This is a genomic window from Deinococcus aerolatus, from assembly GCF_014647055.1.
Classification (GTDB): Bacteria; Deinococcota; Deinococci; order Deinococcales; family Deinococcaceae; genus Deinococcus; species Deinococcus aerolatus.
In genome coordinates this window covers 57,672-115,342 of record NZ_BMOL01000007.1, presented here as the reverse complement: position 1 = coordinate 115,342, position 57,671 = coordinate 57,672, and the positions used below count along the sequence as shown (strand labels likewise).

The 57,671-nt window shown below is 67.7% G+C and carries 47 protein-coding genes and 2 tRNA genes (1 of these 49 only partly in view); 23 read left to right on the top strand and 26 right to left on the bottom strand.

Annotated elements, in window-relative coordinates:
* The 4 genes from IEY31_RS09240 to IEY31_RS09225 form a co-directional block, all read left to right on the top strand.
* Positions 1–566, top strand: the 3' portion of a protein-coding gene (locus IEY31_RS09240; protein WP_188971167.1) for a phospholipase A2. 145 nt of this gene lie to the left of the window's left edge; the window shows 566 of its 711 coding nt (coding positions 146–711); its start codon lies beyond the left edge, outside the window; the stop codon is at positions 564–566.
* A gap of 267 nt (positions 567–833) precedes the next feature.
* On the top strand, positions 834–1,511 hold the full coding sequence (locus IEY31_RS09235) for a hypothetical protein (protein WP_188971165.1): 678 nt from the start codon (positions 834–836) through the stop codon (positions 1,509–1,511).
* Positions 1,512–1,832: 321 nt separating this feature from the next.
* On the top strand, positions 1,833–3,032 hold the full coding sequence (locus IEY31_RS09230; protein ID WP_188971163.1) for a sensor histidine kinase: 1,200 nt from the start codon (positions 1,833–1,835) through the stop codon (positions 3,030–3,032).
* Positions 3,029–3,688, top strand: a complete 660-nt coding sequence (locus IEY31_RS09225) for a response regulator (RefSeq protein WP_188971161.1) — start codon at positions 3,029–3,031, stop codon at positions 3,686–3,688. Before IEY31_RS09230 ends, IEY31_RS09225 begins: the two co-directional genes overlap by 4 nt.
* A 24-nt stretch (positions 3,689–3,712) precedes the next feature.
* Here the strand turns inward: IEY31_RS09225 and IEY31_RS09220 are convergent, their stop codons facing one another.
* A complete protein-coding gene (locus IEY31_RS09220) occupies positions 3,713–6,253 on the bottom strand; it encodes a heavy metal translocating P-type ATPase (protein ID WP_188971159.1) in 2,541 nt (846 codons plus the stop codon).
* A 196-nt stretch (positions 6,254–6,449) separates the two neighbouring features.
* Here IEY31_RS09220 and IEY31_RS09215 point away from each other — a divergent pair, with 196 nt between their 5' ends.
* The 4 genes from IEY31_RS09215 (at position 6,450) to IEY31_RS09200 (ending at position 9,788) form a co-directional block, all read left to right on the top strand.
* Positions 6,450–6,668 carry a CopZ family metallochaperone gene (locus tag IEY31_RS09215; protein ID WP_373289140.1) on the top strand — a complete coding sequence of 73 codons (219 nt, stop codon included), beginning with the start codon at positions 6,450–6,452 and terminating at the stop codon, positions 6,666–6,668.
* 56 nt (positions 6,669–6,724) lie between these two features.
* Complete coding sequence (locus IEY31_RS09210) at positions 6,725–6,988, top strand: metal-sensitive transcriptional regulator (protein ID WP_188971353.1); 264 nt, start codon at positions 6,725–6,727, stop codon at positions 6,986–6,988.
* 187 nt (positions 6,989–7,175) lie between these two features.
* Positions 7,176–9,296: an ABC-F family ATP-binding cassette domain-containing protein gene (locus IEY31_RS09205; RefSeq protein WP_188971157.1), complete on the top strand. Its 2,121-nt coding sequence runs from the start codon at positions 7,176–7,178 to the stop codon at positions 9,294–9,296.
* A gap of 36 nt (positions 9,297–9,332) precedes the next feature.
* Complete coding sequence (locus IEY31_RS09200; RefSeq protein ID WP_188971155.1) at positions 9,333–9,788, top strand: hypothetical protein; 456 nt, start codon at positions 9,333–9,335, stop codon at positions 9,786–9,788.
* A gap of 218 nt (positions 9,789–10,006) precedes the next feature.
* Here IEY31_RS09200 and IEY31_RS09195 read toward each other — a convergent pair whose 3' ends face one another.
* The gene (locus IEY31_RS09195; protein WP_229723451.1) at positions 10,007–19,906 is read right to left on the bottom strand and encodes a translocation/assembly module TamB domain-containing protein; all 9,900 of its coding nucleotides are present in this window, start codon (positions 19,904–19,906) and stop codon (positions 10,007–10,009) included.
* A gap of 162 nt (positions 19,907–20,068) precedes the next feature.
* Here IEY31_RS09195 and IEY31_RS09190 point away from each other — a divergent pair, with 162 nt between their 5' ends.
* Entirely contained in the window at positions 20,069–20,332 is a 264-nt protein-coding gene (locus IEY31_RS09190) for an acylphosphatase (protein WP_188971151.1), read from the top strand.
* A gap of 34 nt (positions 20,333–20,366) precedes the next feature.
* Here the strand turns inward: IEY31_RS09190 and IEY31_RS09185 are convergent, their stop codons facing one another.
* The 6 genes from IEY31_RS09185 to pstS all read right to left on the bottom strand — a co-directional run bounded on the left by IEY31_RS09185 (position 20,367) and on the right by pstS (position 25,570).
* The gene (locus tag IEY31_RS09185; RefSeq protein ID WP_188971149.1) at positions 20,367–20,792 is read right to left on the bottom strand and encodes a GNAT family N-acetyltransferase; all 426 of its coding nucleotides are present in this window, start codon (positions 20,790–20,792) and stop codon (positions 20,367–20,369) included.
* A gap of 103 nt (positions 20,793–20,895) precedes the next feature.
* Entirely contained in the window at positions 20,896–21,582 is a 687-nt protein-coding gene (locus IEY31_RS09180; RefSeq protein WP_229723450.1) for a phosphate signaling complex PhoU family protein, read from the bottom strand.
* A gap of 75 nt (positions 21,583–21,657) precedes the next feature.
* Complete coding sequence (gene pstB, locus IEY31_RS09175; protein ID WP_188971147.1) at positions 21,658–22,416, bottom strand: phosphate ABC transporter ATP-binding protein PstB; 759 nt, start codon at positions 22,414–22,416, stop codon at positions 21,658–21,660.
* 85 nt (positions 22,417–22,501) lie between these two features.
* A complete protein-coding gene (gene pstA / locus IEY31_RS09170) occupies positions 22,502–23,365 on the bottom strand; it encodes a phosphate ABC transporter permease PstA (RefSeq protein WP_188971145.1) in 864 nt (287 codons plus the stop codon).
* Positions 23,365–24,375, bottom strand: a complete 1,011-nt coding sequence (pstC, locus tag IEY31_RS09165) for a phosphate ABC transporter permease subunit PstC (RefSeq protein WP_188971143.1) — start codon at positions 24,373–24,375, stop codon at positions 23,365–23,367. The genes pstA and pstC overlap by 1 nt, the downstream gene beginning before the upstream one ends.
* Before the next feature lie 172 nt (positions 24,376–24,547).
* Positions 24,548–25,570 (bottom strand): phosphate ABC transporter substrate-binding protein PstS, encoded by a 1,023-nt coding sequence (gene pstS / locus IEY31_RS09160; RefSeq protein WP_188971141.1) that lies wholly within the window; start codon positions 25,568–25,570, stop codon positions 24,548–24,550.
* A gap of 178 nt (positions 25,571–25,748) precedes the next feature.
* On the opposite strand from pstS, the gene IEY31_RS09155 reads away from it, so the two are divergent.
* From IEY31_RS09155 to IEY31_RS09145, 3 genes are all read left to right on the top strand, one after another.
* On the top strand, positions 25,749–27,314 hold the full coding sequence (locus IEY31_RS09155) for an ABC transporter ATP-binding protein (RefSeq protein WP_229723449.1): 1,566 nt from the start codon (positions 25,749–25,751) through the stop codon (positions 27,312–27,314).
* A 109-nt stretch (positions 27,315–27,423) separates the two neighbouring features.
* Entirely contained in the window at positions 27,424–28,482 is a 1,059-nt protein-coding gene (locus IEY31_RS09150) for an ABC transporter permease (protein ID WP_188971139.1), read from the top strand.
* A 90-nt stretch (positions 28,483–28,572) separates the two neighbouring features.
* A complete protein-coding gene (locus IEY31_RS09145; RefSeq protein ID WP_188971137.1) occupies positions 28,573–29,466 on the top strand; it encodes an ABC transporter permease in 894 nt (297 codons plus the stop codon).
* A 92-nt stretch (positions 29,467–29,558) separates the two neighbouring features.
* On the opposite strand, the gene IEY31_RS09140 is transcribed toward IEY31_RS09145, so the two are convergent.
* Entirely contained in the window at positions 29,559–30,236 is a 678-nt protein-coding gene (locus IEY31_RS09140; protein ID WP_188971135.1) for a protein-methionine-sulfoxide reductase heme-binding subunit MsrQ, read from the bottom strand.
* A gap of 2 nt (positions 30,237–30,238) precedes the next feature.
* Entirely contained in the window at positions 30,239–31,231 is a 993-nt protein-coding gene (gene msrP / locus IEY31_RS09135) for a protein-methionine-sulfoxide reductase catalytic subunit MsrP (RefSeq protein WP_188971133.1), read from the bottom strand.
* Between the two features lie 337 nt (positions 31,232–31,568).
* On the opposite strand from msrP, the gene IEY31_RS09130 reads away from it, so the two are divergent.
* Complete coding sequence (locus IEY31_RS09130; RefSeq protein WP_188971131.1) at positions 31,569–32,738, top strand: BMP family ABC transporter substrate-binding protein; 1,170 nt, start codon at positions 31,569–31,571, stop codon at positions 32,736–32,738.
* Between the two features lie 88 nt (positions 32,739–32,826).
* Here IEY31_RS09130 and IEY31_RS09125 read toward each other — a convergent pair whose 3' ends face one another.
* From IEY31_RS09125 to IEY31_RS09115, 3 genes are read right to left on the bottom strand one after another with little or no spacing between them, the layout of a single operon-like run.
* On the bottom strand, positions 32,827–33,222 hold the full coding sequence (locus IEY31_RS09125) for a barstar family protein (RefSeq protein ID WP_308424318.1): 396 nt from the start codon (positions 33,220–33,222) through the stop codon (positions 32,827–32,829).
* Positions 33,222–33,656, bottom strand: coding sequence for a ribonuclease domain-containing protein (locus IEY31_RS09120; RefSeq protein ID WP_308424317.1), 435 nt, complete (start codon positions 33,654–33,656; stop codon positions 33,222–33,224). Before IEY31_RS09120 ends, IEY31_RS09125 begins: the two co-directional genes overlap by 1 nt.
* 10 nt (positions 33,657–33,666) lie before the next feature.
* Positions 33,667–34,665, bottom strand: coding sequence for a heme-dependent oxidative N-demethylase subunit alpha family protein (locus IEY31_RS09115; protein WP_188971125.1), 999 nt, complete (start codon positions 34,663–34,665; stop codon positions 33,667–33,669).
* A 77-nt stretch (positions 34,666–34,742) separates the two neighbouring features.
* Between IEY31_RS09115 and hemB the strand changes: the two genes are divergently transcribed.
* The 4 genes from hemB to IEY31_RS09095 all read left to right on the top strand — a co-directional run bounded on the left by hemB (position 34,743) and on the right by IEY31_RS09095 (position 37,344).
* On the top strand, positions 34,743–35,819 hold the full coding sequence (hemB, locus tag IEY31_RS09110; protein ID WP_188971123.1) for a porphobilinogen synthase: 1,077 nt from the start codon (positions 34,743–34,745) through the stop codon (positions 35,817–35,819).
* Positions 35,816–36,403: a cyclin-dependent kinase inhibitor 3 family protein gene (locus tag IEY31_RS09105; RefSeq protein ID WP_229723448.1), complete on the top strand. Its 588-nt coding sequence runs from the start codon at positions 35,816–35,818 to the stop codon at positions 36,401–36,403. Before hemB ends, IEY31_RS09105 begins: the two co-directional genes overlap by 4 nt.
* Before the next feature lie 78 nt (positions 36,404–36,481).
* Entirely contained in the window at positions 36,482–36,991 is a 510-nt protein-coding gene (locus IEY31_RS09100) for a hypothetical protein (RefSeq protein WP_188971121.1), read from the top strand.
* A gap of 38 nt (positions 36,992–37,029) precedes the next feature.
* Complete coding sequence (locus tag IEY31_RS09095; RefSeq protein WP_229723447.1) at positions 37,030–37,344, top strand: hypothetical protein; 315 nt, start codon at positions 37,030–37,032, stop codon at positions 37,342–37,344.
* A gap of 28 nt (positions 37,345–37,372) precedes the next feature.
* Here IEY31_RS09095 and IEY31_RS09090 read toward each other — a convergent pair whose 3' ends face one another.
* From IEY31_RS09090 to sdhC, 4 genes are all read right to left on the bottom strand, one after another.
* Positions 37,373–38,143, bottom strand: coding sequence for a succinate dehydrogenase iron-sulfur subunit (locus IEY31_RS09090; RefSeq protein ID WP_188971117.1), 771 nt, complete (start codon positions 38,141–38,143; stop codon positions 37,373–37,375).
* Between the two features lie 71 nt (positions 38,144–38,214).
* Complete coding sequence (gene sdhA / locus IEY31_RS09085; protein WP_188971115.1) at positions 38,215–39,966, bottom strand: succinate dehydrogenase flavoprotein subunit; 1,752 nt, start codon at positions 39,964–39,966, stop codon at positions 38,215–38,217.
* A gap of 28 nt (positions 39,967–39,994) precedes the next feature.
* Entirely contained in the window at positions 39,995–40,372 is a 378-nt protein-coding gene (locus IEY31_RS09080; RefSeq protein WP_188971113.1) for a succinate dehydrogenase hydrophobic membrane anchor subunit, read from the bottom strand.
* Between the two features lies 1 nt (position 40,373).
* The gene (gene sdhC / locus IEY31_RS09075; protein ID WP_188971111.1) at positions 40,374–40,730 is read right to left on the bottom strand and encodes a succinate dehydrogenase, cytochrome b556 subunit; all 357 of its coding nucleotides are present in this window, start codon (positions 40,728–40,730) and stop codon (positions 40,374–40,376) included.
* Between the two features lie 274 nt (positions 40,731–41,004).
* Between sdhC and IEY31_RS09070 the strand changes: the two genes are divergently transcribed.
* Positions 41,005–41,331 carry a hypothetical protein gene (locus tag IEY31_RS09070; protein WP_188971109.1) on the top strand — a complete coding sequence of 109 codons (327 nt, stop codon included), beginning with the start codon at positions 41,005–41,007 and terminating at the stop codon, positions 41,329–41,331.
* Positions 41,332–41,404: 73 nt separating this feature from the next.
* On the opposite strand, the gene IEY31_RS09065 is transcribed toward IEY31_RS09070, so the two are convergent.
* Positions 41,405–44,185 carry a COG1470 family protein gene (locus IEY31_RS09065; RefSeq protein WP_188971107.1) on the bottom strand — a complete coding sequence of 927 codons (2,781 nt, stop codon included), beginning with the start codon at positions 44,183–44,185 and terminating at the stop codon, positions 41,405–41,407.
* A gap of 153 nt (positions 44,186–44,338) precedes the next feature.
* Between IEY31_RS09065 and IEY31_RS09060 the strand changes: the two genes are divergently transcribed.
* The 3 genes from IEY31_RS09060 (at position 44,339) to IEY31_RS09050 (ending at position 49,252) form a co-directional block, all read left to right on the top strand.
* Entirely contained in the window at positions 44,339–45,061 is a 723-nt protein-coding gene (locus IEY31_RS09060; RefSeq protein ID WP_229723446.1) for an ABC transporter ATP-binding protein, read from the top strand.
* 74 nt (positions 45,062–45,135) lie between these two features.
* Positions 45,136–46,857 carry an ABC transporter ATP-binding protein gene (locus IEY31_RS09055; protein ID WP_229723445.1) on the top strand — a complete coding sequence of 574 codons (1,722 nt, stop codon included), beginning with the start codon at positions 45,136–45,138 and terminating at the stop codon, positions 46,855–46,857.
* Between the two features lie 118 nt (positions 46,858–46,975).
* The gene (locus tag IEY31_RS09050) at positions 46,976–49,252 is read left to right on the top strand and encodes a GAF domain-containing protein (protein ID WP_188971101.1); all 2,277 of its coding nucleotides are present in this window, start codon (positions 46,976–46,978) and stop codon (positions 49,250–49,252) included.
* A gap of 204 nt (positions 49,253–49,456) precedes the next feature.
* On the opposite strand, the gene IEY31_RS09045 is transcribed toward IEY31_RS09050, so the two are convergent.
* The 4 genes from IEY31_RS09045 to IEY31_RS09030 form a co-directional block, all read right to left on the bottom strand.
* Positions 49,457–49,531: transfer RNA gene (locus IEY31_RS09045), tRNA-Val, on the bottom strand.
* A gap of 30 nt (positions 49,532–49,561) precedes the next feature.
* Positions 49,562–49,637: transfer RNA gene (locus IEY31_RS09040), tRNA-Ile, on the bottom strand.
* Positions 49,638–49,758: 121 nt separating this feature from the next.
* Positions 49,759–50,421, bottom strand: coding sequence for an ATP phosphoribosyltransferase (gene hisG, locus IEY31_RS09035; RefSeq protein WP_188971099.1), 663 nt, complete (start codon positions 50,419–50,421; stop codon positions 49,759–49,761).
* Complete coding sequence (locus tag IEY31_RS09030; protein ID WP_188971097.1) at positions 50,418–51,575, bottom strand: ATP phosphoribosyltransferase regulatory subunit; 1,158 nt, start codon at positions 51,573–51,575, stop codon at positions 50,418–50,420. The genes hisG and IEY31_RS09030 overlap by 4 nt, the downstream gene beginning before the upstream one ends.
* A 169-nt stretch (positions 51,576–51,744) precedes the next feature.
* On the opposite strand from IEY31_RS09030, the gene IEY31_RS09025 reads away from it, so the two are divergent.
* The gene (locus tag IEY31_RS09025) at positions 51,745–52,329 is read left to right on the top strand and encodes a hypothetical protein (protein WP_188971095.1); all 585 of its coding nucleotides are present in this window, start codon (positions 51,745–51,747) and stop codon (positions 52,327–52,329) included.
* A gap of 7 nt (positions 52,330–52,336) precedes the next feature.
* Entirely contained in the window at positions 52,337–52,963 is a 627-nt protein-coding gene (locus tag IEY31_RS09020) for a YczE/YyaS/YitT family protein (RefSeq protein WP_188971093.1), read from the top strand.
* Positions 52,964–53,331: 368 nt separating this feature from the next.
* Here the strand turns inward: IEY31_RS09020 and IEY31_RS09015 are convergent, their stop codons facing one another.
* The 4 genes from IEY31_RS09015 to IEY31_RS09000 are packed head-to-tail and all read right to left on the bottom strand — an operon-like array spanning position 53,332 to position 57,590.
* Entirely contained in the window at positions 53,332–54,099 is a 768-nt protein-coding gene (locus IEY31_RS09015) for an ABC transporter ATP-binding protein (RefSeq protein ID WP_229723444.1), read from the bottom strand.
* Positions 54,092–54,943, bottom strand: a complete 852-nt coding sequence (locus IEY31_RS09010; protein ID WP_188971091.1) for an ABC transporter ATP-binding protein — start codon at positions 54,941–54,943, stop codon at positions 54,092–54,094. The genes IEY31_RS09015 and IEY31_RS09010 overlap by 8 nt, the downstream gene beginning before the upstream one ends.
* Positions 54,940–56,577, bottom strand: coding sequence for a branched-chain amino acid ABC transporter permease (locus IEY31_RS09005; RefSeq protein WP_188971089.1), 1,638 nt, complete (start codon positions 56,575–56,577; stop codon positions 54,940–54,942). The genes IEY31_RS09010 and IEY31_RS09005 overlap by 4 nt, the downstream gene beginning before the upstream one ends.
* The gene (locus IEY31_RS09000) at positions 56,574–57,590 is read right to left on the bottom strand and encodes a branched-chain amino acid ABC transporter permease (protein WP_188971087.1); all 1,017 of its coding nucleotides are present in this window, start codon (positions 57,588–57,590) and stop codon (positions 56,574–56,576) included. The genes IEY31_RS09005 and IEY31_RS09000 overlap by 4 nt, the downstream gene beginning before the upstream one ends.
* Positions 57,591–57,671: the final 81 nt, after the last annotated feature.

Here is a 57,671-nt window from a genome sequence, read left to right as displayed (position 1 = left end):
AACAGATTGCCGGGTTTGCCGGGCGCCCCGAACTGCAGGACGCCGAGAGTCAGGCGATCCTGCGGGAGAATGCCAGCGACCCGTTGCTGCTTCAGGGCCTGCAGGAGGCCTACGGGCTGCCCAACGCGGGCCTGGATGCCGAGGCCCTGGCGCAGCAGGCAGGAGAGCCGGGCATGGGTGCTCAGGCTTCCGGCAAGGCGGGGTACGCCCAGCGCGTCGCCTGGGGAAGCATCAGCAACTACGCCGCCGAGAGGCGCTCGCCCGATTACAGCGGCCTGGACTGGCGCTATGACGGCTGCAGCGCCCCCAAGGGCCTGGGCCTGGGCTACAGCGATTTCTTCCGCAGCGCTTGCAACGTCCATGACTTCGGCTACCGCAACCTGCCCAAGCTGATCTCCATTCCGTACTGGCCCTACAACAAGGCCAGAACCGATTCGGCCTTCCTGAGCAACATGCGGGGGCTGTGCAACAGCAAGAGCCTCTGGGCCCGCCCCGGCTGTTACGCCGCCGCGCAGGCGTACTACGTCGTGGTGCGCGACTTCGGCTGGGCCAAGTGGCACCGCTAACCTTGCGCTAGCTGGCCCCTGCGACGTTCTTCCCGGCAGTCCAGTGCCTTGACCCTCCGGCCCCGGAAGCCCCCAGGCGCGTTCAGATCGCTTCCCACCTTTCTCTTGGCAGGAGGTCGCCTCCCACCCGGAGCCCTCGCCCCGTCCATGTTCCGGTGATTCTCTCCGCTGCCGTTTCCTCCCCCCGTCATGCCCGGCCAGCGCGACTTCTCCCCAGGCGCAACCCTGCCCCACTCCGGTTGCGCCCGTCTTCCCCGGAGGCCCACCATGTTCCGCAACACTGTCCCTGTCCGCCGCAGCGCCACCGCCGCCTTTCTATCCCTGATGGTCACCCTCAGCGCCTGCGGCCAGACCCCGCTGGGCGGCGTGCCCGCCCCGGCCGAAACCGCCGCCGAGACCCAGGCCACCCTGCCGCTGTCGCGTGCCGCGCAGGCCAACCAGGAGCGCACGCTGAACGTGGCGGCGGCGCGGGGCCTGACCCTGATTTCGCAGATTACGTTGGAAGAGGAGGGGGTGCCCACCACCTACCTGGAGGCCACCACCCGCACAGGCGAGGCGGTCTCGCTGCTCGGCACCGTGGAGGCCGGTGCGCCGCGCTTCGCCGAACTGAGGGTCATTCCCGAGGGCCAGCGTGGAACATCGGGTTCACCCTTCGTGATTGTCGGCCTGACGGTCCAGGGCACCGTGGCGACGGGCATGGCGGCCCAGGGTGTGAGCGACTGGGTGTACAACCGCCTGGTCTCGCTGGTCAACCAGTACAAGCGTGCGCCGAAGTGGGTCAAGGCCGCCCTGAAGGGACCGCTGCGCGGCATCATCAAGCTGATCATCGGTGAGGCGATTTCCAGGGGCTGCACCTACGCCTACAACGCGCTGGTCAGGCAGCTCAACGCTTCGGGCCGCTGGGTGCCGCTGGGCCGTGACCTGCTGTGCGAGATCATCGTCTAGCCTTGCCCTGAACGCGGTGGGGACCAGAGTCTTCGCGCTCTGGCTCCCACCTTCAGACCATCCCCACGGCCTGCCTCACTTGAACCCGGTGCAGACTCGGGGCCTATCCGCGCAGCACCCCCTACAGTACGGGTCAATCCATCCCAAGTTGCTGTTCTGAGCTTTCCCGAATCGCTCCTTCCTGCTGCCCTCTCCAACCCTGCCGAGGCCACAACGATGACGGTTCTGACTCCTCCTCCGGTTTCCTCGACTGACTCCTCTTCCTTTCCTGGGGTACGGGCCGCGCGGCGCTGGCCCCCGTTCTCGCACGCCCTGGGCAACGTGGCTGTGGGGGTTCCGGCCGGGGAGCCTCTGGCGCAGGTCCGCCGGGGGCTTCGCTGGACCGGCCTGCTGTTCTGGACGGTCCTGCTGGTGCATTCACTGCTGGCCCAGCCCAGCCGCGAGGGCCTGACGCCGGAGGAGGTGTTGCCCTGGGGGCTGGCGATGGTGGCCTTCATCGCCGTGTTCCTGACGGCGATCTCGCTGCCGGACCAGCCCCGGTGGCAGCGGCTGGCGCTGTTTCTGGCCGCGCTGGAATCGGTGCTGGCCCTAGTGGGCAACGCGCTGCTGGATGCCAACAGCGTGCAGGGCGGGCTGCTGGTGCTGGTGGCGGCGCAGGTGGCGGTGACCCTGCCGGTGCGCTGGATGCTGGTGTGGGTGACGGTGCAGACCGTGAGCCTGCTGACGGTGTTTCTGACGTACTGGAGCGCCGCAGACGCGTGGGCCTTTGGGACCGGCTACTTCTGCTTTCAATTGTTTGCCATGACCACCGCGCAGACCGCCGTGCGTGAGGTGCGGGCGCGGCAGCAACTCGCGGTGGTGGTGGATGAACTGCGCGCCACCCGCGCGTTGCTGGCCGAGGCCAGCCGTCAGGCCGAACGCCTGCAGATCTCGCGTGAGCTGCACGACCTGATGGGCCACCACCTGACCGCGCTGGGCATGAACCTGCAGGTGGCGTTGCACCAGCTGCCGTCGGGGCCGGCGCGTGGGCATGTGGAGCAGGCTGGGGAACTGGCGCACACCCTGCTGAGCGACGTGAGAACCGCCGTGCGTGGCATGCGCGAGACCTCGGCTCCCTGTGACGTGCGGGCCGAGATCGAGACGCTGGCCCGCACGGCGTCCCTGCCGATCCACCTGAGCTTCTCGGCGGGCTTCAGCGTGCCGTGTCCGGTGCAGTCCCAGGTGCTGCTGCGAACCGTGCAGGAGGGCCTGACCAACGTCGTGCGTCATGCGGGGGCGCGGCAGGTCTGGCTGGACCTTTCGTGCGGGGCGGCGCAGGAGGGCGGGCGGCAGCTGACCCTGCACGCCCGCGACGACGGCCACGGCACCCCCAGATTCAAACCCGGCTGCGGCCTGAGCGGAATGCGCGAGCGCATCGAGAGCGTCGGCGGCACGCTGGAGGTGCGGGCACTGCCGGGGCAACCGCTGGAACTGCTGGTCCGCCTTCCCCTATCCGGACCGGCCACAGGGGGCGCGGCATGATCCGGATCTGCATCGTGGAAGACCAGACGCTGGTGCGCCAGGGCCTGCGCAGCATGCTGGCCCTGGCCGACGACATGACGGTGGTGGCCGAGGCCGAGAACGGCGAGCAGGCGCTGGTCACCGTGCCGGACGCCTGCCCCGACGTGCTTTTGCTGGACTACCGGATGCCCCGCCTGGACGGGCTGGGCGTGCTGCGGGCACTGGCAGAGCGGGCACAGGCCCACGGCACCCCCCTGATCCCCACCCTGATCCTGACCACCTTCGACGACGATGAACTGCTGCTGTCCGCCGTGCAGCTGGGCGCGAAGGGGTACCTGCTCAAGGATGTGGACCTGCCGGTGCTGCTGCAGGCCATCCGCACGGTGGCGGGCGGGGGACGCTGGCTGCAGCCCACCCTGACCGATCAGGTGCAGCGCGGTCTGGACGAACTGCGCCCGCAGCGGGAGGACGGCCCGGAGGACCGCATCCTCCTGACCAGCCGCGAGCAGGAGGTGCTGCGCCTGATGGCGGGCGGCTTCAACAACCGCGAGATCGCCGGGCTGACCACTACCACCGAAGGCACCATCAAAGGCTACGTGTCCAACATCCTGTCCAAGCTGGGCGTGCGGGACCGCACCCGCGCTGTGCTGAAAGCCGTGGAGTGTCGCCTGCTGTGACGAGCTTCGCCGGCTCCAGCGGGCTCAGGAGGTCTGCGGCAGGGTGGGGGACACCGGCTTGCCACTCCCTCCAGTGGCGCTGGCCTCGCCCCCCAGCGGCGGCCTGAACCCCCGCAGGCGCAGGGCGTTGCTCAGCACGAACACGCTGCTCAGGCCCATCGCCGCCGCCGCCAGCACCGGGGACAGCGTGATGTTCCAGGCTGAGAGCACACCTGCCGCCACCGGAATCAGCAGGATGTTGTAAGCGAAGGCCCAGAACAGGTTGACCCGGATGTTGCGCAGCGTGGCCCGCGACAGGGCGATGGCGTTCGGCACGCCGCGCAGGTCGCCCGACATCAGGATCACGTCGGCCGTTTCCACGGCCACGTCGGTGCCGGTGCCAATCGCCACGCCCACGTCGGCGCGGGCCAGGGCGGGCGCATCGTTGATGCCGTCGCCGACGAAGGCCACCTTGCGGCCCCCGGCCTGCAATTCCTGCACGGCGTCCGATTTGCCCTCCGGCAGCACCTCGGCCAGCACGCGCGACACGCCCACCTCGGCGGCCACGGCCTGCGCGGTGGCGCGGGTGTCGCCGGTGATCATGGCGACTTCGGTGCCCTGTCCCTGCAGGGTGCGGATGGCCTCCACGCTGCCTGTCCGTACCGGATCGGCCACGCCCAGCAGGCCGGCCAGTTCACCGTCTACCGCAACGAAGACCGGGGTGCGTCCGCGCTGGGCCAGGGTGTCGGCCTGCCCTTCCAAGTCGCCCAGTTCCAGCCCCAGTCTCGCCATGTAGCGGGCCGCGCCCACCTCCACGCGCTTGCCGTCCACGGTGGCCTGGACGCCGTAGCCGGGGATGGCCTGGAAGTCGGTGGCAGGGGAGAGGGCATTGACGTTGTTCTCCTCACCCAGCGCCGCCCGCTCAATCGCGCGTGCCAGTGGGTGTTCAGAGGACGACTCGGCGGCGGCGGTCAGCCGGAGCAGTTCGCTTTCCATCTGCTGCCACTGGCCCTGGGCCACCACTTCGGTGACTTCGGGCCGTCCCTGCGTGACCGTCCCGGTCTTGTCCACGGCCACCACCTGCGCGGCCCCCAGGCCTTCGAGCGCCGCGCCGCTGCGGAACAGCACGCCCATCTGCGCGGCGCGCCCGCTGCCCACCATGATGCTGACCGGGGTGGCAAGACCCATGGCGCACGGGCAGGCGATGATCAGCACGGCCACGGTGTGCACCAGGGCGTTGGCCAGTGCGCCCTCGCCCCCGATGAACATCCAGACCGCAAAGGTCACGGCGGCAATCACCAGCACCACCGGCACGAACACGGCCACCACCCGGTCGGCCAGCCCCTGGATCGGCGGGCGGCTGGCCTGCGCGTCCTCCACCATGCGGATGATGCGCGACAGTGCGGTGTCGGCCCCCACACCCGTGGCCCGGAAGGTCAACGCCCCGGTGCCGTTCACGGTGCCGCCTGTGACCTTCGCGCCTGCCGTCTTCTGCACGGGCACGCTCTCGCCGGTCAGCATGGACTCATCCACGTAGCTGCTGCCGTCCACCACCTCGCCGTCCACCGGCAGGCGTTCGCCGGAGCGCACCAGCACATGGTCCCCCACGCGCACATCGTCGGCAGGCACTTCCACCACACCCCCGTCCCGTTGCACGCGGGCCACGTTGGGTTGCAGCGCCAGCAGGGTCCGCATGGCCTCGCTGCTGCGGCCCTTGGCCAGCGCCTCGAACAGCTTGCCCAGCAGGATCAGGGTGATGACCACGCCGGACGCCTCGTAATACACGTGGGCGCTGCCTGCCGGAAACAGGCCGGGGGCCAACGTGACCAGCAGCGAGTACCCGAAGGCCGCCGACGTGCCCAGCATCACCAGCGTGTTCATGTCGGGGCTGCGGTGCCGCAGGGCCGCCCAGCCGGAGCGGTAGAAGCGCAGGCCGGGGCCGAACTGCACCGGGGCCGCCAGCGCCAGCATCACCCAGTTCAGGGTCTGCATGCCCACGCGGTCCATCAGCCACCGGTCCAGTGCCGGCCAGACCATCGGTAGCATGGCCACGATGAACAGCGGAATGCTGAAGGCGGCGGCGAGAATCACCGAACGCCGCAGCGCCGCGATTTCCTCCGCCTTGCGGGCGCGGTCTGCGTCCAGCCGCGACTCAGCCTCAGTGGCCTCGTCCGGCACGTCGTACCCGGCGTCGCGCACCGCCTGCTTCAGTGCGGCAGGCGAGGTGGCGGCGGGGAGGTACGTCACGTTGGCCCGCTCGGTGGCGAGGTTGACGCTGGCGCTCAATACCCCCTCGGCCTTTTGCAGCCCGCGCTCCACCCGGCCCACGCAGGCCGCGCAGGTCATCCCCTCCACCGGAAAGGAGAGTTCCGTGGTCCGTGCCTCGTAGCCGGTGTCTTTCACGGTGTCCACCAGCTGGGCCACCGTGGTCCGCGCCGGGTCATAGGTCACGCTGGCCCGCTCGGTCGCCAGATTGACGGCGGCATCCTGCACGCCGTCCACCTTTTTCAGCCCGCGTTCCACCCGGCCCACGCAGGCGGCACAGGTCATGCCGCCAACATCCAGAGTGAGGGTCTTTGTCGTCATGAAAATATTCTATCCCCCTGGGGAGGGTAAGGCAAGATGGGACGGTTTGGTGGTGAACGCTAGAAGGGGGATGCCCTGAAGTTCGATGCATGAACAGCCTGAATAGGGTGATGCCGCCTTTAGCACAGGAGGACGTCGAGACGGTCTGATCCCTCCTCTCTTGACCTCCCTCCCCCCCGGGGTCTAAAATCCATCCATGACCAACACCATGACGACCGAATTGAAAGTTGACGGCATGACCTGCGGCCACTGCGTGAAAGCTGTGGAAAAGGCGCTCAAGGGCGTGACGGGCGTGCATGACGTGCAGGTGGACCTGGCGGCCGGCAAGGCCACCGTTCACGGCGACGCCGATGCCGGGGCCATGATCAGTGCCGTGGCCGGCGAAGGCTACGCCGCGCAGGTGGCGAACGGGTGACCGATGCCTCCGCTGTGGCCGACGCCCCCCACTGCGCGGCTTCAGCCAAGCTGTGCATGCCGGAGGACGCCCGCAAACGCGCCCGCCGCCGCCTGAGCATTGCGCGCGGACACCTCGACAGCATCGTGCGGATGCTCGACGATCCCGAGGTGTACTGCGTGGACGTGCTGCGCCAGATCAAGGCGGTGCAGGGCGCGCTGAGCGGCGCGGGCGACGTGGTGCTGCGCGGTCATCTGGAAGCGCATGTGGCGACCTCCGCCGGGCGCGGCGACAGCGTGGAAATGGTGGAAGAGGTGATGGAGGCGCTGCGCTACCGTTAGCGCCGCATCAGCGGCCGCTTCTCAGCCAGGAAAGCCGAATGCCGAACCGCCAGAGTCGCCCTTGCGCTCTGGCGGTTCAGTGATTGAGGTGGGGGCATGGTGAACCACGTCGGCAGCCACAGGTGGCCCGCGCAACTGGACCTTTTCGCCGATTCTTGCCTGCCGCGTGTGCGCTAGCCTCCTCCCCGTGTCCACGCTGATCGCCGCCGAAAACCTGACCGTGTTCTACGCGGAGCGGGCGGTGCTGCGTGACGTGTCATTGAGCGTGTCGGGCGGCGAGCGCGTGGCGCTGCTGGGCCGCAACGGGGCGGGCAAGACCACGCTGCTGCGCGTGTTGACCGGGGAAGTGTTGCTGGAGGAGGGCAGCGTGTGGCGGGCGGACGGACTGCGCGTCGGCGTGCTGGAGCAGCACCACACGTATCCTGCCGGCAAGACCGTGCGGACCCTGGTGGATGCCGCGCACCCGTACCGCGAGCTGGAAGCCGAGCTGCTGGCGCTGGAGGCTGATCTGGGCGATCCTGCCGTCCTGGCCGCGTGGACCGAGCTGAACGCCCGGCTGGAAGACGCCGAGGCCTTCGCGTGGCCTTCGCGGGTGGCGCGCGTGCTGGGCACGCTGGACCTCACCCGCTTCCTGGGCCGCGAGGCCGCCACGCTGTCCGGCGGCGAGCGCACCCGGCTGGCGCTGGCGCTGGCCCTGGCCCGCGAGCCGGACCTGCTGCTGCTGGACGAGCCCACCAATCACCTGGACATCCGCATGCGCGAGTGGCTGGAAGGCTGGCTGCGCGGGTTCCGGGGCGGCGTGGTCCTGACCAGCCATGACCGCGACTTTCTGGACGCGGTGGCCGGTTCCGCCGGTGGGCGCAGCGTGTGGCTGGAGGCGGGCGAGGCCACCTTCTACCCCGGCGGCTACACCCGCGCAAAGGCGCAACGCGAACTGGAACGGCGCACCCGGGAACGCGCCGCGAAGCTCTCGGCGCAGGAGAGTCGGCGGCTGGAAGACAGCGCGGAAAACCTGGACCGCTGGGGCCGCCGCTCGCGTGGCCTCAAATCCCGCGCCGGACGCCTGCCCACCGCCGAGGCGCCCCTGCCCGAGCGCCAGTTACGGATGCGGTTGCTGGCCGGAAGCGCCCGCGCCCCACTGGTGGCCTGGGGCGAGCACCTTTCCAAATCCTACGACGGGCGCCACATCGTGTCTGGCGTGGCGTTCAGGCTGCGTCAGGGGGACCGCGTGGCGTTAATGGGCGCAAACGGTACCGGCAAGACCACCCTGATGCGGCTGCTGTCGGGCGAGGACCACCCCGATCCGGCGGCGGGTATCGGGGACCCCGCCCCGGTGCTGCGCGTGGCGAACGGCGTGAGCGTGGCCAGTCTGGACCAGACCTGGCACGGGCTGATGCCCGGCGAGGGCCTGCGCGCCCAGTTCGAGCGCCGCTTTGGGGGGCAGGCGGTGGCCCTGCTGGGCCGTGCGGGCTTCACCGAGGCCGACTGGCCCAAGACGCCGCGACAGCTGTCGGGCGGCGAGCGGGCGCGGGCGGGGCTGGCGCTGGTCAGTGCCCTGCGGGCCGATCTGCTGCTGCTGGACGAGCCGACCAACCACCTGGACATCGAGGCGCTGGACGCGCTGGAGGCCGCCGTCCATGCCTATGGCGGCGCGGTGGTGATCGTGACCCACGACCGCCGCTTTGCCCGCGAGGTTTCAAACCGCCTGTGGGTGATCGAGGACGGTCAGCTGCGCGAGGTCACCGGCTGGGGCAGCCGCGAGTACGCCGACCCGGCCCGGCACCTGCAGGGCGACCCGCCGCCGCCCCCGCCGCGTCCCACCGCCCGGCAGCGGCTGATCCACATCGAGACCCAGCTGGCCGACGTCCGCAGGGCGCTGGATTCCACCCCCGGCGGCCTCAGCGGACGGGAGGAGGCGCGGCTGCGTTCCCAGGCGCACGCGCTCCAGCAGCACCTCTACGTGCTGTACGCGGAGGCCTTCGCGGCCCCGCAGTACGACCTGCAGGTCCGCGAGCCGCCGCTGACGGTGCACGCCCAGCGGCTGGGAGACGCGGGGGGGGGCGGCATGTTCTGGGCCGCGCGGGACGAGACCTGCCCGCATCTGGCCTGGGACGGAACCGCGCTGCGCTGGAGTGCCGGGGCGCCCGACTGGTACGGCGCGGCCCTGCTGGGCGGGGCGCTGCGGATTCTCTTCGAGCACTGGAACGTGGGCCGCGTCCAGCTGGGTGAGGGCGGCCCCACGCTGACACGGCGGCAGTATTTCGAGCGGCTGGGCCTGATCCGCACGGGCGCGCCGCCGCCACCCTGAGCCCACGGTCAGGCCGCGCCCGCTATACTTCCGCGCATGGACGACCTCATCAAGGGACGCCTCGGGGGCGCGGACGGATACGACATCCGCTGCGTTATCGAAGGCGACACTATTTCGGGCCGCGCGGGCGGCAAGCTCCACGGCAAGGACATTGAACTCGAAATCACCGAGCGCGGCGTGCAGGGCACGGTGGGCAATGATCCTGTGAAGATCGAGCTGGACGGCGGCGAACTCAGGGGCAACGTCGGCAGCCAGAAGCTGGTGCTGCGCGGCGTGGACCGCGTGACCGGCTTCATGGGCGAACCCATCGTGGGCTGGAACGTGGTGGCGCAGCAGACCGGCGAGCGCCTGTCGGGACAGCTGGGCAGCACCGTGCTGGGCCGCCCCTTTGAGCTGGAACTGGGCAGCGCCCCCGGCTGGGTCGGCACCCTGGTGGCGCTGGTGGCCTTCTACGCCCTGGAACCCCGCGCGAGCGTGACCGTCAGCCGCTGATTGACGCAGCACCGGGCAGGGCCGCCGAAAGTGGGCGGCCCTGCCCTTTGGTCTGCGCCGGAGATGATCCCCCTGGCGCATTTGTCCGAATTACGGCGTCAGAAAAAGAGACTTCTGACGCTTCCATTCTCTGGTCCGCGACTTTGCAAGTCCCAGATCCTCCAGCAAATCGGCTCACTCCGTTCGGTCAGAAGGAAACAGCTCTTTTGACAAATGCTCTAGCGCCCCCCGATCCGGTACGTTACCCCGAAACGCAGCCGGGTGCTCACGTCGCCGTTCTGCACGCCGATGCTCAGGTTGGTGCGCGGGTTGACATTGTACCCGGCGCTGAAGCTGGGGCGCAGGCTGCCCAGGTCCAGTCCGGTGAGCGGCGTGCTGACCCGGAAGGTAAAGCGGTCGTCCGGGGTGCTGTAGGTGGCGTCGATCAGGCCCTTGCCAGCCAGGTCCACCTGATACTGCAGGTACAGGTCGCGGGTCAGGTAGGACCCCAGCGTCAGCGTCGCGCCCAGGCTGCCGTCGGCGCCGTTAAGGTTGGGAGACAGGCGGAACACGTCCAGCCCAAAGGCCCGGGCCAGGGTCCGTTCCAGCTCGCCCAGCACAAAGACGTTCAGGGCGGTCTGCAGCGCGCTGGCCCCCAGCGCGCCCAGGTTGCCGGGCAGCGCCGTCAGGTTGGGGACGCCGGTGGCCACCAGCGCGTACAGTTCCGGTTCGGTGTAGTCCTGTCCGGTGTCGGGGTCGCGGCAGGCCGTGCCCTCGGCGGTGCAGGCCAGGGTGGTGGTCAGGTTCAGGGCGGCCGCGCCGTCGGCGCGGGTGGTGAACTCGCCGCTGAGGTTCAGGGTCACCGGCACGCGCTGCCGGGTGGTCACCGCCTGTACCTGCCCCGTCGCCGTGATGTTGAAGGCAGGCAGCAGGCCGGCCCCGTCAAACGTCACGCTGCTGTCGCCCAGCGTGAACTCGTTCTCGCGCAGGTAGATCAGTCCGCGTCCGGAACGGATGGTGCCGCTCAGGCGGGGGCGCGCGCCGCTGCCGGCCAGCACCAGGCCTGGCGTGGTGAATTCAGCACGGGCCAGGCTCTCGTCCACCCGGATGCCGCCGGGGGCGCGGATGGGAATGTCCTCGAAAACCACCCGTTCCAGGAAGGGGGGCGTGGGCCGGGGGGCGGCAGCCTCGCCCGGCGCCGTCGCCGGGGCCGGGAAGGTGGAATAGACCTCGGGCAGCGGGCTGACGTAGCTGTCGGTCGTGCGGCCTGTGCGGTCCGGCGCGCCGTTCAGGGCCTGCCCGTTGGTCTGCCCCGGCGTGGGAATGGCCGCTGCCGCGTCGGCGCGGCCCAGCGTCAGGCGCAGGAAATCTGCCGCGCCGCCCACCCGGATCACGGTGCCGTCGTCCACCGCACGCAGATCGGCGTTCAGGGCGCTCTCGCGGGCAAAGATCACCGACAGCGGCAGGTTGTAGTTGCGGGCGGTCAGCGTCAGGTCGATTCTGGGCGACACCTGCCCGCTGACCCGCAGGGTGCCCGCTCCGCTGACTGCGCTGGCGCTGCGGCTCTGGGCGTCGATGGAAAAGGTCTCGCCGTCCTGCGCCAGCACCACGGTGCTGCCCGGCAGCGCGCCCAGTCCCTGCGGGGCCAGCAGACCGCTGAAGGCCACCCGCGTGGCGCTGAGCTTGCCCAGCGTGAGCTGGCCACGCACGTCCAGCGTGCCGTTGGCCCCCAGTGCGCCGCCGGTCAGGACCGTGCCGCTCGCTGTGAACGCGCCGCTGTCGGGCAGGTCGCCCGCGAAGCTGGGCACCTCCAGGCTCAGGCCCGCCACATTGCCACTGACGTTCTGCACGCGCAGCAGCCCGCGCGGGCGCTCGTAGGTGCCTGCTGCGCTGACGGTCAGGCTGCCGCGCAGGCTGGGGTCCAGCTCGGTCAGACCGGGAATCAGGCGCAGCACCGGGGTAAAGGTGGTGTTGGTAAAGCGGGCGTTGAGGTCCACCGCCTGCCGGGTGTACTGGCCGCGCACGTCCCAGGTGCCGGCCCCCGTGAGCTGAATGTTCACGCCGCGCAGTTCGCGCTGGGCGTACTCCAGCGTGCCGCTGCCAGTCAGGGTCTCGGTGGAGGCGGCCGCACCCATGCCACTGGTGGCGCTGACCCGGATGCGCTCGGCCACCACGCTGGCGCTGCCGGCCAGCGGATCGGCCAGTGGGAAGCGGAAGCGGGCCACGCCGGTCACGACGCCCTCACCGGGGGCCGCTCCGGTAAAGGCAGCAACCAGCGCGCCCACCGGCAGGGCACGCAGGCTGCCCTGCCCGAAGACCTCGCCGCTGCCCAGGCCCGCCGTGAAGTCCGACTGTCCCAGAAACCCGCGAATGCGCCAGCTGCCGCCGGCCAGCGTGCCTTCCAGCCGTGCGGGCAGGGTTCGCGGCCCCACCGTCAGGCCCGCCGACCGCAGCACAAAGGTGCCGCCGCCGTCTTGCAGGTTGGCGTTCCCGCTGAGCGGTCCCGAGAGGCCGGGGGCCAGCTTCAGGTTGCTGACCTCCAGTTCGTCCAGTGCGGCCTGGACGCTGTAGCCCTCGCCGGTGGGGGCCAGCGCCAGCACGCCCAGGGGCGCGCCGGGCAGCAGATCGGCGATGCCCCCGGACGCGTTCACACTGACGCCCCCCATATCGTTGCGGGCGTTGAGGACAGCCCCGAAGCTCTGGCCCTTCAGGTTAATCTCGCCGTCCACGGTCAGCTTCTGGTTGGCGATCTCTACCGGGTAGGCCCGCGCGCCCAGCAGGCCGCTCAGGCCGCCGCTGTCCAGGCCCACATTCACATTCAGGGTTCCGTCCTGCTGGCGCAGGCTGCCGCTCAGGCGGCCAGTCCAAGTCTTCTCGCCCTGCAGCGCGTTCAGCTGCAGCGTGCCGGAGGGCAGCGTGACCTGCGCCGACACCGTGGGCCGCCCGCCGCGCAGGGTCACGTTCGCGCTGGCCTCGCCGGACAGCTGCAGGCCCAGGTACGGCACCTCGGCCGCCGAGGTGAAATCCGTGACCTTCACGGCCACCTGCCCGTTCTGGGTATCGGTGTTCAGGGTGCCGCTGGCGGTCAGCAGGCCGTTGAGGCTGGGAATGCTCAGGCGGGCCAGTTGCAGGCCCGGCAGGTTGGTGGCCAGCTGCCCGGCCCGGAAGCTCAGCGAGCCGTCCCGCTCACCGTCGCTGACGCGGATGTCGGCGCCTTCCAGCGTGGCGGTGCCGCTGGCCCGCCACTCGCCCCGGCGCACGCTGAGCAGCACCTGCGGCTCGGCCAGCGGCCCGCTGGGGGTCACGCTCAGGCTCAGTTCGGGGCGGGTCAGGCTGGCGGCCCCGCTCCAGCGCCACCTGCCCTGCGCGTCGGGGCGCACACCCACCGCGCCGTTGGCGGTTGCGCCGGGGCCGTCCACCAGCCTGACCTGCACGCCGGTCTGCGCGGCCACGATGCGTGCCCCCGCTCCCAGCAGGCCCGCCGTGCCCTGTGCCAGCGGATGCGCCAGCGGCCCGGAGACGCTCAGGACCGCCGGGGCCGTTAGCACGTCGCCGCTGCCGCCCAGCGACGGCCCGCCCGTCACGCGCAGGCCCCCGTGCCAGCCGGTGAAGGGATCGGCCCGCAGGTCTACCGCCGCCGCGAGCTTCTGCGGTCCATCCAGCGCGCCCTTCAGCGCCAGGGCGCGGGCGCGGGCGACGGCGTTCAGGGTGCCATTCAGCGTGCCGCTGACTTTCAGGGACAGGTCCGCGCGGCCGTCCAGGGCCGCCGTGCCGCTGACGCGAAAGGCGCTGCCTGCCGCGTCCAGGCGCAGGCCCGCCAGCGTGACCCCGCCGCCGCTCGGCTCCCCACCACCCAGCGTTGCCACCGTTCCGCCCGCCTGGGTCAGCGTTCCGGCCAGGGCACTCAGGGGGCCGCCCAGCCGACCCACCGTGTCGGCCAGCGTGACCCCGTAGGCCGAGGCGTCCTGTGAGGTCACGCTGGCGGCGAGGGAAGGGGCCGTCAGCGTTCCCGCCAGCGTGGCGGCCAGTTCAAGCTGCCCGGTGCCGTCCACCAGCGGCAGGGGCGTCAGCCTGACCGTCCCGGCCAGCGTGGGGACAAAGCCCTGCGCTTTCTGAAGGATGAGGGCGCCGCCTCCCAGTGTCCCGCCGTCCAGCGCGTAGCTGCCGCGTCCGTCGCCGCTCAGGGTCACCGGCTGCTGCACCCCGGCCAGCGTCGCGTGAACGGTACCGGCCAGCCCCGGCCAGACGCCGTTCAGATTCACGGTTGCGACGTTGCCGCCGCTTTGAACCGTGCCGTACAGTTTAGTCCGCAGCGTGCCCGCCGCCAGATTCAGGGCCTGCGCGTCGGCGTAGAGGGTGCCGCCCGCCGAACCCAGCAGCGTCACGCGCGCCACCGCGCGCGGATCGCGCACGCGCCCGGACAGGGTGGCCCGCGCGTCAAAGGCGGGAGTCTGTGCGGTGACCCAACCTTCCAGCGTGGGGTTGCCCACTGCGCCGCGCAGGGTCACGTCCGCGCCCACCGTGCCGCCGTTCAGGGCAGGCGTGTTCAGAAAACTGGTGCCCAGGCCGCGCAGCGACACGCGCACCCCATCCGGCAATTGCCCCTCGGCCTTCAGGACGCCGCCGCGCAGGCTGCCGCTCAGCTTGGCCCGCAGTTCGTCGGTGCCGCCCGCCCGCCAGCGGTAGCTCGCGTCGCCGTACACGCTGAACGGCCCGGCCTGCTCCTGCTGGCCTTTCAGGGCCACGTTCTGCAGGCGGACCACCTGCGGCCCGTCGGCCAGCGTGCCCACCAATTCAAGGCGGCCCGCAAAGGTCAGGGCGTCCACGTCCACGCCACGTGGCAGCAACCGGGCAACCCGCAGGGAGTCGGCTTTCAGGCTGGCGGCGTAGCGCCCGTCTGTCAGCGTGCCGCTGCCGTTGACCCTCGTTCCGTTCAGGCGCACGCTGGCGTTTCCAGCGCGGTAGGCCGCGCGCAGATCACCGCTCAGCTCGTTGCCGCTGTCCTGCACCCCTCCGGCGAAGGTGGCCTCGGGGGCGTTCCAAGACGCGCCGCCCACGTCCAGGGTGCCGCTGACGCGCAATTGCTGAGGGCGGCCCCACAGCGCCCCCACATCGAAGGCCAGCAGGTTCAGGGTGCCGCCGGGCCGGAAAGCCAGATCGGCGGGCAGGGTGCCGGTCACGCGGGCCTGGGTGTCGCCGCTGCCCACCAGGGCGGCCACCTTCAGGGCGCCGTTGCCGTCCAGCACTGCGTCCAGTGGTCCGCCGGGAAGGTCGCCCACCGCCCGCAGGGTGCCGCTCCAGCCGCTGCGGGCGTTCCAGCCAGGAGCGCCGCTGAGGCGCACGCTGATGGGCGCGTCGGGGCTGCCCCCGAGGTACGCGGCGTCCACCCGCAGCGCGGCCGTGGCCAGGCCGCCCAGCGCGTTCGTTCCCAGCTGACCGCGCAGGGTTCCGGACAGGCGGTCACCGCTCAGGCCCACCTTCCAGTCCTGGCCCAGCAGGCGGGCGTTCAGGCGGGTACCGCTGGCCTGCAGCCCCGCCACCCCCCCGGTCAGCACACCCTGCACGTTCACGTCGGGCTTGCTGTAGGCGCCGGTGATCTGCGCGGTGTAGGTGCCCGGCAGCACGTCGGTGACGCTGGCCTTCGCGCTCAGCCGCAGCGCGGGGAACACGGGGCCGCTGGCCCGCACGCTGCCCTGCGGCAGGGTGGCGGTGGCCCCCCGCAGACGCACGACGCCGTCACGGTAAGAGGCCGGAGCTGCGAAGCGCACGCCCGCCACGGTGCCCACGGTGTTCAGTTGCAGGTCGGCCAGGGTGCCGTCCAACGTCGCACTCAGGTTGCCGGACAGGTCCGAGAGCAGGACTGCGCCCAGATCGGGGATGCTGACGCTGCCCCCTGCGCCCCAGGCCGCCAGCCCTGCGCCCGCGCCCTGGTTGACCGCCAGATTCAGCGCCGCCCCGGCCACCGTGCCGGCCAGCTGGGCGGTGGCCGCGCCGCTCGTCAGGCCGGCGGCCGTCGCGGTCACGTCCACCCGACGCTGGGCGTACACGCCAGTGGCCCGCAGCGCCAGCGTGGTGTCCGCGTTGCCGCGCAGGGTGGCGTTCAGTCCGTCCAGGTTCAGGGTGGCGTCGGCCTGCGGGTACAGCGGTCCACGCAGGCGCACGTTCAGGCCCGACAGGGTGCTGTTCAGGTCCGCACTCAGCTGACCCCTCGCCATGGAAACGCGGCCCGTGGCCCGCTGCCCCTGGGCGCTCAGGCTGACGCGCGCCAGCCCACTGGCCTGCGCCGGGTCCAGTTGGGGCACCGTCAGGGCGAGGGTCACCCGCCCGGTCAGGGCCGTCAGAGGCCCACTCAGCACCGGCTTCAGTGCACGGGCGTCCAGCGTGGCCCCGCGGACGCTCAGGGTCTGGCCGTCGTAGCGGAACGGCAGCCGCGCCCACGGGTGACCCAGCGTGCCGGAGGCCGTGGAGGTGCCCTGCCAGTTCACGCGGGCGCTCAGGTCCAGCGGCTGCCCCAGGTAGCGGGTGCCCGCGCTGCTCAGGGTGGCCCCGTCCTGGGACAGCCGCGCGGTCACGCGGCCCGGCACCACCTCGGGCCGCAGGGTGTCGGGCAGCAGGGGCAGGGCGGAGGCGAGGCTGGCCGTGACCGCGCCGCCCAGTTGCGGCAGCACCTCCACCCGGCCTGTGAGGGGCCCGAACGGCAGCGCTGCCAGCGTCTGGCCCGCACCCGCCAGCCTGACCGTGCCCGGCGTGCCGGACAGGGCGTAGCGGGCCGTCAGGCTGCCGCTCCACCCCCCGTTCGCGTAGGTCAGCCCGCCCACCGTGGCCCGCGCGCCGGTCAGTGAAGCCGTGAGCGGAAAGCGCTGTGCCGGAACGCTGAGGGTCAGCGGGTCCGTGCCAAAGCGCTGTGCCCGGAGGTCCACCGTGCCGCGCAGGTCGGCTACGCCGCCGCTGGCCCTGGCGGTGAAGTACGGGCCACTCACGTTCAATTGCAGGTCCTCCACCGTGGCCGGGAGGGTCAGGCGGCCGGTGGCGCTGACGGTCTGCCCGGCGATCTCGCCGCGCGCGCTGATGCGTCCGTTGCCGGCGTCGACGGTGAGGGGTCCGGCCTGCAGGGTGCCGCTCAGCAGGCCGCCGCGCGCGTTCAGGTCGCCCCGCAACGGTTGCCCGGCCAGCGTCAGCCCGCGCGCCTGAAGGTCAAAGTCCGAGAAGCCGCGCAGATCCACGGTGGCCGTTCCGCCCTGGGCATCACGTACCGTGACGCGCCCGCGAGGCTCGCTTCCGCGCCCCCGGACGTTGCCCTCCACGAACAGCCCGCCCGCGATGGGGCCGCGCACGTTCACGTCGTAGCGCCCTTCCGGCAGCGAGGCGCTGCCGCGTGCGCTGAGGCCCTCGCGGTCGGTGAGCTGCACGTTCAGATTGCTCCAGGGGCCACTCAGGGCGACGCGGTACTGGTCCAGCTGCCCCTGGGCGTCCACCGCGCCCCGGAAGGTGCCGCGCTCGCCCGGTCCCCAGGTGGCGCGGCCCGTCACGCTGCCCTCCTGCCCGAAAGCGGTCAGCGGCTGCGTCCCGGTCACGCGGGCCAGCCCGGTCGCGCCGTCGTAGGTCACGTTCAGGTCGCCCCAGGTGCCGTTGACCGCCAGCCGCGGCGTCAGGGTGCCGCTCAGGTTGACCCCCTGGGCCGGGAGGGTCACGCCGCTGAACGACAGTTCGCCGCTGCGGCCCGTGACCCGCGCCCGCAGCGCGTCGTAGGAGCCGCTCACCGCCGCTCTCAGGGTCTGGCCCTGTGCCGAGACCGTGCCGTCCACGGCCACCTGCGGGTAGACCTGACCGCGCAGGCGGGCGCTGGCCTGCGCGTAGGTGGCCCTGAGATCGGCGGTGACGTCGCTGCCTGCGCGGCTCAAGGTACCGGTCACGTCCGCCCCCGCCGCGCGGGCGTCCACCGCCACCGAGCCGCCCCGTCCGGCCAGACTCAGGTCCAGCGTTCCCGAGAGGTCCGGCAGGTTCAGCAGTGGCCTCAGCGCAGCCAGGTTGACGCGCCCGCTGGCGGTCACGTTCTGGCCGTCCACACGGCCCCGCGCCGTCTGCCCCGCCGTGGTGAGGCCAAAGCGCACCCCCGCATCCGTCAGGCTGAGGTTGCCCTGGATGTCAGCCCCCTGGATGCGGGCGGACGTGTTGTATGGAGCCTGCAGCTGGGTGTCGGCCAGCACTGTCACGCCGTTCGCGCTGCCGCGCAGGCTGGCGCTGGTGCCGCGTCCGGTGGCGGTCAGGTCAAAGCCGTTGCCCCGCGCCGTCAGCGTGCCGAAGGCTTTCAGGGTGTTGGTCACGGTCACGTCGCCGCTGACCCGCAGGCCGCCCATGACCTCCAGATTGCGCGCCGTGATCGGGAACGCGTCGCCGTTCCAGCGCAGCTGCTGCCCCCCAGAGGTAAACGTGCCGCGCTGGTCCAGGTAGTTCACGTCCAGTGGCCCGCTGAGGGTCTGAACCACGCCCGGTACCGTGGCCGTCAGGGTGCCAGTCACGTCCCCTCCGGTCAGGTCCAGTTGCCCCGCGCCGGACAGGGTCAGGCCCGCGCCCCTCAGGTTCTGGGCGCTCCAGCGGCCCCTGAACCCGCTGTCCAGATCAAGTTGCACCGTGCCCAGGTCCGCCCGCAGGCCCTGGGCGTTGAGCCGCGCCGTGCCGGCCAGCGCGAACGGTCCGGCCAGTCCATCGGTGATTACGGCCCGCAGGTCATCGGGCGTGCCGCTCAGGGCCACCCGCGCCCGCGCCGCGCCGTATTCGGGGCGCAGCGCCGCGTTCAGGCGGGTGTTCTCCAGATTGAAGGTGCCCGACAGCGGGCCGCCCAGCGCGTCTCCCCCCAGCGTGACCAGGTTCTGCGCGTCAATGGTGGCCTGCACGTCCAGCGGCTTTTGGCCGAACGAACCCACCAACTGGGCCTCGCCCCGCTGCCCGAAGGTCCAGCTGCCTGTCAGCTGCTGCGGGGACTCGCCCAGCCGGGTATCGGCGCTGAAGGTCAGGTCATTGTTCTGCGGCGCCTGTTCGCCGGCCTGTTGCACAAAGGCGTAGCGGGCCTGCGCGTCGGCAAAGGCGATGCCCGCCAGCCGGCCCGCCCCGGTGGCCTGCGCCGAGACCCGCACGTCCTGCCAGCCGCCCGCCGTGACGCGCAGCGCCAGCGTGCCCTCGCCGGTGGTGCCCAGCGCCTGTGCCAGCCCGGCGACAGTGGGGGCGGCGTCCGCCGTGACCGACCAGTTCTGCGCCCTCAGGTCTACCCGGCCGGTGGCCGTCACCGGGCCGTTCCAGCCCTGCCCCTCCAGCTTCAGACTGATGTCGTCGCCGCGCTGGGTCACGGTGCCGCCGATGTCCGTGACTGCCACGAATTGCGCTTCCGGCACGCGCAGGGCGGCGCCGGTCACCTTCAGGTCACCGCGCAGCGGGCCGTCGTTCAGCACGTAGGTTCCGTGGATGCGCCCGGCCGTCACGCCCGGCCAGTAGAAGTTGAGGACCCTGGCGTCCGCCTCCAGATCGGCGCTTATGCGGTTGTTCTCGCCCAGGGTCACGTCGGCGGCCAGCTTTCCCTGGGGCGTGCGGCCCTGAACGGTCCAGCCTCCCTGCGGGCGCGGCGCGACCTGGAACTGGCCGTCCGGAATCTCGCCCGTCTTGCCGGCCACTGTCAGACGCGCGTTCTCGATCTCGATGCGGCCGGGCGTCACGGTCCAGCCGCCGCCCCCACCCTCGCCGCCGCCCGCGTTTTCCAGACTCCGGATCAGTTCCTCGGCATTCAGGTTCACGGAGGCGTCCCGTGCAGAGGCGCCCAGCCGCAGCGTTCGGGCAAATGGATTGAACGCCTCCACCGTCACGCCCGCCGCCCCCACCTGCGCGTCCACACCCGGTTGCCTCACCCTCACGCCTTCCAGCCGGGGGGCCCAGATCGGCCCCGTCACCCGCCCGGCGCTGAGGCCCAGATCGGGGCCGTAGCGTGCCAGCAGCCAGCCGCCGAACAGGGTGGGGGAGAAGACCACCAGCAGCGTCAGGACCGCCAGCAGGCCCAGCACGGCCCCCGGCCGCCGGCGGGCCGCTGGCCGGGGCGCTGGTTTGGGCGCTGCTTCAGTTCTTATCTTGCGGGTCACCGGGTCATCGGTCACGTGTGCCCCACGCCGCGCCGGGTCCGGTTCTTTTTGCATTGTTCCGGGACCGCGCGCATGGGGGGCATTCTAAGGGTCAACGCGTGAGTTGGGAGGCCCGGCCCTCACCAGACCGTCAGCTTTCCACCCTCTGTTTCTCCTGCGGGCGTTACCCTGAGACCTATGCGTCTGACTGCCCTGGTGATCGGCGACGTTCAGGGGGTCGGTTACCGCCTGTACGTCCAGAGATATGCCCGAGATCTAAAGCTGCAAGGTTACGCCGAGAACCTCACCGATGGCCGCGTGGAGGTCGTCGCCGAGGGCCATGAGCTGGACCTTGACCGCCTGCTGCACTGGCTGCGGCGCGGGCCTCCCCACGCCCGCGTGCGCGACGTCCAGACCCAGCGCAGCGAGGCAACGGGATTGCGGGACTTTCATATTTATTAGTTGGCGCAGACGTGTTGGGCCGCACCGCTCCAGGTCAGGCTGACCCGACGCGGCGGACCATGTGATCGTAGGTGTGGCCGCCCAGCGTGCGTTTCTCCTGCACCACGAAGCCCTCGCAGCGGTACAGCCGGACGGCGCGGTTGCCGTATTCCACCAGCAGGCCCACGCGGCCCAGCCCGTGTGCGGCGGCCTCGTGCAGCAGTCTGGCGCCGACGCCGTGGCCGCGGGCCGCCGGCGTGACCGCCAGGGTATCCACATACCACTCGCCGGGGTGGCCCTCAGAGAGAAAGTCGCCCGGCAGGTTGCGCTCGCGCAGACGCGCCCGCAGTGGCTCGTCCAGAGCCTCTGAGTCGGCCCCCGCGTAGCCCAGCAACAGTCCCAGGGCCTCGCCCACACGAACGGCTATCCAAATATTCTGATGACTCAGGCGGTTGCCGGGCCGCGTGAAGAAATCCAGCATCACGCCCTCGGCGTCCGATGGTCTCCTGAATCAGCGGGACGACGAGGGCGGCGTCGTCAGGTGTGACCGGGCGGACGGTCACAGGTTCAGCCATGGGCCCAGGCTAGAGCGGTGGGTGGCCCGTGACCCGCCCCAGCACCAGCGCCTCAAGTCGCTCGGCCACGTTGACCAGATGGTCTCCCAGCCGCTCCAGATTGCGCGCGATCTGACTGGCGGTCAGGGCCACGTCGGTGTCCTCGGGACGCTCCAGCAGGCGGGTCAGGCTGGCCCGCTGCATCTGCTCGTACAGGGCGTCCACCTGTTCGTAGTCCAGCCGCATGACCTCGCGGGCCGCCGCCACGTCGCGCTCGGCAAAGGCGTAGGCCAGCCGCTCCAGCATCTCGGAGAGCAGGCGCACCAGCGGCAGCACGTCCTGCAGGGTGGCGCTGCGGGCACGCGGGGCAAAGGTTTCCAGATCGCGGGCCAGTTTCAGGGCGTAGTCGCCCACCCGTTCCAAGTTGGTCAGGCTGCGGAACACCACCAGATGAAAGGCCAGCTCGTCGGGGCTTAGCGGCGTGGCAAAGGCGCTGAGGCAGGCGTCCTCGATCTCACGCTCCAACTCGTTGGTCTCCTGTTCCAGCACCCTGGCGCGGGCGGTCAGTCCGGCGAACTCGGCGCGGGCGTCGGCGTCCCGCACGGCCTCCAGCTGCTCCAGGGCAATGCTCAGCATTCGCAGAAAACGGGCCGTGACCTGCGCCACACTGGCCGGGCCACCGGGCTGGAAGGGAGGGTGCTGCGCCAGACGGCTCATGGCTCCAGTATCGCCTGCCCCTGTGATGCCGGGGTCAGCAGAGCCGGACAGCGGCTTCGGCCTGTGGCGCAGCACTCAGCCAAAACGCCCGGTCACGTACGCCTCGGTGCGCTCGTCGCGCGGCGTCTGGAATACCTGGGCGGTGGGGCCGTGTTCGACGAGGTCGCCCACCAGAAAGAACGAGGTGGTATCGCTGACCCGCGCCGCCTGGTGCATGTTGTGGGTCACGATGACGATGGTGGTGACCTTCTTGAGGTCTGTCATCAGTTCCTCGATCCGGGCGGTGCTGGAGGGATCGAGGGCGCTGGTCGGCTCGTCCATCAGCAGAAGGTCCGGCTCCACCGCCAGGGCGCGGGCGATGCACAGCCGCTGCTGCTGCCCGCCCGAAAGGCCCGTGGCGGGGGTGTTCAGCCGGTCCTTAACCTCATCCCACAGCGCTGCGCCCTTCAGGCTGCGCTCGGCCACCGCCATCAGCTGGTCCTTGTTCCGCATGCCTGACAGTTTCAGACCAGCCACCACGTTGTCAAACACACTCATGGTGGGGAAGGGGTTGGGTTTCTGAAACACCATGCCTACCCGGCGGCGCATGGCGACGGCGTCCACCCCGGCAGCGTAGATGTCCTGACCGTCCAGCACGATCTGGCCGCTGACCCGCGCGCCCGGTGTCAGGTCATGCATGCGGTTGATCGCCCGCAGGAAGGTGGTCTTGCCACAGCCACTGGGGCCGATCAGGGCGTTGACGGTGCCGCGCTGCACGTCCAGATTCACGTTCTGCACCGCCTGCTTGTCGCCGTAGAAGATGTTCACATTTTTTGCGCTGAGGATGGGGGTCACGCGGGCTCCTTGAGAAGTGGTCTGGGGAGAAGTGGTCTGGGGCAAAAACGGAGCATGAAACTGTTTGGGGCTCTCCTGCAACCCCTCAGATTTTCCGGCTGAACCGCCGCGCCAGAAGACTCGTCACGAAAATCAGGACGATCAGCAGCAGCGCTCCGGCCTTGGCCATGCGCTGGTTCTCGTCGTAGGCACTGGTGGCCCCCCGGTAGATTTCCAGCGGCAGGGCGCTCATGGGCTTGGTGGGATCAAGGTTGACGTTGGGGTTGCCGAAGGCCGTGAACAGCAGCGGGGCCGCCTCGCCGGCCACCCGCGCCAGCGCCAGCATCACGCCAGTGATGATGCCCCCGGCGGCGGCGGGCAGCACGATGCGCAGGGTGACCAGCCACTGCGGCAGGCCCAGGCTCAGCCCAGCCTCGCGCACCGTCTGGGGCACCAGTTTCAGCACTTCCTCGGTGGTCCGCACGACGATGGGAATCATCAGGAAGCCCAGCGCCACCGCCCCGGCAAAGCCCGAGAACCCGAAGTTCAGCACGATCAGTCCGTAGGCCACCAGGCCCATCACGATGGCCGGAATGCCCGAGAGCACGTCGCTGACCAGACGGATTGTGGGCATCAGCGGGTGGCGCGGGTACTCGGCCAGGAAGATGCCCCCGGCCAGCCCGATCAGCACGCCGAACACCGAGGCCATCGCCAGCATGGACAGGCTGCCTGCGATGGCGTTCAGCAGGCCGCCGCCGGTCTCGCCCTCTGGGGCCGGCACCTTGGTAAAGAAGTCCAGGTTGATGGCGCCCAGCCCCTCGCGGATCAGGTACACGAAGATCAGGATCAGCGGGGCCACCACCAGCAGGGTGGCCAGCAGGATCAGGCTGCCCATCACGGCGTTCTGCGCCTTTCGCGCGATGCTGAGGCCGGCAGTGACCCGTGACTTGGAGGTGGCGGTAGTGCCCATCACTTGACTCCCTGGGGCGTCAGCCGCTGAATCAGCACGCGGGCCAGCAGGTTGACGGCTACACTGACAAAGAACAGGATGAAACCCAAGGTAATCACGCTGGAGCGGTGCAGGGTTTCCTGCGCGTCGCCGAACTGGTTGGCGATCACCGAGGCCATTGTGCTGGCGTTGCCCCAGATGCTCTTAATGATGTCCTGGCTGTCACCGATCACCATCGCCACTGCCAGCGTCTCACCCAGTGCCCGGCCCAGCGCCAGGATGACCCCGCCCATGATCCCGGCACGGGCATACGGCAGGATGGCCCGCGAGATGACCTCCCACTTCGTCGCGCCCAGCGCGTACATCGCCTCACGCTGGTCGGCAGGCACCAGCCGGATCACGTCCCGCGCCACCGACGCCGTGTACGGCAGAATCATTACGGTCAGGATGATGACGGCCAGCGCCAGCCCACGCCCCGCCCCCGACGACGGCACGAAAAAGCACTGCAGGGTGGTCTGGTCCTGGGCCCAGATGCCCGCACATTTCGTGTACAGAGCCAACCTTTCGGGGTATTCCGGATTGAAGAAGGTGATCTGCCACTTTGCCAGGACCGGCGCAATCACGAACAGCGCCCACAGGCCGTACACCACGCTGGGAATGGCGGCCAGCAGTTCGATGAGGTAGCCCACCGGATCGGCCAGCCAGCGCGGCGCGTACTCGGCCACGAACAGCGCGCTGGCGATGGCGAGCGGCACGCTGATGATCAGGGCGGCGAAACTGGTCACCAGGGTTCCGGTGATCATGGCGGCGGCCCCGAAGATTCCAGTGACCGGATTCCAGGTGCGCTGGGTAAAAAATTCCACCCCGAAGCGTTGCAATGCGGGCCAGCTATCCTTGCCCAGCAGGTACAGGCTGACCAGGAAGACCAGTACGATCACGCTGGCCAGCGCCAAAATCAGGTAACGGAAGGCGGTGTCGCTGCCGCTGGACATGCCGGCACGGGTGGGCAGGCGGCGGGCGGGTCCGCTCATGGCCGTCTCTCAATCATGGTGGGGTCTCCCGGTCAGGCACATACATGCAGTTCACAAGAAGGGCGTCAGGGGGATGTCAGGGCCTGTGGAGTTGTTCCTGACACAAAAGGTGGGCGGGCGGGAACTTTTGTTCTCCCCGCCCGCCCACCCCCGGTTGCTGCGCCGGCCGGCTTTACAGCTTCTTGCCGCCGTAGGTCATGCTGTTGATGATGCTCTTGGCCTTGTTGGCGGCGTTGGCCGGCAGCTTGGCGTAGTCCAGCGGCTCGTTGTACTGCTGACCCGACGTGGTCATCCAGCCCAGCAGCTTCTTGAGCTCCTTGGCCTGCACCTCGGTGCGGTTGCCGTACTTCTGGTCCTGGTAGAAGATCACGTAGGTGAAGCTGGCAATAGGGTAGGCGTCGGCGTTGGCGCTGTTGGTGATGCTCACGCGGGTGTCACTGGGAATCACCACGCCCTCGGCCGCCTTGCTAGCGGGGCCGTTGTCGGCTAGCACGAACTTGCCCGCCCGGTTCTGCACCGCGCCGTAGCTCAGCTTGTTCTGCTTGGCGTACACCAGTTCCACGTACCCCAGCGCGCCGGGGGTACTCTTCACGATGCCGGCCACGCCGTCGTTGCCCTTGGCGCCCGTACCCACAGGCCAGTCCAGGCTGTTGCCGGTGCCCACCTTGCTCTTCCACTCGCTGCTGACCTTGCTCAGGTAGTCCGAGAAAACGTAGGTGGTGCCCGAGCCGTCGCTGCGCCGCGCCACAGTGATCGGCAGCGGGGGAATGGTCACGCCAGGGTTGAGGGTGGCGATCGCCTTGTCGTTCCAGAGCTTGATCTTGCCCAGGTAGATGTCGGCCAGCACCTTGCCGGTGAATTTCAGCGGTGCGCTCACGCCGGGCAGATTGTAGGAGGGCACCACGGCACCGATGGCGGTGGGGATATGCAGCAGCTTGGCCGGCGCATCCTTCAGGGCCTCGTCACTCATGGGGTTGTCGGAGCCGGCGAAATCCACGGTGCGCTCGATGATCTGCTTCTGGCCGCTGCCGCTGCCGACGCTCTGGTAGTTCACGCTGGTGCCAGTGGCCGCCTTGTACTCGGCGAACATCTTGCTGTACAGCGGATATGGAAAGCTGGCGCCCGCACCAGTCAGGCTCTGCGCGGAGGCGGTCGTTGCCACAAGAGCCAGGCCCAGGAGGAAAGTCTTCTTCATGTCCCGAGTCTGCGCGGCTTGTGTCAGCCCCCGGTCACTGAGAGGTCAGCGGAATGTCAGCCGGGGTGTGGGCTCCGCCGTGTCAGGACTGAGATAGGAGGTCTGAAGCGTGTGGGTCTCGGACCCGGCGGCTGTGCCGGAACCTCATCAAGCCTTAAGAACCTGTCACACTGCCCTAGTGACTCAGGTCAAAATTGGAGCCCCTCCGCCCGGCCCTCCCGCACTGGAGCTGCGCGGCATCACCAAGCGTTTTCCGGGCGTGGTGGCCAACGACAGCGTGGACCTCACTGTGGGCGCGGGCGAGGTACTGGCCCTGCTGGGCGAGAACGGCGCGGGCAAGAGCACGCTGATCTCGATCCTGTACGGCCTGTACCAGCCCGACGAGGGCATGGTTGAGTTGAATGGCAGGGCGGTTCGCATCGGCAGCCCGGCGGAGGCGCGGCGGCTGGGCATCGGGCTGGTGCCGCAGCACCCGCTGCTGGTGGCGCGGCATTCGGTGGCCGAGAATCTGGCGCTGGGCGGAGGGTCCGGGCTGTTTCCGGCGCGTGGCGTGGCGGGCCGGGTGCGCGAACTCTCGGAGAAGTATGAACTGGAGGTGGACCCCACGGCGCGGGTGGCGGACCTGTCGCCCGGCGAGAAGCAGCGCGTGGAGATCATCCGCGCCCTGCTGGGCGGCGCGCGGGTGCTGATTCTGGACGAGCCCACCAGCGTGCTGACCCCACAGGAGGCCGCAGGCCTGTTCCGGGTGATGCGGGAGCTGAGGGCCGATGGCCGCAGCCTGATCTTCATCTCCCACAAACTGGACGAGGTGCTGGACGTGGCGGACCGCGTGACCGTGCTGCGGCGCGGACGGGTGGTGGGCGGCGTGCCGACGGCGGGCGCCACCCGCGAGAGCCTGGCCGAGCTGATGGTGGGCCGGGGCGTGGACTTTACCCGCAAACGCGGCGCTGCTCCGGCGGGCGGCGGGGTGCTGCTGGCGGTGCAGGGGCTGACCGCCAGCGGCTCGCGCGGTCTGCCCGCCCTGCGCGGCGTGGACTTCACGCTGGGGCGCGGCGAGGTGCTGGGCATTGCCGGGATTGCCGGAAACGGCCAGAGTGAACTGGTGGAGGTACTGGCCGGTCTTCACCCGGCACGCGGCACAGTCACGCTGGACGGCCAGCCGCTGGGCGGCGGCGCGGCGCAGCGCTTTCTGGGCGGCGTGGCGCATATCCCGGAAGACCGCATTCACAGCGGCACGGTGCCCAGCATGACGGTGGCCGACAATCTGGCCCTGCGTGGGTATGGCCGCCCACCGCTGGCCCGCGGACTGGCCCGTGATCTGAAGGCCACGGATGAACGGGCACGGCATGACGTGGAGCAGTACAGCGTCGCCACGCCGGGCATCCACACGCCCAGTCGCCTGCTGAGCGGCGGAAACATCCAGAAGCTGATCCTGGCCCGTGAGCTGCACGGCCAGCCGAAGCTGATTCTGGCGGTCCACCCCACCTACGGCCTGGACATCGGCGCCACCGATCAGGTGCACCGCGTCCTGCTGGAGCGCACGGGGGAGGGCGCGGGCGTCCTGCTGGTCAGCGAGGACCTGGACGAGCTGCTCAGTCTCTCGGACCGCATCGGCGTGATGGTGGGCGGCGAGTTGCGTGGTCCCTTTCCGGTCGCAGAGGTCACACGCGAATCCCTGGGACTGCTGATGGGCGGGGCGCATCCGCACAGCGTGCCGGGCGCGCAGCAGGGGGTGGTGGCGTGAGGCTGGACGTGTTGGCGGTTAGTATTCAGGCGCTGGCCCCACAGCTTCTCCGCCCGCCCGTCCATTGTGGCGTGCCCTGTCTGTGTGTTTTTCCTTCAGAGGCCCCCGCATGAGGTTCGTTCCCATTGCCGTTCCCTCCGCTGCCAGGGCGGGGCTGGTGACGCTGGCCGCGGTGGCGGTGGCACTGGCCCTGTGCGCGCTGGTGTTTGTGTTCTACGGCGTGTCGCCCGCCGAGGTCTATTCCACCATGCTGCGCGGCACGCTGGGCGATTCCACCGGGCTGGCCGAGGTCGGGCGGCGCACCATTCCGCTGCTGCTGGTCGGTGCGGGACTGGCGATTGCCTTCCGGGCGCAGTTCTTCAACATCGGCGGCGAGGGACAGCTGTTGCTGGGCGCGGTCTTTGCGGCGGGAACGGCGCTGTTCGTGCCGCTGCCAGGGCCGCTGCTGTTGCCCGTCGTCTTCATCATGGGCGCGGTTGGCGGCGGCCTGTGGGCCTGGATCGCCGCGCTGCTGCGCCGCCTGAATGTCAACGAGATTCTCTCCACGCTGATGCTCAATTACATTGCCGTGGCGCTGGTCACGTACCTGATCGCCGGGCCGTGGAAGGGCAAGGACGTGCGCGGCTACATCTACACCGATTCCTTTCCAGAGGCGGCCAACCTGCCGGTCGTGGCCGGAACGCAGGTGCACTGGCCCACGCTGCTGCTGGGCGTGGTGGTGGCGCTGGGCCTGCAATGGCTGCTGGGCCGCTCCACCTTCGGCTACGCGCTGCGCGTGGTGGGCGAGAATCCCGGCGCGGCGCGGTACGCGGGCATCAGCTCGGCGCGGGTCATGACCACCGTGGCCCTGATCACGGGCGGCGCGGCAGGTCTGGCGGGGGCGGGCGAGGTTGCCGGGATTCACCACCGCCTGCTGGAAGCCGGACAGATCAGCCTGGGCTACGGCTTCACGGCCGTCATCGTGGCGTGGCTGGCGCGCGGCAATCCGGCGTTGTGTCTGATCACGGCCCCGGTGATGGGCATCATCCTGGCCGGGGGAGACCTGCTCAAGATTGACCTGAACATGCCCTTCCGGGTGGTGGACGTGTTTTCCGGCGTGATCCTGCTGTGCCTGATCGCCTCGGAAGTGTTTGTGCGTAACCGGGTGGTCTGGGGGGTACGGGCGTGACGGCGGGTTCGGTGCCCAGCTTTCCCTTCGCCCGCCTACTCTGCCGCGCCTTCTCAAGAGGCCAGAGAACCACCCGCCTGGAGGCTCCACATGGATAATATCGTCGTCGAAGCCCTGGTCCGCGCGCTGTCAGTGGGCACGCCGCTGCTGCTGGCCTGCCTGGGCGCGATCATCAACGAGCGCGGCGGCGTGGTGAACCTGGGGGTGGAGGGCATGATGGCGGTGGGCGCGCTGGCAGCTTTTGCGGTGGCCTCCAGCAGCCCGGACGCAAACCTGTGGCTGGCGGTGGGCGCGTCCATGCTGGCGGGCGCGGCGCTGGCGGCCTTGCACGCGGTGGCCACCGTGACGCTGCGGGCCAACCAGTTCGTCAGCGGGCTGGCGCTGGCGCTGATCGGCACCGGCGCGGCGGGTCTGCTGGGCAAGAAATTCGAGGGCCTGCCGCTGTTCAACAAGGTGGCCGACTGGAACCTGGGCGGCCTCGTCATCAATCCGTTCACGGTGGCGGCGCTGCTGCTGGCCGCTGCACTGGCCTTCTACCTCAACTCCACCCGCTCGGGCCTGACCCTGCGCTCGGTGGGTGAGAACCCGGCTGCAGCAGACGTGCTGGGCGTCAACGTGGGCGCGGTGCGCGTGCTGGCGGTGTTGGCGGGTGGCTCGCTATCGGGTGTAGCCGGGGCCTTTCTGGCGCTGTCCTACCGCGCATCCTGGGCCGACAATATGACGGCGGGCCTGGGCTGGATCGCCGTGGCGCTGGTGATCTTCGTGGGCTGGCGTCCGCTACGGGCCGTGCTGGGCTCACTGTTCTTCGGTTTTCTGTACTACCTGCAGTTCCGCCTGCAAGGCAACAGCCCCATTCCGACCGAGGTGTTCAACGCCATGCCGTTTGTGCTGGTGCTGGTGGTCCTGGCCCTGGCCGGGCTGCGGGGCCAGCAGGGCCACGCGCCTGCCGGGCTGGGACGGCCCTACGTGCGCGGCGAACGCTAGCAGGGGCCTCCCTGAACCGAGCCGCACGCTCCACCATAAACCGGCGCCGCCTCTCCCTAAGGGAAGAAGGCGGCGCGCCTGTTGCTCGCACCTCAGGCGGGACTGGCTTTCTGGCGTGTCGGCCCCCGCCGGACGAGCCGCAGCGCGAACAGCACGGCGATCACCCCGGCGTAGAGTAGCGGCGGCACGATGTCTTGCTTGACGCCCCAGAAGTAGTGCAGGGCGCCCAGCCCCGCCGACAGGTACACCAGCCGGTGCAGTCGGGTCCATTTCTGAAAGCCCAGCCTCTTGACCGCGTTTCTGCCGCTCGTCAGGGCCAGCGGCACCAGCAGCAGCAGCGCCGTGAAGCCCACCGTCACGAAGGGCCGGTTCAGCACGTCCTCGAACATCACGCCCAGGCTGAAGCCGTGATCGAACAGGTAGATCAGGAAGTGCAGCACGCCGTAGCCGAAGGCCAGCAGCCCCAGCGCCTTGCGGATGCGTGCGGGCCACGTCCACCCGGTCAGCAGCCGCAGCGGCGTGCAGGCCAGCGAGGCCACCAGCAGAGTCAGCGTCAGCAGCCCGGTCTGAAGGGTGGCGCGCTGGATGGGATTCGCTCCCAGCGCCCCGGTGGAGGCGTCCCAGATCAGGACAGCCACCGGAAGCAGGCCACCCACCGTCACCGCCGGCACCAGCCACCCAAGAGGCGCCGCCTTCCGGCGCGGTCTGGATGAGCGGCGGTCAGGCGTCTTTGCCGTGGCCGCACTCTGGCGCGCGTCTCCGGTGCTCATGCTTAGAAGTTCTTCCTCAGGTCCATGCCCTTATACAGCCCGGCCACCTCATCGGCGTAGCCGTTGAACGGCAGGGTCTTGCGGCGGCCCAGCTCGCCGATCCGGCGCTCGGTGGCCTGACTCCAGCGTGGGTGCGGCACCGCGGGGTTGACGTTGGCGTAGAAGCCGTACTCGCCCGGCGCGGCCCGCGCCCAGGTGGTCTGCGGCTGCTTTTCGGTCAGGGTGATCTTCACAATGCTCTTGATGCCCTTGAAGCCGTACTTCCACGGCACGACCAGCCGCAGGGGCGCGCCGTTCTGGCCGGGCAGCACCCGGCCGTGCAGGCCCACCGCCATGAAAGCCAGCGGGTGCAGCGCCTCGTCGAGCCGCAGCCCCTCGACGTACGGCCAGTCCAGCACATTGCCCTTCTGGCCCGGCAACTGCTTGGGGTCCAGCAGCGCCGTGAACTGCACGTATTTTGCTTTACTTGTGGGCTCCAGGCGGCGAATCAGCCCGGCCAGCGGAAAGCCCAGCCACGGCATGACCATGCTCCAGCCCTCCACGCAGCGCATCCGGTAGATGCGGTCTTCCAGCGGGAACCATGATTGCAGCGTGTCAATGTCCACCGTCTGCGGCTTTTTCACCTCGCCGTCGATCCTGACCGTCCACGGGCGCGGCTTGAGGCTGCCCGCGTTCCTGGCCGGATCGGCCTTGTCGGTGCCCAGCTCATAGAAGTTGTTGTAGGTCGTGGCCTGCTGGTAAGACGTGACCGCTTCCTGGGTGTCGTACGGTCCCAGCGGGCGGGCGGGGCGGGCAAAATCGGTGCCCTGGGCCTCGGCGCTGCCTGCGCCGGGACGGCGGGTCAGGACCTCCAGGCCGCCGCCCAGTGCGGCCACCGTGCCGGTGAACAGCGCCGCGCTGCGCAGGAACTCGCGCCGGGGGTTGAGGTCGCTGCCGGGAATCAGGATGCGGCGTTCGTCGGGGTGACCGCCGTTGTCGTCGGGGGTGTTGCTCATGGGTCTGCCTCCAGTGGGTGAACTGTGCCTCTCGTTCAGCTATACGCAGTCTGCGCGAGTTCGGTTCATCACACCGTCACAAGCTTTGCTAAATGGGGAAGGACCCCCAGGCCAGAAGCCCGCCTGAGCATCCGTCTCTGCAGGGGCGACGGGCGGACAAGCGCCTACCCAGCCGAACCTCCTGCCGCGAAGCGCGTCTGCCAGAGCGTGCACTCCAGGGCCGTCTGCACAGAGAAGGAAGTGGCTCTACGCGCCCCCGTGGCCCTGTTCACCCAGAGCAGCCAGGATTGAGGCACAATGCGAGCCTGTCCATATGGTCTTTACCGGAGGTTCATCCATGAAAAAAGTCCTGCTCGCTGCCCTACCCCTGTCCATCGCCCTGATCAGTGTCGTGGGCGCGTCCGCCGCCCAGGCCCAGACGGGCGACAAGCTCAAAGCCTGTTTCATCTACGTCGGCCCGGTGGGTGACATCGGCTGGAGCTACGCCCACGACGAGGCCCGCAAGCTGGCGGAAAAGGCGTTGCCCTGGCTGGAGACCAAGTACGTGGAAAGCGTGCCGGAAGGTCAGGCCACGCCCGTGATCGACCGGCTGGTCAAGGACAACTGCCAGGTGATCTTCACCACGTCCTTCGGCTTCATGGACCAGACGCTGGAGGCGGCCAAGAAGTACCCCAAGGTGATGTTCATGCACGCCAGCGGCTTCAAGCGCGCGCCGAACATGGGCACCTACATGGCGGACTTCTATCAGGTCTACTACCTGAACGGCATGATGGCCGCCGCCGTCAGCAAGAGCGACAAGCTGGGCTACGTGGCCGCCTTCCCGGTTCCGGAACTCAAGCGCCACATCAGCGCCTTTGCGCTGGGCGCACGCGCGGTCAATCCCAAGGCCACCGTGAGCGTCAAGTGGATCAACTCGTGGTTTGACCCCAACAAGGCCCGCGAGGCCGCCGAGGCCCTGATGAGCGAGGGTGCGGGCGCTCTGGCCTTTACCGAGGACAGCGCCACCGTGGTGCAGGCGGCAGGGGCACGCAAGATTCCCTCGTTCGCGCATTACTCGCCGATGTACAAGTTCTCCCCCGACTACACGGTCAGCGGGCAGCTGGTCCACTGGGAGAAGATCTACATCGACTTTCTGACGAAGGTGCACAACGGCACCTACAAGATCGGCAACCTGGACAAGGTGGACTACTGGAACCTGCTGCGCGGCGGCAGCGTGGAACTGGGGGCGCAGCCGGGCATGCCGGTCAACCCCAAGTGGATCCCGCAGTTGAAGGCCAAGATGATGACCGTGGGCGGCAAGCAGGTCAGCGTCTATGACCGCGTGATGGCCCTGAAGACCGAGATGGAAAAGGGCGGCAAGTTTGACCCCTTCACCGGCCCGATCAAGGACCGCAACGGCATCCTGAGAATTCCGGCGGGCAAGGTCATCACGGTGGCCGAGCTGAACAACATGTCGTGGGTGGTTCCCGGCGTGACCGGTCAGGTGGCTGACGAGCCGAAGAAATAACCGGCAGGGCCACAAAGGAGAGACGGGGGAGATTAGGCCCCCGTCTTCTTTTCTTGGCTGGTGACTTTGCCCTGCGACCTCTGACCGCTTACCAGCTGTTGGGGTCGCTGTCCAGCTCTTCCGAGAGCAGCCACAGCTGACGGCCCTGGGTGGTGACGTCGCGCTGAGCGTCGAGCATCACGCGCTCCAGATCACCGCTCAGGTGTGGATGACGGTGGCGAAAATTTTTGAAGTCGCACAGCAGCAGCCCCAGCCGGTCGGGCCGCGCGTCGGGATCGGTCAGCACGTCGTACAGGGCGTCCCAGTTGCGCCCGAAGTTGTCGGTCAGGGCCAGGCCACGCAGCATCGCCAGCATCAACGAGTCCTTATCGTGTACATCCGAGAAGTCCACCTCGCGCAGGGCCACCTGGTACCCGGCCGCCAGCATGCGCGGCTCGTGGGGGGCTTTCTGGATGCCCTCGGGGGCCTGGTCAAACACTTGCATCACGGACGGATCCTCCTGAAACTGCTGTAATGGTCGGCGGTGTAGTAGCACTCGGCTGTGCGCGTGACCGGCTGACCCCCGCACACGATGCGCCGCGCGCCGCGGTCCCGCTCGCCGGGAGTGGGCACGGTGTACTCGCGGTAATAACTCCCTGCCTGCCGGGGCAGCAGGCGCTCGCGGTTGCCGAAAGTCACGCCGTCGCGGCTGTAGCGGAACGGGCCGCCGCGCTCGATGGTCTGCAGAACCTGCGTGCCCTCGCGCGGCAGCTCACCGGCACTGATCCAGCGCAGGCCACTCTCTGGGTCATGGCTGGAGGTCTGGGTTTGCTGGGCCGAAGACGGCGTCTGCGCCGTGTTCCGGTCCCCGGCGGGCAGATCGCAGGCGGCCAGAAACACGGCCAGTAAGAGAGTCAGGAGAAGGGCGCGCACGTTCACGGCCCCCACTCTAGGGTGCCCGCCGGTCCAGCCAGATGAGGAGTTCGGGCAAAATGGCCCGCAAACCCTTGTAGATCTGCTGGTCCGGCGTCATGGTCCGCAGCGCTGCCGCCAGTGCCTGGGCGTGTGCAGGCACCCGAACCGCCACATGCAGTGGGTACACGTACGGGCGGATGGTGAACAGGGCGCCGTGCGCCGCCGGGAACCCGGTCAGGGTCTGGCGTTCCACCCGCACAAACGTGCGGTCCGGATCGAAGCTCGCCAGCCTCTCCCCGCCTGGCGCGGCGGGATGGTGGTCCAGCCGGCCATCCCCCGTAATGCCCCAGGCAAAGCGGACGAAAGGCCCGCGCCCGATCACTGCCTCCACCAGCCGGGGCGCGGTGGCGTTCATGGGGCCGCTGCCTGCCACCGGGACATGCACCGCCACGAAGTCCCGCCCCAGCTTGTCGCGGGGGTCCCAGCGCTCCGGCGACAGCACATGCGTGGCCGCCAGCCAGTCACGCCCGGTCTGCGGCTCACGCGCGATGATCGCCAGATCCTCGGGAGCGTTCAGGCCCAGAAAGTCCAGGGCGCCCCGCGGTTCGAGGTCCGATCTCAACCCGGCCAGCGGCGCGTCGAACCGGCGCAGGCTCGTCAGTCCGCCGTGGCGGGGGTCCAGCCGCGCCTCCCAGCCCAGCAGCCGGTTGCCGAAGGTCTGCCCGTCCCAGGTCATCGCCCCGTCACTCTCGGCAGCCAGCGTGCGGGCCGTGAAGTTCAGCGCCGCCGCGCGCAGGTCCGGCGACAGGTTCGCCTCGCCCGCGTACTCGTGCAGCGCCCGGCGGTGGGCCGCCCACTTGCTAACCACAAAACGCTCGTAATGGTCGTCCAGCGCAAAGGTGTGCGATTCTGGCGCGCCGTTCTCGCGCCAGGGAATCGCCTGACCTGTCGAAGCGGCTCCCAGCCGGAACAGTCCGGCCGAAACGGTATACATGCCGTTCAGAAAGGGGCGGTAGACGGTGGGCGCGGGCATGGGAAATTGTGGCAGAAAGCTGGACGCCCATTTCTCACCTTCCAATTCTGGAAACGCGTTCGCGTTAGCCTGCACGCATGCCAGAACGTCCCCGGCGACTGCGCCGCACCCCCGCCCTGCGCGCCCTGACCCGCGAAGTCAGCCTCAGCCCGGCGCACTTCATCTATCCGATCTTCGTCCACGAACGGCCGGACGAGTCTCCCATCGCGTCCATGCCCGGCGTCAGCCGACACAGTATCGATGGCGCGACTGCACAGGCGCGTGAGGCCCTGCGGCTGGGGGTGCCCAGCGTTATCCTCTTCGGCATTCCGGACCACAAGGACGCGCACGGCAGCGGCGCGTATGCCGAAGGCGGCATCATCCAGCGGGCCACCCGGGCCATTAAGGCGGCGGTGCCGGAGATCACGGTCATGGCCGACACCTGCCTGTGTGAGTACACCGATCACGGCCATTGCGGCCCGCTGTGCGAGGTGCCGGGCCAGAGCGGGGCCGAAGCCTGGACGGTGGACAATGACCGCAGCCTGGAACTGCTCTCACTCACCGCCGTGTCGCAGGCCCACGCCGGGGCCGACGTGGTCGCGCCCAGCGCCATGATGGACGGGCAGGTGGGGGCCATCCGCGCCGCCCTGGACGCGGCGGGCTTCAGCGACATCCCGATCATGAGCTACGCGGTCAAGTACGCCAGCGCGTATTACGGTCCCTTCCGGGACGCGGCGGGGTCCACCCCCAGCGTGGGCAACCGTGCCACCTACCAGATGGACCCGGCGGGCGGCCACCGCGAGGCGCTGCGCGAGGCCCGGCTGGACGCCGAGCAGGGCGCGGATACGTTGATGGTCAAGCCCGCCCTGGCGTATCTGGACGTGGTGAGGCTGCTGCGCGATCACTTTGATCTGCCGCTGGTGGCCTACAACGTCAGCGGGGAATACTCGCTGGTCAAGGCCGCCGCGCAGTTGGGCTTCATGGACGAGCGGCGCACCGTGCTGGAAAACCTGACCGCCATGCGCCGGGCCGGGGCCGACGCGATCATCACCTACCACGCGCTGGACGCTGCCCGCTGGCTGCGCGAGGACGTGGTGCAGGAAGATGCCCTGCGGCCCGTGACGCCCATGCCTGTCATAGCTGGGCAAGACGCGGCGCCGGAGAATGGGCCGTGAGCCAGACTTCCCACACCAGCGCCCCGACGCCTGACAGCCCGATTCGCGTGGACTGGATTCCCACCGGCCTGTGGCCCGGACGCCTGGGCCTGACCTTCGCGCCGGGGAAGAAGGGCCGCAGCGTGATCCAGAAGGGGGTCATGCATGACCGCGACGTGTACAGCGACATGCAGACCCTGGCGGCGGACGGCGTGAACGTGCTGGCCCCGCTGATCGAGGACTTCGAGTTCGACATGCTGGGCATGGACGGCTACCACGCCGCCGCCGATCTGAGCAACCTGGAGATCAAGGCCTTCGCCATTCCGGATCAGCATGCCCCGGGCAAACGCGCCGATTTCGCGGCTTTCATCGACGAACTGATGACCGATCTGCTGGACGGGCGCGGCGTGGTGGTTCACTGTCGGGGCGGGCTGGGCCGCGCGGGACTGGCCGCCGCCTGCCTGCTGGTCCAGGGAGGCATGGCCGCCGAGACAGCCATTGAACTGGTCCGCCAGACCCGTGACCGCAAGGCCATCGAGACGCGGGAGCAGGAGCAGTTCGTCCACGAATTTGCCAACGCCCTGCCGGTCTCAACCCAGGCCTGAAAATCTAGCTGCAAGGTGAGTGCCCGTGACGCTGGGCCTCATGGGTCCGTCAGGCCCGGCGCTTACACTGGCGGTACCATGAACCTCACCTCTGTTCTGCTGAGTGCCGCCTGTGTGGCTGTGCTGGCCTCCTGTGCCCCCACTGCCACCGGCCCGCAGGTGGGCCGCATTGTCAACAGCGTGACCGGGCAGGAAGGCACCGTCAGCTTCAGGCGGGGCACCCTGCAGCCGCGCCTGGGCGATCCCTTCGCCGCGGACAACGCCACCATCCGTATCGGCGGCCAGACCTACAGCGGGCGCACCACCATCCTGAACGGCAGTGCCGGGAGCCTGCTGCCCGCTGGCCTGGGCCTGAGCCTCTCGGTGGGAGGTGGCGTGGCCCTCGGTGAGGGCGGCGCAGTGGCTGTCGGCACCCGCCTGGACACCCCCCGGCCCGGCGCCGCCACGGTTCGCAGCGGCAACCTGATTGCCCGCACGGCCGCAGGTCCCACCCTGACCCTGACCTGCACCCTGACCGTGGACGAGACCGAACACGGCATCGGCGAATGCACCGGCAACGACGGCGTGAAGTACGCCCTGCAATTCTGAACCGAAGCCGCCCGGTTATCGTCTGCCTGTGCGGCAGCGTGCGCTTTCTGGAAGGGTTCGATGCGGCCTCTCTGGCAGAAACGCTGGCAGGCCGCATTGTGCTGAGCGTGGGCAGCCACCGTCAGGGCGATGGGGAGGCCCTGGGGTATCTGAATCAGGCTCAGAAGACGGCCGCATTGGAAGGGCTGGCCGAACTGCACCGCCGCAAGATTGATCTGGCCGATGAAATTCTGGTCATCAACGTGGGCGGGTATGTGGGCGAGAGGACCCGCGCTGAGATTGAATATGCCCGCGCTCAGGGCAAGCGGGTGCGCTGGCTCGAACCGCAAGAGGAGGGGCGCGGCAAGCCGTAGCCGCCGCGCCCCTCGCCGTCACTCTGTCTTACGCCTGCTGGTACATCACCGCGCGCTTGACTTCCTCGATCAGCTGGGTGATCGGGATGTCGCGGGGGCACGCCTCGGTGCAGTTGTAGGCGGTCCGGCAGCGCCACACGCCGGTGTTCTGGTTCATGATGTTCAGGCGCTGGTGCGTGGCCTCGTCGCGGCTGTCGAAGATGAAGCGGTGCGCCTGGACAATCGCGGCTGGCCCCAGGTACGAGCCGTTGACCCAGAAGATCGGGCAACTGGTGGTGCAGGCCGCGCACAGGATGCAGTTGCTCGAGTGGGCCATGCGCTCGGCCTCTTCCTCGGACTGAATGCGTTCGGCGGCGGGGGCCGGCGACTCGTTGATGAAGTACGGCATGATGGCCTTGTAGGAGTCGAAGAACGGCTCCATGTCCACCAGCAGGTCCTTTTCCACCTTCAGGCCGCGAATCGGTTCGACGGTGATGGTGCCGCCATCTTTGGCCACGTCGCGCACCAACGTCTTGCAGGCCAGCCGGTTGCGGCCGTTGATCAGCATGGCGTCGCTGCCGCAGATGCCGTGCATGCACGAGCGCCGGAAGGTCAGGCTGGGGTCGTGGTACCACTTGACCTCGTTGATCACGTCCAGGACGCGGTCCCCGGCCTGGGCCTCAATGGCGTAGGTTTCCCAGTGCGCCTTGCGATCCTTTTCGGGATCGAAGCGCAGAATCTTGACTTTGACATGAAGCATCGGCAGCGCCTGTTTGGCGGCGGCTGGCGCGGTGCTGGTTTCGTGCTGCATTTGGGTCATTTGCAATCCTTCCGAAAAGGGGGCGTTCGAGAGGATGAGGCGCCTGGGACGCCCATCCTCTGCCACGCGGATCAGTACACGCGGGCTTTCGGCTCGAAGGCGCGGGTGAATCCCTTCAGGGCCACGTCCTTGTAGCCCATCAGGACGTTGCCGGGATTGTCCAGATCCTTGTAGGCCATGGTGTGCTTGAGCCAGTTGACGTCGTCACGGGTGCTGTAGTCGGCGCGGTCATGCGCCCCGCGCGATTCGGTGCGGTTCAGGGCGCTGGCGGTCATGGCCTCGGCGCAGTCCAGCATGAACCCGAGTTCCATGACCTCGATCAGCTCGGAGTTATAGCGCAGGCTGGGGTCGCCCACGTTCACGTTCTGATAGCGCGCCTTGAGTTCCTTGAGGATCTCGACCTGCTTTTCCATGTCCGGGCCGTTGCGGAAGATGCCGACATTGTTCATCATCGACTCCTGCATCTCCTTGCGGATCAATGCGGGATTTTCCTTGCCGCTGCCATTTTTCAGGCCGTCGAACATGTCCTTGGTCTCGCGCTGCGGATCGTCGGGCAGATCCGGGAATTCCACCTGGCGAGCGTACTGCGCGGCGTAGATACCGGCACGGCGGCCAAAGACCACCAGATCGCCCAGGCTGTTGGTGCCCAGGCGGTTGGCGCCGTGAAGGGACACGCAGGCCTGCTCGCCCGCCGCGTACAGACCCTCAATGCTGCCCCCGTTCCCATCGGACAGACACAGCCCATTGAGGTCGGTGGGAATGCCGCCCATCGCGTAGTGGGCGGTGGGCTGCACGGGAACCAGATCCTTGACCGGATCCATACCCAGGTAGGTGCGTGCCAGGTCGGTGATCTCGGCCAGTTTGCCTTCGATGACCTCGCGCGGCAGGTGGGTCAGGTCGATGTTGACGGCGTCGCCGTCGCGGCCCACGCCCCGGCCCTCGCGGATCTCGCTAATGATGCTGCGCGAGACGATGTCGCGCGGCGCGAGGTCCTTGATGGTGGGCGCGTAGCGCTCCATAAAGCGTTCGCCGTCGACGTTGCGCAGAATGCCGCCCTCGCCGCGGATGCCCTCCGTGACCAGAATGCCCAGCTTGGCCAGACCGGTGGGGTGGAACTGGTAGAACTCCATGTCCTCGAGCGGCAGGCCCTTGCGGTAGTAGATGCTCATCAGGTCGCCGGTCAGCGTCAGGGCGTTGCTGGTGATCTTGAAGATCCGTCCGTAGCCGCCCGCCGCCAGGATCACGGCCTTGGCATGGAAGGTGTGGATCTCGCCGGTGGCGAGTTCGTAGGCCACCACGCCCCGGCAGCGTCCGTCCTCGATGAGCAGGTCGGTGACGTGGAACTCGTTGAAGAACATGGTGCCTTCCTTGACGTTCTGCTGGTACAGCGTCTGAAGGATCATGTGGCCGGTACGGTCCTTGGCGTAGCAGCTGCGCTCTACGGCCGCCTTGCCGAACTCGCGGGTGTGGCCGCCGAACTTGCGCTGGGCGATCTTGCCGTCGGGCGTGCGCGAGAACGGCAGGCCCATGTGCTCGAGCTCGTACACCGCGTCGATGATGTCCTTGGAGAACACCTCGGCAGCGTCCTGGTCGGCCAGGTAGTCGCCGCCCTTGACGGTGTCGAACATGTGCCATTCCCAGTGGTCCTCGGCGACATTGCCCAGCGCGGCGCCGATACCGCCCTGCGCCGCCCCGGTGTGCGAGCGGGTGGGGTACAGCTTGGAGATACACGCCACCGACACATTGCCTTTGGCGGCATATAGGGCGGCCATCAGTCCCGCGCCGCCTGCGCCAATTACCAGTACGTCATAACGATGTTGCATGGTCAGTTCCGTCCTTTTCTAGAGGCCATTAAATCGAGAACAGGCCGATGGTGCCGAAGGTGAAAACCATGCCCACCACGGTGTAGAACACGCCCTTGACCCAGGCCCGGTTGGGCCGGCTACGGATGTAATCCTCGATGGAGTACCGCGCCCCGTTGGTGCCGTGCATCAGTGCCAGCGCCAGAATCAGCCAGTCGTAGAATTTCCAGGCCGGGTTCGCCAGCTTGCCCACCACTGCTGTGAAGGTGGCGTCGGACTCGGACACCTGAATAAAGGTCATGTAGATGTGGCCCAGCACCAGAAACATCAGGATCAGCCCGCTGATGCGCATGAAGATCCACCAGTTCAGCTCGGCGTTGCTGTGGGACTGCGTCTTGGCGTCGACAAACGTTCTTGCGCGGATCATGCTAGTAGCCTCCGATCAGGCGCGGCCACAGCGTCCACGCTGCGTACAGACCGCTGATCACGGTCAGGACCATCACGGCGTACCACATCTGGCGCTGGTAGGCCACGCCCGCCCCGGTAAAGTCCATCACGATGATGCGTAGCCCGTTAAAGGCGTGATACACCACAGCCGCTGTGATGAAAACCAGTCCGACGCGGAAGAATGCGATGTCGTAGATCTCGTGGATGCTCATGTAGAACCGCTCGCCGAAGATGAACGAGCCGATGCTGAACACGTGAATCAGCAGGTAGGCCAGAATCGCTATGCCCGACAGGCGGTGCAGCAGAAATGCCCATTGCCCCTCTCTTCCCTTGTACATCTGTTCCTCCCCAGATTGCCCGCAGGCCCCTCTTGAACCTGACCCACAGCCCGGATTTCTTCTCGGCCCGTAGTCTAGGCCGGGTATTTCGCCGTGTGGGTAACCATCGTGACCGTTGCTCTCAGGTGATTTTCAACCTGCCAAGGATAACACCCGCCCCCGCACCCGGCACCCCACTGCGTCCGGCGGATCAGGCGGAACTGTCACCGGGTTGGGGGCAGCGCGGGGGAGGCGCATGTCTTCCCATTGCCCTCCCCGCGCTACTCTGGACCGCATGAGCGATGCCAATGTTTTCAAGACCCCCGAACAGGAGGCCGAATTCACCCGCAAGCTGGTGCTGGGACTGCTGAGCACCCTGGAACACAAGGGCCTGCTGAGCTCGCCGGAACTGGACTCGATTCTGCGGGCCGCCCGTCTGGCCGCGTACCCGGTGGCCCCGGCCCCCGCCGCAGGGCCGGCTGGCCCCGGCACCCGCTGGGTCAAGCCCGGCCAGGGGGCCCAGGAGATGGACCGCACCACGCCCATCGGGATTCCGGACGTGCGTGCCGGTGGCAAGGACGGAAAGGAGAACCCGCTGATGATCGATATGGAACTGGACTGAGTAGTTTTAACGCAGTCCAAATGCAATAAGGCCACTGCTCTATTGTGCAGTGGCCTTCAAAGCTGGAATTTGTCTAACGCAGAATGCTCAGGAACCGATCATAACCACTACCTGTCGAGGCCCATTGCGAAATTATGAGGCCCACCCCCCCATCAGTAAGTAGCACACCGGCAGAGTTGCCTACGAAAGTTTTGATAACTTCATTCGTTAGCACGTTAACTTTGAGCACCGAGCTGTCTGAGATCGCCCACAGAATGTCTGGATTCTTCCTGTCGAATCCCAGAATTCTTTCGACCATCCCAATACCGTCTAGCGTTGTAATGGAGTCGTCAGAATTGATCCGGCTGAGCTGTCGATTGCGCAGGAAATAGACCAGGCCATCGGTTCGGTAGGACACACTGCCAGGCTCACCTCCAATTGACAAACCAATCTCTGAAACTGCTCCTGTACTCGTATCGATTTTCAGAGCTTTTGGAAGTGCGTACGAGGTATAGAGGATGATGCGTCCGTCGTTGCTCCGGGTGAAGGCCCCACTTGTATTGAAATTGTGGGGACTGCGAATCGTTGTGATGGAGCCTGTGACTACATCCCAATAGGCCAGATTACGTTCAACACCGCCAATTCCTACTGGTGTTTCCTGAATGAACCAGATTCTGTTCTGACCATCCATGGCGCCGTTGGTTGGAGCGCTGGCCAAAGCATAGGGCTTGCTGGACAGGGCTTTGACGCCCTGATCAGAGATTTGGAAAGTGTCAGCGCTAGAAGTATCAAAGGCAAGAACAGATCCATCGGACATTGAAAGTAGATTTGAGGCACTGTTCTTGACATTGTGGCTTGCGGTGATTTTGCCCGCGACAATGTGCTTGACCGTGTGGATGTAGTTCGTTTGCGTAGTGTCGTAGACCGATGAGGTGAACCAGATGCCCTCGCTCCCTGCCGCCAGGGCAAACCCAACGTTTGGCCCCAGCGCCACCCGTGCTGGAACCACGTTGAGGTTGAGCGTTCTCTCGTAAGTAGACTGATTCAGAACCTGATAGGGTGAACTCACAAGGGCGCTGGAGCTCCCCAGTTTCGCATCGACTGTAGCCGTCAATGGCACCTGAACTGTGGTGGTGGTGTTTGGGGTAATTCTGGCGTTCACTGGCGCACTCGTCACCCCAATGGGCAACCCCGTAATCTGCACGCTTGTGGATCCGCTAAAGCCGTTCTGACTTTGTAACTCCACCGCAACGGTCGTTGTCTCACCCTGGGGCAGCAATGGGTAAAAGGAAGTGCTGCCCAGCTTGACCGACACAGTAGGTCTGGGAACAACCAGATTGAAGTCCGCCCTGGTAACAGACGCGCCACTCTGGGCCGTAATCGTCAACGGGTATGTACCGCTTTTGAGTGCGGCGCTGCTCGTCAGGACCAGCTGTGCTGAGCCATAGCCGTTGAGATCGACATCTACTGGCGTGGTCGAGACACCACTGGGAAGGCCGCTAACGCTGACCGTGACCTTGCCCCTGAAATTTCCAACACTATTTAGCATCACGGGAAGGACACGGCTGCTGCTGGGCGGCAACTCCAGATCCTGAGTGCCCAGAAACACTGCGATGCCAGCGCGGGTCACTGTGATCTTCCCGGTGCCGCTCCCCACCTGCTTGGCATTTGAATCCTTGACCAGGACTTCAAACTGTTTATTGGACAGATTGGTTGTGCCCGTGTATTTGAACGTCAGTTTGGTGGCCAGCAACTGAGGTTGCAGATCCATCATCTTCAGCCGCGCTGACTGCCCACCCGTCGACTGTCCGCTCATTTTGGGCAGAGGATTTAGCGTCAGGGTGGCTGGCTCCACACTCAGCCCGGCGATGTCGGTAGAAAGTTTCACAACGCCGGAATAATTACCGATCTGGATCAAGCGGGCGTTTACCGTAAGCTGGTCTTCGTCGGAAAACGTCAGACTTTCCGGGTCGAGGCGCACAGCGACCCTCGGCGCGGCGGAAGTGAAAGTCAACTCGGCACGGTTGCCGGATGCGGCATTCTTAACCGTGACGTTCTGCCCCTCACCTGCGAAGACCAGCGTGTTCCAGCCCTTGACGGCCTGGATGTCATTCTTCTCGGTGATGACCGTGCCGTCTGTGAGGTTGTACTGACACTCTCCCCTGAAGATGAAGGCACGGTCTGAATACAGGCGGTACACCAGTGCGTTGGGCAGCGCAGCGTCTGGGCCACTGACGATCTTTTCTCGAATGGTTCCAATCAAGTCACCCTGAGGGCTGTAGGCATTCAGGCTCAGACTGTCCAGAATGAGGGCGCTGGCATCTGTGTTGGTCCCGCTGCAGCCCGTTGAGTAGAAGCCGCCCAGCAGGTCATCTGGGGCTGGGACCAGCAGAGCGAGATCCAGGGTCAGCACATTGCTCCTGACCACGGCCTCGCCAAAGAATGGATCGCTATGGCTCAGAAGATTGGCGCTGTCGATCTGCAGGTCCGTTCCTCCAATCTTTCCTGAAATCTGGGTGTTGCTCACGGCGACACCAGCCTGCGCCGCGGCCTTGTACTCCAGCGTCACGCTCTTGTTATTGTCGAGGGTCACGCTCTGGGCGGCAGGGGTGGCGTAGCTGTTCACCGCGCCGCCCTGCACGTTCAGCACACTGCCGGCGGCGACATCACCGAACGTCTTGCTGCCGGTCAGAGTACCGTCGAAGAGAGTGGTGTTGCTGATGGTGTTAGTGATCTTGACCGGGGCACCTGAGACGCCGGCAACGTTCACGGTCAGGGCAAAGGCGGAGGAAGATGGGGGTGTGGTGCCGCCACCACAGGCAGCAAGGAGGGCGCTCAGGCCGAGGACAGCAGGCGGAATCAGAAGTTTCTTCATAAAGCTTCAGAATTCTAATGCGCGGCCGGACGGCCAGGGTGCAACTTTGCGGACCTGTGGGCGGGTGTGATCATCTTCATGAACAAGACGGCATTTAGGATTACGGAGTGTGCGGCTTATGTTGTGTCTGGCTGCGTGGTGTTGGGCAGTGTTGTGCTTGCTCTGCTCTATCCGCCCCTGAGGTGGCAGCAGACCGTCGCCATTCTGGGAACCACCGGCAGCGGCAAGAGTACGTCGGTCAACCTGATTCCGCGCTTTTATGACTCGACGGAAGGCCGGGTACTGATCGACGGTCACGACGTCCGCACAGTCACGCTGGCCTCGCTCAGATCGCAAGTCGGCATCGTGCTGCAAGACGCGCTGCTGTTTTCCGGCACCATCCGCAGCAACATTGCCTACGGCAGACCCGACGCCAGCGACGCCGAAGTGCGGGCCGCCGCGCAGGTGGCGCAGGCCGCCCCATTTATTGAGGCGCTGCCCGAGGGCTACGACACCGAGATCGGTGAGCGCGGCGTGGGCCTGTCTGGCGGGCAGCGTCAGCGCCTCGCCATTGCCCGCGCCCTGCTCATTAACCCCCAACTGCTGATTTTGGACGAGAGCACCAGCGCCGTGGACGCCGAGACCGAGAGTCTGATTCTGGCGGAACTGGACAACCTGATCAACGATCAGGGGCGCACCACCGTGGTGATCGCCCAGCGCATCAGCACGGTCAGAAGCGCGGACCTGATTCTGGTGCTGGACGGCGGCGTGATCGTGGCCAGCGGCAGCCACGCTGAACTCAGTGAGTCCAGCGAGCTGTACAACGAAATCGTGGGTTCACAACTGCGCCCGGACCACGCCGAACCAGACAAGGCAGCAGTGGGAGGAACGGTATGAGAGGCGGCAGTGCAGAAGTGGCCAGAGGCGGCAAGGAAAATAAGACAAAAAACACGTCGGGAACACTGCGGCGCTTGCTGGGAGAACTCTCGCCCTTCGGCTCCCAACTGCTGCTGGCGCTGGCGCTGCTGATCGTGGGTGCAGTCGGCACGGCGCTGGGGCCGTACCTGATCAGCCGAGCCATTGACATCAACATCGCGGCCAGGGATGCGGGCGGGCTGGCCGTCACGATGGGGCTGCTTGCCCTGGTGTACGGCCTGAGCGCCGTGGCCTCGCGGGCGCAGACGTACCAGGTGGGCGCGGTGGGCCAGCGCGTGCTGCTGAACATGCGGGCCAAGCTGCTGGCGGCCTTTCAACGCCTGCCGCTGGGTTTCTTTGATTCACGCTCGGTGGGCGACTTGATGAGCCGCATCATCAGCGATGTGGAAACCCTCAACCAGCTTCTCTCGCAGGGCATCACGCAGCTGCTCGGTTCGCTGTTCGGCCTGATTGGCATCATCGTCGCCATGCTGCTGCTGGACGTGAAGCTGGCGTTGGTCAGTTTCATCCTGGTGCCGGTGATGCTGCTGACCACCTCGTACTTCTCGGGCCTGACGCGCAAGGCGTTTCGCCTGACCCGCGTGACCGTCGGGGCCGTCACCGCCGAGTTGCAAGAAGAAATCACCGGCGTGCGGCAGGCCCAGGCGTTCGGGCGCGGCGAGGAGAACATCCTGCGCTTTCAGGAAAGCAACGCGGCCAACCGCGACGCCAACGTGCAGGCGGTGGCGATCACCAGCGCCTTTGCGCCGGCCATCGACATCATTTCTACGCTGGGCACCGCGCTGGTGATCGGCTACGGCGGCTTTCTGGTCTTTGGCGGCAACCTCACGGTGGGCCTGCTCGCCGCCTTCCTGATCTACGTGCAGCAGTTCTTCCGCCCGTTGCAACTGGCCGCGCAGGTCTACACCCAGCTTCAATCTGCGCTGGCCGGGGCGGAACGCATCTACGCCATTCTGGACGAGACCCCCGAAGCGCCGGATGCGCCCAGCGCTCAGGTCTTGACCAATTCCCAGGGCCGGGTTGAATTTGAAGGGGTGGACTTTGCCTATGTTCCCGGCAAGCCCGTGCTTCGCGGCATCGACTTCACCATCGAGCCGGGCATGACTGTGGCCCTGGTGGGGCCAACGGGGGCGGGCAAGACCAGCATTGCCAACCTGATTCCGCGCTTTTACGAGGTTTCCGGCGGGGCACTGAAGGTGGACGGCGTGGACGTGCGCGAGCTGACGCGGGCCTCTTTGAGAAGTGCCATCGCCATCGTGCCGCAGGAATCGTTCCTGTTCTCCGGCAGCGTGGCCGACAACATCGCCTATGGCCAGGCGGGGGCGGAGCGGGCCGAGGTGGAGGCCGCTGCTCGCGCCGCGAGCGCCCACGACTTCATTACCGCGCTGCCGCAGGGCTACGACACGCTGCTGAGCGAGGGCGGCAGCAACCTCAGCCAGGGCCAGCGCCAGCTTGTGGCCTTCGCGCGCGCCATCCTGGCGGACCCACGGATCCTGATCCTGGACGAGGCCACCAGCAACGTGGACACCCGCACCGAACGCACCATCCAGGATGCGCTGGCGGTGCTGCTGCGGGGCCGTTCCAGTGTGGTCATTGCCCACCGGTTGAGTACCATCGTCAGCGCGGACCTGATTCTGGTGATTGAGGCCGGGCAGATCAAGGAGCGCGGCAGTCACAAGGAACTGCTGCAACAAGGTGGCCTGTACGCGGACCTGTACAGCAAACAGTTCCGGGGGCAGGAGGAATCGGCAGCATGAAGAGCAGCGGAGGGGCTCAGATCAGATCCCGGCGGGTGATCTCCTTCGTTTCTGCACAACGTCCAAAGGATGTCGTCTCAGGCCGTTGCCCACCTGAGCGCCTAGACTGCCCGCATCCATGACAGACCTCTCCAATCCGGACCCGGCACTCGCGGCCCACCTGCTGAACCGGCTCCAGCGCGTGACGCAGGATCTGGCCGCCGTGCGACGGACCGGCGAGGTCTTCGACATCGTGTTGCGCGACGCCCTGGACGCCCTGGCAGCCATCGACGGCACGGTCCTGCTGGTCCAGGGCAAACACCTGAATGTCGCGGCGAGGCTCGGTCAGGCCCAGAGCAGCGTCTGGCAGGACAGGGACCTGGACGGGCCTGGCCCCGCCGCCGACGCGCTGCGGCAGGACACGCCGCTGTTCTTTGAGTCTGCAGGCGCGCTGGTGGCCGCCTACCCGGCCCTGGAAACCCGGACGGGCGGGGTGGCTGCTGTGGCCAGCGCCGTCCTGCCCATGGTGATGGACGGCCACCCACTGGGCGTGATCGTGCTGGACTTCCGCGAACCGCACACCTTCACCCTGGAAGAGCAGCACTTCCTGCAGACGCTGGCCAGCCAGTGCGCCCTGGCGCTGGACCGCGCCCGGCTGTCGGGTGATCTGGAGCAGCAGGTTCATGACCGCACCGCCGAACTCGAGGCCTTCGTGCGCTTCACTGAGACCGCCGACGGCGAGACCGGCGTGTTGGTGCTGGCGGAGCGCGCCGTGGCTGTCCTGAGCACGCTGTTTCCGGGCTGCACCACCGCGTACCACGCCCTGGAGGACGGCCTGTGGCGCATCAAGGTCCACACCAGCGATCTGGAAAAGCAGCCCACCCTGCTGGCCAGCCTTCAGGCCGGAGTGCCGATGGACATCCCGGTGTTTGCCCAGCCCATGCGGACAGGGCAGCCCATCTTCGTGGACGACTGGAACCCGGAACAGCAGCACTTCCCCTACACCGAGGTCTACCAGAGCGCGGCCATCGCCCCACTGCCCATCGGCGGGGTCACCCAGGCGATGTTCGTGCTGGGCGTCAAGGACACGCCGCACTGGACCGAACACCGCCGCGCGGTGTTCCAGGCAGTGGGCCGCAGCCTGACCCTGGCTCTGGAGCGCACCGAGGTGGCGCGGCAGCTCGAGGTGCAGAACGCCGAGTTGCTGGCCCGCACGCAGGCGCTGGAAGGCTTTGCGGCGCTGACCCGTGACCTGGGCCTGACTACAGACGCCGACGTGCTGATTGAGCGCGCCATGTCGCTGGTGCTGTCCCTGCTGCCGCCGGGCTACGCCGTGTTCTGGCAAGTCAGCGAGGGACAGTGGCGAATCCGGGCACAACTGGGGGAACTGGGCAATCCGGCGTTGCAGGTCGCCGTGGATGCTGGCCTGCCGGTGGGCCAGACGCCCACCCTGGACCAGCCCCACCAGACGAGGGAGCCGCTGTTCCAGGACCGCTACGATCTCACGCGGGACATCGCACCGGAACTGGTAACGCACCTCTTTACAGTGGCCACCCTGCCGGTGCTGGTGGGCGGCGCGGTTACCGGCATCTTCAACGTGTCCCTGTTCGGACCGCGTCCGTGGAGTGTGGCCGATCAGGCCGTGCTGAAGTCCACCGTGTTCAGTCTCGGGCTGGCGCTGGAACGTGCCGAACAGGCTCGGCAGCTTACGGCCCAGCGCGATCTGCTGCAGGCGTCCAACGAGGAGCTTGAAGCCTTCACGTACAGCGTGTCGCATGACCTGCGGACCCCGGTACGGCACATCACCAGCTTCGGGGAACTGCTGCGCCGCGCGTTGCCCGAGCCGCTGGACCCGAAGGCTGAGCGTTATTTCGGCATCGTGACCCAGGCGGCCACCACCCTGGCTACGCTGATCGACGGCATGCTCGACGTGTCGCGGGCTTCACGGCAGCCGCTCAAGCTGGAACGGGTGGACCTCAACCGGATTTTTGGGGCGGCCCGTCAGCAGATGGACGTGACCCATCCAGGGCGCGAGATCGTCTGGGAGATCGCTGTCCTGCCCGAGATCTATGGGGACGTGGAGCTGCTGCGCCGGGTGGTCACGGCCCTGCTGGACAACGCCGTGAAGTACACGCGGGACCGGCGTCCGGCGGTGATCGCGGTCTGGGCCGAGGATCAGGGGGAGCGCTGGGCGGTGCGGGTGCGCGACAACGGGGTGGGCTTCAATCCGGAATACGTGGGCAAGCTGTTCACGATGTTCCAGCGGTTGCACCGACAGGAAGACTTCGGCGGCGCGGCGGTCAGTCTGGCCAACGCGCGGCGCATCGTGACCCGGCATGGCGGCACGATGATGGCAGAGGGCCAGCCAGACGAGGGGGCCACCTTCAGCTTTGTCCTGCCCAAGGCCGCGCTCTGACAGTGAAGGCTGATGTGGTGGGGTCTTGAACTCGCCAGCCTCGGACTACTGGGAGAATTATGGTTCAGCTTCCGGGAGCGGATGATTGTTCTCAGGCCATGCATGAATTGCCCGAAAACGGCCGTTTCGCTCCATTTGGCAGGCAGGCGTTTGTAACTCCAGGGACAACAACGACGAAAAAACCCGCGCTAGGCGGGTTTTTTTTGGTGGGCGGTATAGGACTTGAACCTACGACCTCTCGCGTGTGAAGCGAATGCTCTACCACTGAGCTAACCGCCCGAAATCTGAAACTGTCCTGCTGGCCAGGGATGGTGGGCCTTGCCGGATTTGAACCGGCAACCAATCGGTTATGAGCCGACTGCTCTGACCGTTGAGCTAAAGGCCCGGGGCCTTTGCACACGCCCCCCGAGTCGCCACGGGGATGGCTGGTCTTCAGGCGAGGGGAAGTGTAGCAACGGGCCCGGTGCTTGTCAAATCATCGGACGCAGGTGGGGCCGCCCACTGGCTCAGGTCATAGGCTCTGCCGACGGGTGGTCCTCGGCCACAAGTTCCCGCAGGCGCTCAATCAGGGGCCGCAGCCGCTCGCGCCGCAGCTTCAGAGCTGCACGGTTCACGATCAGGCGGGCGCTGGACTCGAACAGGATGTCCACCTCCTCCAGATTGTTGGCGCGCAGGGTGCTGCCGGTCTGAACCAGATCGATGACGGCCTCGGCCAGACCGGTCAGCGCGGCCAGTTCGATGTTGCCGCTGAGCTTGACGACCTCAGCGGGGATGCCGTGCGCGTTCAGGTAGGCGCGAGCGGCGCGTGGGTACTTGGTCCCCACCCGCACGATGGCCGCTGCCGCCCCCACTTCGCGGATCAGGGACAGGCGGCAGGCGGCAAAACGCAGGTCGACGGGTTCATAGACCTCGCGCCCGGATTCGATCAGCACGTCCTTGCCCACGATGCCGGCGTCGGCCACGCCCAGGTCAACGTAAACCGGCACGTCCTGGTTGCGCAGTTCCAGCACGGTCACGCCGGGAAACTCGTGGCGCAGGGCGCGAGATTTCTCAGGCAGGGTCAGCGGCAGGCCAGCCCTCGAGAGCAGCGTGATGGCCTCTTCCAGAATGCGGCCCTTGGGCAGCGCCAGCGTCAGGTGGTCCGCGGCACGCAGCGGCGCGGGAGTCATGCCTGCACCTCCGCCCCGAACAACTCGGCACCCCGCGCCCAGCGCAGGATGCCCCGCGCCGCGCTGTAGCGCCGCAACTCGGCGTGGTCGTCCGTCCAGGCCAGTTCGGCGCACAGGCCCTGTCCACGCGCCAGCTCGGCCCCAGCGGTGTCCAGGGCCAGCACCACCTCCGGCTGGGGGGGCAACTGCGGTGCGGCGGCGCGCAGCAGGCGCTCCAGGCCCATTGCGAAGCCCGCACCGGGCAGCCCACCCTCCAGCGTGTAGCGGCCCCCGCCCAGCACCGGCTGGTTCAGGCCCGCCGCGTAGGCGCGGAAGGTCAGGCCGGTGTAGTAGTCGTAGCGCCGGCTGGCCCCCAGGTCATACAGCAAGGGGCCACCGTACAGCGCTGCAACCTCGCGCAGATGCGCCACCGCCGCCCGCGCCCGAGTGCCCTGGGCCAGCCCTGCCGCAGCGTCCAGCACCTCCGCGCCGCCGTACAGATCGGTCAGGGCGTGCAGGGTGCGCGTGACCCCGCCCGACAGCCCGTGCTGGCGCGACAGCAGGTCGATGTCCGCGCCGCTCTTGCGGTCGACCGCGCCGTGCAGCGCCTCGCGGGCCGGGCCATGCAGCGCGGCGTCCTCCAGCACAGCGTCCACAAAACCGGGATAGCCCACTTCCAGCTGGGCGCCCACCGAGACCTCGGCCAGCGCCGCCGTCGCCAGTTGCAGCAGCTCGGCGTCGGCGCGTGCGCCCAGGGTGCCGATCAGTTCCACGCCGGTCTGCCCGAACTCGCGCAGGCGGCCAAGTTCGCTGGTCAGGGCGCGCAGCCACAGCCGTCCGCTGTAGTGCAGGCGCAGGGGAAACGGCCCGCCTGGAAACTGGGCGCGCACCAGCCGTCCGATCGCGGTGGTGAACTCGCTGCGCAGCGCCAGCACCTGCCCGCCCGAATCGATCAGCTTGAAGGCGCGGGCGTCCTGCGGATGACGGGCGTCGGCGTATTCCAGTGCCGGAACCTCCACGCCGCGGTAGCCCCAGCTGCCGAACAGATGGGACAGCCGGGCGCGCAGGGCCTCGCGCTGTTCCCAGTCGGGCGGCAGCACGTCGCGTGTGCCCTCGGGGATAAAGGCAGAGGGCGGGGCAGACGGCGGGCGGGCGGGCGAACTCACGGGAGGCATTGTAAGGGCTTGGCGTGTAAGGCGGCGCCGGAAGATTCCCTGTCACATTTGTGGGTGCAGGTTCTTCCCGAGAGGGCATGGCCTGCGGGCCTGCCGTTCCGCTGCGGCCCCACCGCGTCCCACTTTCTGAATCCTGTCCAGGCGGCACCCACCCGCTATACTCCGGGCCATGCGCCGCTGCCCGTTCTTCCTGCCCGCCGCAGCGCTGCTGCCCGCGCTGGGGCTGCTGCTGCTGAGCGGCTGCGCCCGCACCACCGACACCTTCAAGCCGCGCATCAGCGTGACCAGCGCGGTGGGGGTGACCCGTGAGAAATCAGTGCTGGTGGACGGCACCGTGCTGGACGACGTGGGCGTGACGCAGGTCACGGTGGACGGCACGCCCATTCCAGTGCTGCCGGGCAGCCGCAAGCTGGCGCGCTTTCAGTTCAAGACCCTGATCGAGGGCACCCAGGGCAAGTACACCATCAAGGCCCGCGACGCTGCCGGCAACGAGTCCACCCTGGTGCTGCCGATCAGCGTGGATACAGTCAAGCCCACCATTCAGCTCACCCGCTTCGAGAAAAGCGGCAACGTTATCCGGGTGGCGGGCGTGGCAGGGGACAACAACGGTGTGGCACAGGTGCTGGTGGACGGCAATCGCCTGAACATTACCCCCGGTCCGAGTGTGGAGTTCTTTGCCGAGACGACCGGAATCTGGGCCGACATTGTGGTGGTCGATACTGCCGGAAACCAGGCCACGCTACGCGCCCGCTAGTCACCGCATGACCGTGTCTGCGCCGCTGGCCGGACTGGTTCGGCCCTCACGGGCCGGACGGCTGGCCCTGCTGCTGACAGGCCTGTTCCTGTACGGTCTGAGCCTGCGGATGATGCTGGACGCCCGCGTGGGGGTGGCCCCCTGGGAAGTGCTGCATGTGGGCCTGACCCGGCACCTGCCGCTGACGGTGGGTGTGGTCAGTGTCCTGACCGGGGCTGCCATCGTGGCCTTTACGGCCCTGCGCCTGCGCGAGCGCATTGGCCTGGGTACAGTCCTGAACGTGGTCCTGATCGGGGTGTTCCTGGATGTACTGGCCCCGCTGATTCCCGATCCATCGGCGCTGGGCTGGCGCTGGGCACAGTTTGGGCTGGGGGTGCTGCTGCTGGGTTTTGCCACCGGGGCCTACGTGGCGGCTGGCCTGGGTGCCGGCCCGCGCGACGGCCTGACGCTGGCGCTGCGCCGCGTGACCGGCTGGCCGGTGCCGCGCATCCGCAGCGGTGTGGAACTGGCGGTGCTGCTGCTGGGCTGGGCCATGGGCGGACCGCTGGGCTGGGGCACGCTGGTCTTCGCGCTGGCGGTGGGACCAGCGATGGGCTGGGGGCTGGGGCTGTTCGGACTGGGCAGGAAAGGCTGATGAGAGAGGGCCGAGGCGCCGGGACGCTGACGTTGGGGCCCTCCTGGACCGGCCCCTGAAGGGGCGGCGCGGTCTCTTATCTTCGCGCTGGCCTGCGGTCACGCCGCTGGCGCTGCGGGCGCTGGGATCGTTGCGGCAGGCCCGTGCCCCGGCGTGATGGTGATGGGCCGGGGGCTGCGCTGGCGTTCAGTTCGCCGGAGGGGTATACAGCTCACTGCCCACGGTCGGCATGGCGGCGAGGCGCGTCGTGTTCACGGCCCGCGCAGACCTGACGAGTGGACCCAAAGGCCGGGGCCGGGGCTTTCCGGCTCCGGCCCTGCGTGGTGTGTGCTGGCGGTCTGCTGCGGTTTCCCGCCTTGCTGGTGGGCCTACTCGTCGCCCAGGTAGGCCTTGCGCACGCTCTCGTCCTTGGCGATGTCGCTGGCCCGGCCGCTCAGCTTCATCTCGCCGGTCTGCAGGACGTAGGCGCGGTGGGCGATGGCCAGGGCCATGTTGGCGTTTTGCTCTACGAGCAGCACGGTGGTGTTGTGCTCGCGGTTCAGCTTGACGATGATGTCGAAGATCGCCTCCACGAACAGTGGCGACAGGCCCATGCTCGGCTCGTCCAGCAGCAGCAGCCGGGGGTTGACCATCAGGGCGCGGGCAATGGCCAGCATCTGCTGCTCGCCGCCCGACATGGTGCCGCCCAGCTGGTTCTCGCGCTCCTTCAGGCGGGGAAAGTAGGCAAAGCCCTCCTGCACCCGCTCCTCGATCAGCTTCCTGTCGGTGAGGGTGTAGGCGCCGACCTCCAGATTCTCGCGCACGGTCAGCTGCGGGAAGATCCGGCGGCCCTCCGGCACGTGGCTCATGCCCATCTGCATGGTCTGGTGGGCCGGTTTTCCGGCGATGTCCTGACCCAGATACGTCAGCGTGCCATGGCGCGGTTTCATCATGCCGCTGACCGTGCGCAGGGTGGTGGTCTTGCCGGCCCCGTTGCCGCCGATCAGCGCCACGATCTCACCCTCGTGCGCCGTGAGGCTGATGCCCTTGAGGGCGTGGATGTGGTCGTAGTACGAGTGGATGTCGCTGAGCTCCAGCATGGGCGTGCCGCCGGGGCCGTCCTTGGCAAGGTGGGCTGAGGGCGTGGGGCTAGACATTGGGTTTCTCCTCCTTGCCGTATTCCCCGGCGGCCGCCCCGCGGCCCAGGTAGGCTTCCATCACGGCGGGGTCGTTGCGGACCTGATGCGGCAGGCCCTCGCTGATCTTGCTGCCGTAGTCCAGCACGGTGATGTACTCGCTGAGGGTCATGACCAGCCGCATGTCATGCTCGATCAGGCACACCGTCACCCCCAGTTCGTCGCGCACGCGGCGGATCAGGGCCTTGAGGTCCTCGGTCTCGCGGGGATTCATGCCGGCGGCCGGTTCGTCCAGCAGGATCAGTTTGGGGGTGGTGGCCAGTGCACGGGCGATTTCCAGCTTGCGCTGATCGCCGTAGGGTAGGTTGGTAGCGATCTCGTTGCGCCAGCGGCTCAGGCCCACGAAGTCCAGCATGATCCGGGCGGCCTCACGCGCCTCGTGTTCGGACTCATGAAAGCGGCGGGTGCGCAGCACGGCATCCACAAAGGTGCTTTTCAGGCGCGAGTTGCGGCCTACCATGATGTTCTCCTCACTGGTCATCGAGGAAAACAGCCGGATGTTCTGGAAGGTCCGCGCAATGCCGGCCTCCGTCACCTGATCGGGCCGCAGGCCCACCAGACTGCGGCCGGCCAGATGAATGCTGCCGTGTGTGGGCGCATAGATGCCGGTGATCATGTTGAAGAAGGTGGTCTTGCCCGCGCCGTTGGGGCCGATCACGCTGACGATGCTGCGTTCGGGGACGTTCATGGTGACCGAGTTCACGGCGGTCAGGCCACCGAATTCCTTGGTCAGTCCGCTAACTTCGAGGATGCTACCGGCGCTGGCCGGTGCCGCGGGGCCGGGGTGGATGGTGGTCTTGATCATCGGCTGCCTCCGGGGCGGTCGTCTTCCTTGATGGTGGCCAGCCCGGCGCTGTATACGTCTCCGCCCGCCTTCAGGCCGCCGGCGTTGCCGTCCTCGCTCTCGTCTTCCTGGTCCTCGCCGTGGTGCAGTTCGCGTGTCCGGCGTTTGTTGGGCAGCAGGCCCTCCGGGCGCAAGAGCATCATCGCCACCAGAATCGAGCCAAAGATAAAGCGGTTGTAGTTCGCCGGGTTGACCTCCTGCGGAATCCAGGACACGTTGGCGCTGGCCTCGCCCAGCCCCGGCAGGATCCGCAGGTTCAGCAGCGTTACGACTGCCGCGCCCAGAATCACGCCGCTGAATGAACCCATGCCGCCCAGCACCACCATGCTCAGCACCAGGATGCTCTGCAGCAGGTTGAAGCTCTCGGGGCTGATAAAGGTCTGCTTGGCCGCGAAGATCATGCCCATGACGCCGGCGAAGCTTGCCCCGGTGGCAAAGGCAATCAGCTTGGTCTGCATCAGCGGCACGCCCATGGCCTGCGCCGCAATCTCGTCGTCGCGGATGGCAATCCAGGCCCGACCGATGCGGCTCTGGTCCAGGCGCACGTTCACCAGCAGAACCACGGCGATCATGACCAGCACCAGCATGTACAGAAACAGCAGGTTGTACTGGTCAGGCCGGAAGCCCAGCGTCCCGGCCAGACTGTTGAACCACGGCACCGAGGCCGAGCCGACGGGGGTGATGCCCTGCGAACCAGCCGTGTACAGATCCAGGTTGTTGGCCAGCACCCGGATCACCTCGCCTAGGCCCAGCGTGATGATGGCCAGATAGTCGCCCTTGAGCTTGAGCACCGGCAGACCGATCAGCAGGCCCACCACGGCGGCGGCCATGATGCTCAGGGCCAGAAACAGCCAGAAGAAGCCGGGGCTGATGCCGTTGGCCAGCGCTTCTGCCGAGCCTGAGCTCAGAACCACAATGGAGCGGGCCACCAGGATGATGCCGGCCAGCAGGCCGATGCCAGCCAGCAGAAAGCTGCGATCACTCAGGCGGGTGGGCGCGACGCGGGCCTGAAGCCCTTTGATGTACACCATGCTGCCTGCCGTGACCGCCGTGAGCACCAGCCCAATAGCCAGGGTGCCCGCACCGGTGCTGCCGGGATTTTCGCCGTAGTAGCGCAGCACCTCACCGAAGCGTGGGCTCGCAAAGATGCCCCAGGTGTACGCGCCCACCGCGAAGAACGCCACGTAGCCCAGATCCAGCAGGCCGGCCAGGCCCACCACGATGTTCAGGCCCAGGGCCAGCGCGGCAAAGATCATGATCTGAATGCTCAGGTCCAGCAGGCTGGTGTCGGTCTGTCCGGCCAGCGGCAGCACGAACAGCAGGCTGCCCAGCCCCACGATCAGCTTGGCCCAGTTCGCGGCCTTCCACAGATAGGCGAACAGCACGTTGGCCAGGAACAGCGAGACGACCAGCGCCTCGATCACCTTGTTGCGCAGCACGTCCCCCAGCGGCCCCAGGTTTCTGAGCATCTCGGGCGAGTGCGAGACCAGCAGCAGCACGCTGGAAACAATGAAGAACAGCATCAGCCAGAAGGTGCGGTCCGGTTGGACGGTGGGCGGGCGCACCGCAGGCTTGGCGGGGTTGGCAACCGTCATACCTTCTCCACGTTGCTCTTGCCGAGCAGGCCGGTGGGCTTGAAGATCAGGATCAGCACCAGCACGATGAACGGCCCGATCTTGGAATAGCTCGCGTCGATGGTGCCCAGGTTATCGATGCCCAGCAGGTCGCCGAAGATGTTCATCACGCCGATCAGGTTCTGGATCACGCCCAGCAACAGCCCGCCCAGCACCGCGCCGGGAATACTGCCGATGCCGCCCAGCACGGCCGCCGTGAAGGCGATGATGCCGGGGTCAAAGCCGCTGTAGGCATTGACCGTGCCGAACTTGATGCCGAACAGCACGCCGCTGACGCCGCCCAGCGCCCCACCGATCAGGAAGGTGGCGCTGATCATCCGGTTGGAATCGATGCCCATCAGGCCCGCAGTCACGCGGTCTTGCGACACGGCGCGAATCGCCTTGCCCAGCCGGGTGCGGTTGACCACGTAATTCAGCACGGTCAGGCTGACCAGGGCCACCACAACCAGAATCACGTCTTTGAGCTGCACGTCCACGCCAACGCTGCGCAGGAAGTTGCCCAGCGGCGCACAACTGCTGCCCTCGGCGGCGCAGAACTTGTTGCCGAATCCGGCGGGCAGCGTGTAGGTCAGGTCAAAGCGCCCCTGCAATCCTTCGAGAAAGCGCAGCACGTCTTGCAGGATCAGCGATACCCCGATGGCTGTGATCAGCGGCACCAGCCGGGGCGCGCCGCGCAGCGGGCGGTACGCCAGGCGCTCGATCAGCACATTCAGCAGTCCCGAGACCACCATGGCGGACATCAGCGCGAGCAGCAACTTGAGGTAGCCATTCATCGGCGAGTCCTGAAGGATGCGGAAAATCTCGAAGCCCACCACCGCGCCGGTGATGAACACCTCCGAGTGCGCGAAATTGATCAGTTGCAGCACGCCGTACACCATGGTGTAGCCCAGCGCGATGATGGCGTAAACGAATCCCAGGATCAGGCCGCCCACGATAACGTTGACGATGAAGGGCAGCAGGACAGAAAGTTCCAAAGAAATCAGCTCCTTTCAATGAATGAAGGGGGTGTAGCGGGACTCAGAAATAACGGCGAGGGTAAAATCGACGGCATTCTA

Coding starts and splice junctions, on each gene's coding strand:
- IEY31_RS09235 (WP_188971165.1), top strand. CDS start 834: ATGTTCCGCAACACTGTCCCTGTCCGCCGCAGCGCCACCGCCGCCTTT.
- IEY31_RS09225 (WP_188971161.1), top strand. CDS start 3,029: ATGATCCGGATCTGCATCGTGGAAGACCAGACGCTGGTGCGCCAGGGC.
- IEY31_RS09220 (WP_188971159.1), bottom strand. CDS start 6,253: ATGACGACAAAGACCCTCACTCTGGATGTTGGCGGCATGACCTGTGCC.
- IEY31_RS09215 (WP_373289140.1), top strand. CDS start 6,450: ATGACCAACACCATGACGACCGAATTGAAAGTTGACGGCATGACCTGC.
- IEY31_RS09210 (WP_188971353.1), top strand. CDS start 6,725: ATGCCGGAGGACGCCCGCAAACGCGCCCGCCGCCGCCTGAGCATTGCG.
- IEY31_RS09200 (WP_188971155.1), top strand. CDS start 9,333: ATGGACGACCTCATCAAGGGACGCCTCGGGGGCGCGGACGGATACGAC.
- IEY31_RS09190 (WP_188971151.1), top strand. CDS start 20,069: ATGCGTCTGACTGCCCTGGTGATCGGCGACGTTCAGGGGGTCGGTTAC.
- IEY31_RS09185 (WP_188971149.1), bottom strand. CDS start 20,792: ATGCTGGATTTCTTCACGCGGCCCGGCAACCGCCTGAGTCATCAGAAT.
- IEY31_RS09180 (WP_229723450.1), bottom strand. CDS start 21,582: ATGAGCCGTCTGGCGCAGCACCCTCCCTTCCAGCCCGGTGGCCCGGCC.
- pstA (WP_188971145.1), bottom strand. CDS start 23,365: ATGGGCACTACCGCCACCTCCAAGTCACGGGTCACTGCCGGCCTCAGC.
- pstC (WP_188971143.1), bottom strand. CDS start 24,375: ATGAGCGGACCCGCCCGCCGCCTGCCCACCCGTGCCGGCATGTCCAGC.
- pstS (WP_188971141.1), bottom strand. CDS start 25,570: ATGAAGAAGACTTTCCTCCTGGGCCTGGCTCTTGTGGCAACGACCGCC.
- IEY31_RS09150 (WP_188971139.1), top strand. CDS start 27,424: ATGAGGTTCGTTCCCATTGCCGTTCCCTCCGCTGCCAGGGCGGGGCTG.
- IEY31_RS09145 (WP_188971137.1), top strand. CDS start 28,573: ATGGATAATATCGTCGTCGAAGCCCTGGTCCGCGCGCTGTCAGTGGGC.
- IEY31_RS09140 (WP_188971135.1), bottom strand. CDS start 30,236: ATGAGCACCGGAGACGCGCGCCAGAGTGCGGCCACGGCAAAGACGCCT.
- msrP (WP_188971133.1), bottom strand. CDS start 31,231: ATGAGCAACACCCCCGACGACAACGGCGGTCACCCCGACGAACGCCGC.
- IEY31_RS09130 (WP_188971131.1), top strand. CDS start 31,569: ATGAAAAAAGTCCTGCTCGCTGCCCTACCCCTGTCCATCGCCCTGATC.
- IEY31_RS09125 (WP_308424318.1), bottom strand. CDS start 33,222: ATGCAAGTGTTTGACCAGGCCCCCGAGGGCATCCAGAAAGCCCCCCAC.
- IEY31_RS09115 (WP_188971125.1), bottom strand. CDS start 34,665: ATGCCCGCGCCCACCGTCTACCGCCCCTTTCTGAACGGCATGTATACC.
- hemB (WP_188971123.1), top strand. CDS start 34,743: ATGCCAGAACGTCCCCGGCGACTGCGCCGCACCCCCGCCCTGCGCGCC.
- IEY31_RS09100 (WP_188971121.1), top strand. CDS start 36,482: ATGAACCTCACCTCTGTTCTGCTGAGTGCCGCCTGTGTGGCTGTGCTG.
- IEY31_RS09090 (WP_188971117.1), bottom strand. CDS start 38,143: ATGACCCAAATGCAGCACGAAACCAGCACCGCGCCAGCCGCCGCCAAA.
- sdhA (WP_188971115.1), bottom strand. CDS start 39,966: ATGCAACATCGTTATGACGTACTGGTAATTGGCGCAGGCGGCGCGGGA.
- IEY31_RS09080 (WP_188971113.1), bottom strand. CDS start 40,372: ATGATCCGCGCAAGAACGTTTGTCGACGCCAAGACGCAGTCCCACAGC.
- sdhC (WP_188971111.1), bottom strand. CDS start 40,730: ATGTACAAGGGAAGAGAGGGGCAATGGGCATTTCTGCTGCACCGCCTG.
- IEY31_RS09070 (WP_188971109.1), top strand. CDS start 41,005: ATGAGCGATGCCAATGTTTTCAAGACCCCCGAACAGGAGGCCGAATTC.
- IEY31_RS09065 (WP_188971107.1), bottom strand. CDS start 44,185: ATGAAGAAACTTCTGATTCCGCCTGCTGTCCTCGGCCTGAGCGCCCTC.
- IEY31_RS09050 (WP_188971101.1), top strand. CDS start 46,976: ATGACAGACCTCTCCAATCCGGACCCGGCACTCGCGGCCCACCTGCTG.
- hisG (WP_188971099.1), bottom strand. CDS start 50,421: ATGACTCCCGCGCCGCTGCGTGCCGCGGACCACCTGACGCTGGCGCTG.
- IEY31_RS09030 (WP_188971097.1), bottom strand. CDS start 51,575: ATGCCTCCCGTGAGTTCGCCCGCCCGCCCGCCGTCTGCCCCGCCCTCT.
- IEY31_RS09025 (WP_188971095.1), top strand. CDS start 51,745: ATGCGCCGCTGCCCGTTCTTCCTGCCCGCCGCAGCGCTGCTGCCCGCG.
- IEY31_RS09020 (WP_188971093.1), top strand. CDS start 52,337: ATGACCGTGTCTGCGCCGCTGGCCGGACTGGTTCGGCCCTCACGGGCC.
- IEY31_RS09015 (WP_229723444.1), bottom strand. CDS start 54,099: ATGTCTAGCCCCACGCCCTCAGCCCACCTTGCCAAGGACGGCCCCGGC.
- IEY31_RS09010 (WP_188971091.1), bottom strand. CDS start 54,943: ATGATCAAGACCACCATCCACCCCGGCCCCGCGGCACCGGCCAGCGCC.
- IEY31_RS09005 (WP_188971089.1), bottom strand. CDS start 56,577: ATGACGGTTGCCAACCCCGCCAAGCCTGCGGTGCGCCCGCCCACCGTC.